Annotated in this window: 56 protein-coding genes (1 of these 56 only partly in view); 27 read left to right on the top strand and 29 right to left on the bottom strand. The window is 65.0% G+C overall.

Annotation, left to right across the window (positions count from 1 at the left end):
- Positions 1-140: 140 nt before the first annotated feature.
- From M1247_RS18905 to M1247_RS18840, 14 genes are all read right to left on the bottom strand, one after another.
- The gene (locus tag M1247_RS18905; RefSeq protein ID WP_317157879.1) at positions 141-656 is read right to left on the bottom strand and encodes a GNAT family N-acetyltransferase; all 516 of its coding nucleotides are present in this window, start codon (positions 654-656) and stop codon (positions 141-143) included.
- Between the two features lie 8 nt (positions 657-664).
- A complete protein-coding gene (gene nei2 / locus M1247_RS18900; RefSeq protein WP_317157878.1) occupies positions 665-1,417 on the bottom strand; it encodes an endonuclease VIII Nei2 in 753 nt (250 codons plus the stop codon).
- A gap of 35 nt (positions 1,418-1,452) precedes the next feature.
- The gene (locus tag M1247_RS18895) at positions 1,453-2,559 is read right to left on the bottom strand and encodes a zinc-binding dehydrogenase (RefSeq protein WP_410506900.1); all 1,107 of its coding nucleotides are present in this window, start codon (positions 2,557-2,559) and stop codon (positions 1,453-1,455) included.
- A gap of 20 nt (positions 2,560-2,579) precedes the next feature.
- Positions 2,580-3,278, bottom strand: a complete 699-nt coding sequence (locus tag M1247_RS18890; protein WP_317157877.1) for an alpha/beta hydrolase — start codon at positions 3,276-3,278, stop codon at positions 2,580-2,582.
- A gap of 50 nt (positions 3,279-3,328) precedes the next feature.
- Complete coding sequence (locus M1247_RS18885) at positions 3,329-4,261, bottom strand: LysR substrate-binding domain-containing protein (protein ID WP_317157876.1); 933 nt, start codon at positions 4,259-4,261, stop codon at positions 3,329-3,331.
- Between the two features lie 26 nt (positions 4,262-4,287).
- Positions 4,288-4,608, bottom strand: a complete 321-nt coding sequence (locus M1247_RS18880; protein ID WP_317157875.1) for a non-heme iron oxygenase ferredoxin subunit — start codon at positions 4,606-4,608, stop codon at positions 4,288-4,290.
- Positions 4,609-4,643: 35 nt separating this feature from the next.
- Positions 4,644-6,227 (bottom strand): xylulokinase, encoded by a 1,584-nt coding sequence (locus M1247_RS18875; RefSeq protein ID WP_317157874.1) that lies wholly within the window; start codon positions 6,225-6,227, stop codon positions 4,644-4,646.
- A 36-nt stretch (positions 6,228-6,263) separates the two neighbouring features.
- Entirely contained in the window at positions 6,264-7,250 is a 987-nt protein-coding gene (locus tag M1247_RS18870) for a fatty acid desaturase (protein WP_317157873.1), read from the bottom strand.
- A 91-nt stretch (positions 7,251-7,341) separates the two neighbouring features.
- Complete coding sequence (locus tag M1247_RS18865) at positions 7,342-8,586, bottom strand: NAD(P)/FAD-dependent oxidoreductase (protein WP_317157872.1); 1,245 nt, start codon at positions 8,584-8,586, stop codon at positions 7,342-7,344.
- A gap of 12 nt (positions 8,587-8,598) precedes the next feature.
- On the bottom strand, positions 8,599-9,315 hold the full coding sequence (locus M1247_RS18860) for an ABC transporter ATP-binding protein (RefSeq protein WP_317157871.1): 717 nt from the start codon (positions 9,313-9,315) through the stop codon (positions 8,599-8,601).
- Complete coding sequence (locus tag M1247_RS18855) at positions 9,308-10,030, bottom strand: ABC transporter ATP-binding protein (protein WP_317157918.1); 723 nt, start codon at positions 10,028-10,030, stop codon at positions 9,308-9,310. The genes M1247_RS18860 and M1247_RS18855 overlap by 8 nt, the downstream gene beginning before the upstream one ends.
- 2 nt (positions 10,031-10,032) lie before the next feature.
- Positions 10,033-11,025 carry a branched-chain amino acid ABC transporter permease gene (locus tag M1247_RS18850; protein WP_317157870.1) on the bottom strand — a complete coding sequence of 331 codons (993 nt, stop codon included), beginning with the start codon at positions 11,023-11,025 and terminating at the stop codon, positions 10,033-10,035.
- The gene (locus M1247_RS18845; RefSeq protein WP_317157869.1) at positions 11,022-11,891 is read right to left on the bottom strand and encodes a branched-chain amino acid ABC transporter permease; all 870 of its coding nucleotides are present in this window, start codon (positions 11,889-11,891) and stop codon (positions 11,022-11,024) included. Before M1247_RS18845 ends, M1247_RS18850 begins: the two co-directional genes overlap by 4 nt.
- Entirely contained in the window at positions 11,888-13,153 is a 1,266-nt protein-coding gene (locus tag M1247_RS18840) for an ABC transporter substrate-binding protein (protein ID WP_317157868.1), read from the bottom strand. Before M1247_RS18840 ends, M1247_RS18845 begins: the two co-directional genes overlap by 4 nt.
- A 299-nt stretch (positions 13,154-13,452) precedes the next feature.
- Here M1247_RS18840 and M1247_RS18835 point away from each other — a divergent pair, with 299 nt between their 5' ends.
- Positions 13,453-13,806: a hypothetical protein gene (locus tag M1247_RS18835; protein ID WP_317157867.1), complete on the top strand. Its 354-nt coding sequence runs from the start codon at positions 13,453-13,455 to the stop codon at positions 13,804-13,806.
- On the top strand, positions 13,806-15,536 hold the full coding sequence (locus tag M1247_RS18830) for a glycerol-3-phosphate dehydrogenase/oxidase (protein ID WP_317157866.1): 1,731 nt from the start codon (positions 13,806-13,808) through the stop codon (positions 15,534-15,536). Before M1247_RS18835 ends, M1247_RS18830 begins: the two co-directional genes overlap by 1 nt.
- A 31-nt stretch (positions 15,537-15,567) precedes the next feature.
- On the opposite strand, the gene M1247_RS18825 is transcribed toward M1247_RS18830, so the two are convergent.
- Positions 15,568-20,085 (bottom strand): ATP-dependent helicase, encoded by a 4,518-nt coding sequence (locus tag M1247_RS18825; RefSeq protein WP_317157865.1) that lies wholly within the window; start codon positions 20,083-20,085, stop codon positions 15,568-15,570.
- Between the two features lie 86 nt (positions 20,086-20,171).
- Between M1247_RS18825 and M1247_RS18820 the strand changes: the two genes are divergently transcribed.
- The gene (locus M1247_RS18820) at positions 20,172-21,623 is read left to right on the top strand and encodes a lipase maturation factor family protein (protein WP_317157864.1); all 1,452 of its coding nucleotides are present in this window, start codon (positions 20,172-20,174) and stop codon (positions 21,621-21,623) included.
- On the opposite strand, the gene M1247_RS18815 is transcribed toward M1247_RS18820, so the two are convergent.
- The gene (locus tag M1247_RS18815; protein ID WP_317157863.1) at positions 21,624-22,433 is read right to left on the bottom strand and encodes an SDR family NAD(P)-dependent oxidoreductase; all 810 of its coding nucleotides are present in this window, start codon (positions 22,431-22,433) and stop codon (positions 21,624-21,626) included.
- A gap of 252 nt (positions 22,434-22,685) precedes the next feature.
- Here M1247_RS18815 and M1247_RS18810 point away from each other — a divergent pair, with 252 nt between their 5' ends.
- From M1247_RS18810 to M1247_RS18765, 10 genes are read left to right on the top strand one after another with little or no spacing between them, the layout of a single operon-like run.
- Positions 22,686-23,495 (top strand): ABC transporter ATP-binding protein, encoded by an 810-nt coding sequence (locus tag M1247_RS18810; protein ID WP_317157862.1) that lies wholly within the window; start codon positions 22,686-22,688, stop codon positions 23,493-23,495.
- A complete protein-coding gene (locus M1247_RS18805) occupies positions 23,492-24,250 on the top strand; it encodes an ABC transporter permease (RefSeq protein ID WP_317157861.1) in 759 nt (252 codons plus the stop codon). The genes M1247_RS18810 and M1247_RS18805 overlap by 4 nt, the downstream gene beginning before the upstream one ends.
- Positions 24,247-25,056, top strand: coding sequence for an ABC transporter permease (locus M1247_RS18800; RefSeq protein WP_317157860.1), 810 nt, complete (start codon positions 24,247-24,249; stop codon positions 25,054-25,056). Before M1247_RS18805 ends, M1247_RS18800 begins: the two co-directional genes overlap by 4 nt.
- Before the next feature lie 29 nt (positions 25,057-25,085).
- Positions 25,086-26,138: an ABC transporter substrate-binding protein gene (locus M1247_RS18795; protein WP_317157859.1), complete on the top strand. Its 1,053-nt coding sequence runs from the start codon at positions 25,086-25,088 to the stop codon at positions 26,136-26,138.
- A gap of 42 nt (positions 26,139-26,180) precedes the next feature.
- Positions 26,181-27,539 carry an allantoinase AllB gene (gene allB, locus M1247_RS18790; protein ID WP_317157858.1) on the top strand — a complete coding sequence of 453 codons (1,359 nt, stop codon included), beginning with the start codon at positions 26,181-26,183 and terminating at the stop codon, positions 27,537-27,539.
- The gene (locus M1247_RS18785; protein ID WP_317157857.1) at positions 27,536-28,405 is read left to right on the top strand and encodes a hypothetical protein; all 870 of its coding nucleotides are present in this window, start codon (positions 27,536-27,538) and stop codon (positions 28,403-28,405) included. The genes allB and M1247_RS18785 overlap by 4 nt, the downstream gene beginning before the upstream one ends.
- A complete protein-coding gene (locus M1247_RS18780; protein ID WP_317157856.1) occupies positions 28,402-29,064 on the top strand; it encodes a GntR family transcriptional regulator in 663 nt (220 codons plus the stop codon). The genes M1247_RS18785 and M1247_RS18780 overlap by 4 nt, the downstream gene beginning before the upstream one ends.
- 26 nt (positions 29,065-29,090) lie before the next feature.
- Positions 29,091-29,486: an allophanate hydrolase-related protein gene (locus M1247_RS18775; RefSeq protein WP_317157855.1), complete on the top strand. Its 396-nt coding sequence runs from the start codon at positions 29,091-29,093 to the stop codon at positions 29,484-29,486.
- On the top strand, positions 29,486-30,541 hold the full coding sequence (locus tag M1247_RS18770) for an acetamidase/formamidase family protein (protein WP_317157854.1): 1,056 nt from the start codon (positions 29,486-29,488) through the stop codon (positions 30,539-30,541). Before M1247_RS18775 ends, M1247_RS18770 begins: the two co-directional genes overlap by 1 nt.
- Before the next feature lie 7 nt (positions 30,542-30,548).
- The gene (locus tag M1247_RS18765; protein WP_317157853.1) at positions 30,549-31,829 is read left to right on the top strand and encodes an amidohydrolase family protein; all 1,281 of its coding nucleotides are present in this window, start codon (positions 30,549-30,551) and stop codon (positions 31,827-31,829) included.
- Here the strand turns inward: M1247_RS18765 and amaB are convergent.
- Positions 31,780-33,324 (bottom strand): L-piperidine-6-carboxylate dehydrogenase, encoded by a 1,545-nt coding sequence (amaB, locus tag M1247_RS18760; RefSeq protein WP_317157852.1) that lies wholly within the window; start codon positions 33,322-33,324, stop codon positions 31,780-31,782. The genes M1247_RS18765 and amaB overlap by 50 nt on opposite strands.
- Positions 33,325-33,396: 72 nt before the next feature.
- Here amaB and M1247_RS18755 point away from each other — a divergent pair, with 72 nt between their 5' ends.
- Both M1247_RS18755 and lat read left to right on the top strand, forming a co-directional pair.
- Positions 33,397-33,861, top strand: coding sequence for an Lrp/AsnC family transcriptional regulator (locus tag M1247_RS18755; RefSeq protein WP_317157851.1), 465 nt, complete (start codon positions 33,397-33,399; stop codon positions 33,859-33,861).
- Positions 33,862-33,913: 52 nt separating this feature from the next.
- Positions 33,914-35,272 carry an L-lysine 6-transaminase gene (gene lat / locus M1247_RS18750; RefSeq protein ID WP_317157850.1) on the top strand — a complete coding sequence of 453 codons (1,359 nt, stop codon included), beginning with the start codon at positions 33,914-33,916 and terminating at the stop codon, positions 35,270-35,272.
- A 16-nt stretch (positions 35,273-35,288) separates the two neighbouring features.
- Here lat and M1247_RS18745 read toward each other — a convergent pair whose 3' ends face one another.
- Complete coding sequence (locus M1247_RS18745) at positions 35,289-35,861, bottom strand: restriction endonuclease (protein WP_317157849.1); 573 nt, start codon at positions 35,859-35,861, stop codon at positions 35,289-35,291.
- Between the two features lie 73 nt (positions 35,862-35,934).
- Here M1247_RS18745 and M1247_RS18740 point away from each other — a divergent pair, with 73 nt between their 5' ends.
- The 3 genes from M1247_RS18740 to M1247_RS18730 are packed head-to-tail and all read left to right on the top strand — an operon-like array spanning position 35,935 to position 37,572.
- Positions 35,935-36,618, top strand: coding sequence for a PAS and ANTAR domain-containing protein (locus M1247_RS18740; RefSeq protein WP_317157848.1), 684 nt, complete (start codon positions 35,935-35,937; stop codon positions 36,616-36,618).
- Positions 36,619-36,675: 57 nt separating this feature from the next.
- Complete coding sequence (locus M1247_RS18735; protein ID WP_317157847.1) at positions 36,676-36,921, top strand: metallothionein; 246 nt, start codon at positions 36,676-36,678, stop codon at positions 36,919-36,921.
- A 30-nt stretch (positions 36,922-36,951) separates the two neighbouring features.
- Positions 36,952-37,572 carry a flavodoxin family protein gene (locus M1247_RS18730; protein WP_317157846.1) on the top strand — a complete coding sequence of 207 codons (621 nt, stop codon included), beginning with the start codon at positions 36,952-36,954 and terminating at the stop codon, positions 37,570-37,572.
- A gap of 82 nt (positions 37,573-37,654) precedes the next feature.
- On the opposite strand, the gene mbp1 is transcribed toward M1247_RS18730, so the two are convergent.
- Together mbp1 and M1247_RS18720 are read right to left on the bottom strand one after the other, a co-directional pair.
- On the bottom strand, positions 37,655-37,897 hold the full coding sequence (gene mbp1, locus M1247_RS18725; protein ID WP_317157845.1) for a microaggregate-binding protein 1: 243 nt from the start codon (positions 37,895-37,897) through the stop codon (positions 37,655-37,657).
- A 102-nt stretch (positions 37,898-37,999) separates the two neighbouring features.
- A complete protein-coding gene (locus M1247_RS18720; protein WP_317157844.1) occupies positions 38,000-38,350 on the bottom strand; it encodes a hypothetical protein in 351 nt (116 codons plus the stop codon).
- 134 nt (positions 38,351-38,484) lie between these two features.
- On the opposite strand from M1247_RS18720, the gene M1247_RS18715 reads away from it, so the two are divergent.
- Positions 38,485-38,703, top strand: a complete 219-nt coding sequence (locus M1247_RS18715; RefSeq protein WP_317157843.1) for a CDGSH iron-sulfur domain-containing protein — start codon at positions 38,485-38,487, stop codon at positions 38,701-38,703.
- Positions 38,704-38,729: 26 nt separating this feature from the next.
- Here M1247_RS18715 and M1247_RS18710 read toward each other — a convergent pair whose 3' ends face one another.
- Positions 38,730-40,073, bottom strand: coding sequence for an NAD(P)/FAD-dependent oxidoreductase (locus tag M1247_RS18710; protein ID WP_317157842.1), 1,344 nt, complete (start codon positions 40,071-40,073; stop codon positions 38,730-38,732).
- 159 nt (positions 40,074-40,232) lie between these two features.
- On the opposite strand from M1247_RS18710, the gene M1247_RS18705 reads away from it, so the two are divergent.
- The 4 genes from M1247_RS18705 (at position 40,233) to M1247_RS18690 (ending at position 42,046) form a co-directional block, all read left to right on the top strand.
- The gene (locus tag M1247_RS18705; RefSeq protein ID WP_317157841.1) at positions 40,233-41,072 is read left to right on the top strand and encodes an SDR family oxidoreductase; all 840 of its coding nucleotides are present in this window, start codon (positions 40,233-40,235) and stop codon (positions 41,070-41,072) included.
- A gap of 82 nt (positions 41,073-41,154) precedes the next feature.
- Positions 41,155-41,463, top strand: a complete 309-nt coding sequence (gene usfY, locus M1247_RS18700) for a protein UsfY (RefSeq protein ID WP_317157840.1) — start codon at positions 41,155-41,157, stop codon at positions 41,461-41,463.
- Positions 41,464-41,513: 50 nt separating this feature from the next.
- Positions 41,514-41,855 carry a DUF3140 domain-containing protein gene (locus M1247_RS18695; protein WP_317157839.1) on the top strand — a complete coding sequence of 114 codons (342 nt, stop codon included), beginning with the start codon at positions 41,514-41,516 and terminating at the stop codon, positions 41,853-41,855.
- Positions 41,855-42,046: a hypothetical protein gene (locus M1247_RS18690; RefSeq protein ID WP_317157838.1), complete on the top strand. Its 192-nt coding sequence runs from the start codon at positions 41,855-41,857 to the stop codon at positions 42,044-42,046. The genes M1247_RS18695 and M1247_RS18690 overlap by 1 nt, the downstream gene beginning before the upstream one ends.
- Before the next feature lie 186 nt (positions 42,047-42,232).
- Here M1247_RS18690 and M1247_RS18685 read toward each other — a convergent pair whose 3' ends face one another.
- The 3 genes from M1247_RS18685 to M1247_RS36435 all read right to left on the bottom strand — a co-directional run bounded on the left by M1247_RS18685 (position 42,233) and on the right by M1247_RS36435 (position 44,110).
- Entirely contained in the window at positions 42,233-42,928 is a 696-nt protein-coding gene (locus tag M1247_RS18685; RefSeq protein WP_317157917.1) for a cutinase family protein, read from the bottom strand.
- A 118-nt stretch (positions 42,929-43,046) separates the two neighbouring features.
- Positions 43,047-43,472, bottom strand: a complete 426-nt coding sequence (locus tag M1247_RS36440) for an STAS domain-containing protein (protein ID WP_410506899.1) — start codon at positions 43,470-43,472, stop codon at positions 43,047-43,049.
- On the bottom strand, positions 43,460-44,110 hold the full coding sequence (locus M1247_RS36435) for an erythromycin esterase family protein (RefSeq protein WP_410506898.1): 651 nt from the start codon (positions 44,108-44,110) through the stop codon (positions 43,460-43,462). The genes M1247_RS36440 and M1247_RS36435 overlap by 13 nt, the downstream gene beginning before the upstream one ends.
- On the opposite strand from M1247_RS36435, the gene M1247_RS18680 reads away from it, so the two are divergent.
- Positions 44,080-45,018 (top strand): ribonuclease Z, encoded by a 939-nt coding sequence (locus M1247_RS18680; protein WP_317157916.1) that lies wholly within the window; start codon positions 44,080-44,082, stop codon positions 45,016-45,018. The genes M1247_RS36435 and M1247_RS18680 overlap by 31 nt on opposite strands.
- Here the strand turns inward: M1247_RS18680 and M1247_RS18675 are convergent.
- From M1247_RS18675 to M1247_RS18665, 3 genes are read right to left on the bottom strand one after another with little or no spacing between them, the layout of a single operon-like run.
- Entirely contained in the window at positions 44,998-46,080 is a 1,083-nt protein-coding gene (locus tag M1247_RS18675; RefSeq protein WP_317157837.1) for a hypothetical protein, read from the bottom strand. The genes M1247_RS18680 and M1247_RS18675 overlap by 21 nt on opposite strands.
- 23 nt (positions 46,081-46,103) lie before the next feature.
- Positions 46,104-46,334, bottom strand: coding sequence for a hypothetical protein (locus M1247_RS18670; RefSeq protein ID WP_317157836.1), 231 nt, complete (start codon positions 46,332-46,334; stop codon positions 46,104-46,106).
- 38 nt (positions 46,335-46,372) lie between these two features.
- Positions 46,373-47,260 carry a glycosyltransferase family 2 protein gene (locus M1247_RS18665; protein ID WP_317157835.1) on the bottom strand — a complete coding sequence of 296 codons (888 nt, stop codon included), beginning with the start codon at positions 47,258-47,260 and terminating at the stop codon, positions 46,373-46,375.
- Between the two features lie 100 nt (positions 47,261-47,360).
- On the opposite strand from M1247_RS18665, the gene M1247_RS18660 reads away from it, so the two are divergent.
- Entirely contained in the window at positions 47,361-48,458 is a 1,098-nt protein-coding gene (locus M1247_RS18660; RefSeq protein ID WP_317157834.1) for an alpha/beta fold hydrolase, read from the top strand.
- Positions 48,459-48,467: 9 nt separating this feature from the next.
- Here M1247_RS18660 and M1247_RS18655 read toward each other — a convergent pair whose 3' ends face one another.
- Together M1247_RS18655 and M1247_RS18650 are read right to left on the bottom strand one after the other, a co-directional pair.
- Positions 48,468-48,821, bottom strand: coding sequence for a DUF6766 family protein (locus M1247_RS18655; protein WP_317157833.1), 354 nt, complete (start codon positions 48,819-48,821; stop codon positions 48,468-48,470).
- 11 nt (positions 48,822-48,832) lie between these two features.
- Entirely contained in the window at positions 48,833-49,222 is a 390-nt protein-coding gene (locus M1247_RS18650; protein ID WP_317157832.1) for a low affinity iron permease family protein, read from the bottom strand.
- A gap of 206 nt (positions 49,223-49,428) precedes the next feature.
- Between M1247_RS18650 and M1247_RS18645 the strand changes: the two genes are divergently transcribed.
- Together M1247_RS18645 and M1247_RS18640 are read left to right on the top strand one after the other, a co-directional pair.
- The gene (locus M1247_RS18645) at positions 49,429-50,154 is read left to right on the top strand and encodes a GAF domain-containing protein (RefSeq protein WP_317157831.1); all 726 of its coding nucleotides are present in this window, start codon (positions 49,429-49,431) and stop codon (positions 50,152-50,154) included.
- A gap of 99 nt (positions 50,155-50,253) precedes the next feature.
- Positions 50,254-50,383: the beginning of a phosphodiesterase gene (locus tag M1247_RS18640; protein WP_317157830.1), read on the top strand. Its footprint extends 554 nt past the window's final position; only the first 130 of its 684 coding nucleotides appear in the window; its start codon is at positions 50,254-50,256; its stop codon lies beyond the right edge, outside the window.

The following is a 50,383-nucleotide window of genomic DNA, read 5'->3' as shown; positions in this document are numbered from 1 at the left end:
CCGCCGCCGCGCGGGTCTCATCCTCGATCCCCACGGCCAACGCCGCCTCACCGAGCCCATCGAACATACGTTCGATACTGCCATACCCCACCGACACGCGAGCTCGTAATCCTCAATCGGGATTTCATCCACAGGGTTCGTCAACTGACGCTCAGGCTGCGTTGCAGCAGAACAGTATCCAGCCAGCGCCCTTGTTTGAATCCGACCGAGCGCAGCCGCCCGGCCTCGTTGAAACCGTATTTGCGGTGCAGAGCGAACGAGGCGGCCGCGTCGTCGCTGTCCACGATCACCGCGATGACCTCGCGAACCCCGGCCGCAGCGCATCCGTCCAGTAGCGCTCGCATCAGGCGGCCGCCGATGCCACGGCCGAACGCCTGCGGCGTGAGGTAGATCGAGTTCTCCACCGTGTGGCGATACGCGGGCCGGGTTTTCCACGGCGCGCAGAAGGCGTAGCCGACGACCACCCCGTCGAGTGTTGCGGTGAGAAAAGGCAATTCACGCTCTCGGGCCGTCGTCAACCGCCGATCCCACTCTGCCCGGTCTGGTGGCGCGAGCTCAAATGTGGCGACGCTGGTCTCGACGTGATGGGCGTAGATGGTACGGATCGCGTCCAAGTCTTCGGGGACCGTTGGGCGGACGGCCACTGCATCGCTCATGGGGCACCTCAGGGTTGACAGACCGGGCACCAGTACGTCACGCGGTCCCCGGTGTTGTCTGTCTCGATCAGAGTTCCACAGCGACGACATGGCGCTCCGGCGCGTCCGTACACCCAGAGTTGACGGCCTGACCTGGTATCGCCGGTGGTGGTCCTGTTCCACCGGGATCGGTTGAGCCACAGCATGTCCCTGGCGCGTTGTACGACCCGTAGCGGATCGGGCAGTGTGCTGACGGGTGCGGTGGGGCGACGGCCGAAGATGAAGCACAATTCGTTGCAGTAGACATTGCCGATGCCGGCCATCACCCGTTGATCGAGCAGTGCCGCGGCGACGGGTCGGTCGGGATCCGCGGTCAGGTTGGCTGCTGCGACACGTGGATCCCAGTCGTCGCCCAGCAGATCGGGGCCCAGATGAGCAACGGCGTCCATATCGGTGTCCCGGTCGAGTACCTCCAGCACGCCGAGGTCGATGCCGACGGCCCGGGTATCGGCGGTCTCCAGCACGACCCGGACCCGATGGGCCGCACTGCCGGACCACCCCACCCGCCAGCTGCCCTCCATCTTCAGATGTGAATGCAGACTGGCCGGGCCGACCCGGATGAACAGGTGCTTGCCCCGGCTGAGCACTTCGTCGACGACCTGCCCGCTCAGGTCGACCGTGGCGTACTGCGGAACCCGGATATCGCAGCGGGTCAGTGTCTTACCGACAAGCGCCGTGCGCAACACGGCGGCGGTGTGAAAGACAGTGTCGCCTTCGGGCATGACCTATTGAATCAGGTCTGCCCCGGCCCGCCGTGCTAGAAGCTGACGACGGTCCGGACGCTCTGGCCGCCGGCCATGAGCGCGAACCCCTGGTTGATGTCGGATATCGGTAGGCGGTGCGTGATCAGCGGGTCGATGACCAGGTCCCCGGCGAGGTACAGGTCGACGTACCAGGCCAGCCCGGAGCGCCCCTGCACACCACCGAAGTAACTCCCTTTGATGGTGCGGCCGTAACGGGCGAGAACCGGCGGGAACGCCAGTTCCTGGCCTGCGGGTTCCACACCCAGCAGAACGCAGGTGCCCCACCCCGGCTGCAGGCAGTCGATGGCCTGCCTCATCACGGGGATAATCCCCGTGCATTCGAACGCCACGTCGACCCCGCCGCCGGTGAGATCCTTGAGCGCATCGACAACGGCCCCGCAGGTCGAAGGATCGATGAAGTCGGTCATGCCCAACTGGGTGGCCAGCACCTGCTTCGAGGTGACCGGGTCCACGCCGATGATCCGCTCAGCTCCGGCAAGCCGTGCGCCCTGAACGACGTTGATCCCGATTCCGCCCAGCCCGAACACCACCACGGTGTCTCCTGGACGGACGTCATTGAGAGCTGCGCCGACGCCGGTCGTGACTCCGCATCCCAGCAGGCATACGGTTTCGAGCGGTGCGTCGGCGCGGATCTTGGCCAGCGCGATCTCGGGTACGACGGTGTAGTTGGAAAACGTTGAGGTACCCATGAAGTGGTGGATCGGTTGACCGTCCAGCGTGTTGAACCGTGATGTTCCGTCCGGCATCACGCCTTTGTCGCGGCTTGCTTTGATGCTCCAGCACAGATTCGTCCTGCCGCTGGCGCACATGCGGCAGTTGCCGCATTGGGGTCCGTACAGCGGGATGACCCTGTCGTCGACGGCGACGCTGCTGACTCCCTCGCCGACTTCTCGCACGATGCCTGCACCCTCGTGTCCCAGAATCGCCGGATACACGCAACTCGGGTTGTCCCCGGTGAAGGTCGTGGTGTCGGTGTGGCACAGGCCGCTGGCGACGATTTCGACCAGCACTTCACCCGCGCGGGGTGGCGCCACTCGTACCTCGGTCAACTCGAGGTCGGATCCGGGTCCGAACAGGACTGCTGCTGATGATGTGATCAATTGCCTGGTGCTTTCGGTCGTTAGGGCTGGTTCGGCCAGCCACCGTTGATGGTGTCCAGCACAGTGGTCCAGGCCGTACTGTCCGGTTCGATGACCGCGGTGTGGTGTCCGTCCACCTCAACCAGTGCGATCCGTCCACCCGCAGTGCGTACCTTGGTGACGTAGCTGGCGGAGATCTCCTGGGGGACACGCTCATCCGAGCGGCTGTGCAGGCATCGAGCCGATACTCGGGGTGGGTGCAGCGCCGGGTCGGCGTCGTGGAGATCGGCCGGTGCCGCATCCGGTCCGAGGAACTCCTCGACGGCCGAACTGCCGATGTTCAGCCGGTGTGCCAGTTCGAGATCCACTACTCCGTTGAGGGTGACGACACCGTGCAGGGGAGGTGTGTCGCTGTGATTGCCGGCGACCCATGCCGCCAATTGTCCGCCGGCGGAGTGGCCAACCAACAAGGTTGTGCCGCAGTCGATGTCGAACTCTGCGGCCAGGGTCTCATAATGCCGGAACGCGCGGGCGCAGTCGGCGACCGTGTCGCGCCACCCGCAGGCACGCCGGTATTCGATGTTCCACACGTTCCACCCGCATGCAGCGAGTGCCGCAGCGGCCGGGTTGGTCATCTCCAGCCCGCGATGCGCACGCCAGAACCCGCCGTGGATGAGCACGACGGACCCTCGAATCGTCGGTCCGCCGGCAAGGTGCAGATCACCGTATTGATCGGGCAACGGGCCGTAAGACCGTCGGAGAACAATGGCACTCGATGGCGGCTCTGGTTTCACAGTTCGCCCGGTACACCGGAGCGGAAACGTGCTGCGGTGGCGATGAATCGGTGAATCAGCGGGGCAGACGCCCGGGCTTTCAGGCAGACCACGAACGCGTCGGTGTAGAGATCGCCTGCGGGATCCTCAATCGGGACGACGCAGATGCCGTGCTGGTTGTGGATCTCGGCGGTGGTCGCGACCGCGATTCCCAGACCGGCCTGCACGGCCTCGAGTGCGCCCTCACGGTCGACTTCCAGGGCCACCCGATAGTCGACCGCTGCTCTTTCCAGAGCGCGTTCCAGCACCCGCCGGCTGGTCGAGCCGCCTTTGCGCATGATGAGCCGTTCGCCGGCGAGTTCGCCGATCGAGATTGTCTCCCGGTTCCCGAGTGGGTGGTCGTCGCGGACGAGTAAGACCAACTGCTGGCGGCTGAACGGCAGCGACAGGTAGCGGCCATCCAGCCCGAGGTGTCCGATCATCGCGATATCGAGCTCGCAGGCGGCGATCTGCGCGGCGATGGTCGCCGAATCGCTCAGCGTCAGATCGATGTCGACAAGGGGGTTTTCGGTCCCGAACTCACTCAGCGGCGGCATGACGAAATGTGGGTCGACACTACCCACCCGCAAGGTGCCGCGTAGCTGCTCGGGTGTGCCTTGGAGCAGATCGACGGCATCGGCCTCGATCTGGAACAGCTTCTCGGTGAGCGCCAACAGCTTTCGTCCGGTGTCGGTCAGCGTGATGCCACCGGGCAGGCGGTGGGCGAGTTCGACCTTGTAGGTCGCTTCGAGCTGCCGGAGCTGGGTGGTGACGGTCGGTTGGCCGACATGGAGAAGTTTCGCCGCCGCGGTGACGCTGCCGGTGATCGCGACGGCGTGGAACGATCTCAGTTGGTTGAAGCTGACGTAGGGCAACCCGCCGAGCGTGGTGTGGGGGTCGTCAGACTCCATGCACCGAATGCTATCTGTGATGGTCGTCACGTGTGTTCGTCCACGTCGATCAACACCCGCCCGCCGTCGATCTTCACCGGGTAGGTCCGCAGATCCCGTTCCAGCGGCGGGCCGAGCGCCTTGCCGGTGCAGATGTCGAAAACTCCCTGGTGACGTGGGCACTCGATGGTTGTCCCGTCGAGATAGCCGTCGGCCAGCGATGCTTCCTGGTGGGTGCACCGGTCGTCGGTCACATAGACCGTTCCATCGACCTTGTAGACGGCCAGTCGCCTGCCCGGGACCATCAATTGGATGACGTCATCCTCGTCGACCAGATCGTCACCGCAGATATCAAGCCATTCAGACATTCTTTCGCTCCTCAGAGTTTGCTCGCAGATGTGCGTCAGTCGGCGGCGCCGCGCATGACGGAGCCGGCGAACAGTTCCTGGCTGTGCAGCAGATCGCTGTGGCGGCTCATCACCGGACCCAGGGCGGTGTAGAGGTCGTCCCAGATCTCGAACATCGCCGCGTAGCGCTCGTGCAGCGCCGGATTGGGTTCGATGACGGCCTTCGTCGTCACCAGGGTGGACAGTGGGTCGGTGGGATCGCTGTACAGGCCGGCGCCGGTCGCGGCGAGAATCGCGTCGCCGAGCGGTGCGGCCTCCCCGATATCGGGCACGATCAGCGGCTTGTTCGTGACGTCGGACGTGATCTGGTTCCACATCGCGCTACGCGTCGGCCCGCCGTTGAGCACCAACTGGTTGACCTGTGCGCCTGCCGCCTCGGCGATGCGGAGGTTCGAATACAGGTCGAACGCCACCCCTTCGATCAGCGCGCGCACGAAGTGCGCCCGCGAGGTGGACGGTTGTACGCCGAAAAATGTGCCGGTGGCCTTCGTGTTCCACCGCGGCGCCAGGGAGTTGCCCAGGTACGGCAGATACATCAGTCCGTCGCTGCCCGGCTCCACCCGGTCTGCCTGCATCGTGACCAGGTCGAACACACTTTGACCGCTGCGCTCGGCCAAGATGACCTCTGGATCGGCGAACATGTCACGGAACCACTTCAACGAGGCACCGGTGAACGCCATCGGTGCGTCGAACATCGTCAGGTGCGGTAGCACATGCGGCCACTTCAGGATTCGGAACTCGTCGATCCGCTGCGGCGTGGGGATCATGATGCCCAGGTTCGAGCCGGTCCCCATCGAGTAGTAGGCCTGGCCTGCCTCGGTGACACCGCAGCCGAGCGCCGCGGAACTGATGTCCGTGCCGCCCGCGACGACCACCGTTCCCGGTGCGAGACCCGTTTCCCGCGCGGCTTTCTCGGTCACCTTGCCGACGATCTCGGTCGAGCCGTACAGCGTGGGGTAGAGGTCGACGGGGATTCCGATTGCCTCCGCGAGTTCGCTGTTCCAGCATTGATTCTGGTAGTCGAACGGATAACACAGGCCGGCGTCGCCATAGTTCATCGAGAACTCGCCGGTCAGCTGGAACGTGCAGTATCCGGCGGGGGAGAGCAGCTTGTGGGCACGATCGAAGGCCTCGGGTGCGTGCTGTGCCAGCCACAGTGCCTTCGGTTCGATGAACCACGGCGCCACCCGGTTTCCGTTGTTCCGGTTGATCCGCTCCTCACCGACGCGATCCCGGATCTGCTGGCACTGGGGGTCAGAGCGCCCGTCCATCCAGATGGGCGCCCGATGCACCGGACGTCCCTCTCGATCCACCGCCAACGTGACACCCACCAACCCCGAGAACGCCACGCCGACAATACGATCGGCGATGGAGCTGTCGGAATCCAGACATTGGCGAATGCAGGACACGGCTGCTCGCCAGTAGTTGTCCGGATCTTGCTCGGCCCACCCGGGCCGTGGGTGATACAGCGGATGCTCAGCGGCGGCGTGGGCGATCACCCGGGCGGTACCGGTATCGAGCACGGACGCTTTGACGTTCGTCGTGCCGATATCGATTCCGATGGTGAGCGTATTCGTCATTGGATACCTCCTGGTGGTGGACACACGTATCAGCAGTCAGGCAGCCGCCGCGGGGTCGTATCGGGTATCGCCGGTCCTGACCCGGCGAATCAGGTCGCGATGGACACGCAGGTATCCGCGGGCGGGCTGCAGGCTGTCCGCCGGCAGCGTTTCGTGCATATCGGCCAGTCGGTGGAAGGGCACCGAAGGGGCGAGGTGGTGCTCGGCGTGGAAGGGCATGTTCCAGTACACAAACCGAATTGCGGGGTTGGTCAGCGTCGTTCGTGTGTTGCTGAGCAGGTTGGGACCCTCTTCCATCCCGGTGTGCTCGGCGATGCGGAACGTGCGCAACACGGGTTCTCCGATGAACCGTGGAATCAGCCAGTACATCAGCGGAATCTGCCACGTCCCGGTCAGGATGGTCAGCGCGGCGATCGCGGCGTACAGCGCCACGTACACCCGGACTTCGGCAGAGACTCGACCACGTTCGTTCTCCGGGAGGAAGAACTTCTCACGGTCGTTGTACCGGCCGGTGCACCCGCGGTAGAGGGTTCCGATCATCTTGGGCCAGAACCGCATCCCCAGTACCTCGCCGAGGTACCCGCGGACAGTTTCGGGGAACGGCACCTGATCCGGGTCGCGCTGCGGGTCCTGGGTATAGGAGTGGTGCGCGGCGTGGCGGTAGCGGAAATACAGTGCCGGTCGCATCATGACGAATCCGCAGGTCATGGCGACGGCAGTGTTCAGTCTGCGAGTCTTGAACGCGGTGCCGTGCGAGCATTCGTGCAACGGCGCGAACAGGAACACGATGAGGCTGCCCTGCAGGAACATCGGGATGATCGCCCACCAGGACGGCAGCGTCCACCAGATCAGCGCGGATGTGCCTGCCAGCAGGGACAGGTGGCCGATCATCCAGCGGAACGCGGGTCCGTCGCTCCGTTTCTGCAGGGCACGAAGCTCCTTACGCGGGATCGGCACCGCGGTGGCGACCGCCCACGGGTCCGGCTGTCCGGAGTCGGAGGCGGTCTCCGGGCTCGCTGTCATGTCATGACCTCCCTGTCGGTGTGATGCGTGTCGCCCTATCGTCACACTGTGACAACGGGGACCACCAATACTTGTTTTGGACCGTTGGTATTCACGAAATCGATGCTGTGGCAGCCGATTCACCTGACCGCATTTGCTTGGCCAGTTTGCGCAGGTCGGTCCGCGGTTCGTCGAGATCGCGCACGTCGAGGGCTGCTCCCGCCGCGATGAGATCGGTGATCGGCCGGATGTCCCTGCCGTTGTTGAGCGTCACGGCTCCGGTGAGTCGTCCTTGCCGATGGAAGAGCACCGTCACCCGGTCGCGAATCGGATCCTCGCGCCAAACTCGCTCGTCGGCCGGTTGCGGACGGCCGACGAGCTGGATGTTCAGGTCGTACTGGTCAGACCAGAACCATGGCACCGGTCGGAGACGGCCGGACCGTCCGAGCAGGTCGTCGGCGAGCCGTCTGCCCGTGTCGACGGCGTGACTCCAATGCTCACATCGCTGGCGTCCGGCGGTGGTACCGATGTTCGCGACGTCGCCGATGGCGTAGACACCAGGTGCCGCGGTACGCATGCTTTCGTCCACGTGTACCCCGTTGCCCGTCGCCAAACCTGCGGCGGCAGCGAGTCCGTCGTTGGGCCGCATCCCGATGCCGACGACCACGAGATCGGCAGGCACCACCTCGCCGTCGGCGAGCCGCACGCCCGTGACCTGGTCCTGACCTGTGAATGCCTCGACGGCGACTTCTGTTCTGATCGTGACTCCCCGTTGGCGGTGGTGATCCACGACGCGCGGAGCCAGTTCAGGCAGCACGGCGGCCAGTGGCATGGCCGCGGCTTCGAGCAGTACCACGTCGAGGCCCGAGGACACGGCCGATGCGGCGACCTCGGTGCCGATGAACCCGCCGCCGATCACGGCGAGCCGTGCGCCTGCGGTGAAGCGCCGGCGCAGCGCAATCGCGTCGTCGAGAGTGCGGAGCACGAACACACCGTCGAGATCGGCGCCGGGGAGCGGCAGGCGGCGGGCTGAACCCCCGGTGGCCAACACGATCGACCGGGCGCGGTGCTGTGTGCCGTCCGTGGTCGTGAATGCCATTTCGGTGCAGTCAAGACCGGTCACGCGTTGTCCCAGGAGCAGGTCGACTTCGTTGTCGCGGTAAAACGCTTCGGGTCGTAGCGCCACGCCGTCCGGCGCACTGCCCTGGAGCACGTCTTTGGACAGCGGGGGACGGTCGTACGGTAGCTGCTGCTCGTCGCTGAGCAGGCTGATCGGCCCGTCGTATCCGCCGTCGCGGAGCGCGTCGATGGCGCTGATGCTCGCGACTCCGGCGCCGATGAATGCTATCGAGTTCACTGAATCAAGCCTCTATCCCAAGTACGTCGCGATGAGTTCCCGGTCCTGGCGCAGCGCGTCAGCCGAGCCCGAACGGATGATCTGGCCCTGGTTGAGAACGTGCACGTCGGTAGCGAGCCGAAGGCCGAGCGCAATGTTCTGCTCCACGATGAGAACCGTGATGTCCCGGTCATTCGATATGTCCCGGATGAGTTGCGCCACTTCGTTCACGACCCGGGGCGACAAGCCGAGGGACGGCTCGTCCAGCAACAGGAGTCGAGGTGCGGACATCATGGAACGCCAGATGGCGAGGATCTGCTGCTGCCCACCGGAAAGGTTGCCGGCCAAGGCCTTCCGCCGCTGCTTCAGCCAGGGGACATTCTGATAGGCCTGTTCGATCCGGCTTCGGGCATCAACCGTCCTGGCGGTCAGTGCGCCCATCAGAAGGTTCTCTTCGATGGTCATCTCCGGGAAGATCCGGCGACGTTCGGGGCATAGCGACAATCCGCCCATGAGCCGTCGACGGGCGTCGGAGCGCTCGATCGACTCGCCGAACAACTCGATTCGCCCGCTCGAGTGCGGATGGATTCCGGCAAGGACCTTCATCAAGGTGGACTTGCCCGCGCCGTTCGGTCCGACGATCGTGGTGATCTGACCACGGCGGACATCCAGAGTCAGGTCGTGCAGCGCCACCGACTGACCGCCGTAGCCCGACGAAAGGTGTTGTACGCGAAGGGCTGTCTCAGTCATCGGCAGACTCACTTCCGAAATACGCCTCGATCACGAGTGGATCTTGTTGGACGGCCTCGGGTGTTCCACTGGCGATCACTTTGCCGAAGTCCAACACGATGAGATGGCTGCAGACGCCCATGACCAGGCGCATGTTGTGGTCGATGAGCAGTACCGAACAGCCCCGCTCGGTGGGGATGCGCTCGATGGTGTTGATCATGCGCGTCAACTCCTGTCCGGCCGTGCCGACCGCGGGCTCATCGAGCAGAATCAGTTGCGGTCCTGACGCGAGACCGGTGGCGAGCATCAACAGGCGTTGCTCGAGGTGGGTCAGTTCAGCTGCCGGCGTACCGGCCTGGGCACTCAGACCGACGAATTCGAGGCATTCATCGGTCTGCCGATCGGCCGCACCCGGTGCGTGGGAATGCTCGGTCGCCGCGAGTAGGACGTTGTCGCGCGCGCAGAGGTCGCCGAACAGCCGGGTCTCCTGAAAGGTCCGCGCCAGGCCGTGGTGAACCCGTTTATGTGGGGCGAACCTGCTGATGTCGACGCCGTCGAGTCGAACCGTGCCACCCATCTGTTTGGTATTCCCCATCAGCAGCGAGATGAGGGTGCTCTTGCCTGCGCCGTTCGGTCCGATGACGCCGACGATGCTGTGATTTCCCACGGTGAAGCTGACATCGTCTACCGCTTTGACGCCGCCGTAGCTCCGGTGCAGGTGCTCGACTTCCAGCATTCTCACGCTCCGGTGTGTAGTGGGGTCGGGTGGACGTCAGCCACCGCGTGTTCGGGTGGTCGGCCGGCGACCCGGCGCGCCGATATCCAGCTCATGATTCGGCCACCGAACCCGGCCAGACCGTCAGGTGCTATGCCCATCACCACAATGAACACCAAACCCATTGTCAGGTAACGGCCTTCGGCGGCGAATCGGAACAGCTCGGGCAGGCCGACCAGGAAAATCGATCCCAGCAGCGGCCCTGACACGGTGCCCGCACCGCCCACGATGAGTGCGACGAACAGCAGGAACGACTCGTAGAAGCCGAACAGATCAGGCGAGATGAAGTAGGAGTTGTAGGCCAGCAACACCCCCGCGATGCCCCCGATGAACGCGCCCGCCACAAATGCCTGCAGCTTTCGGCGGTAAACCGGGATGCCGATACTCTCGCTGAGTGCCTCGTCTTTCCGGATGGCGGCCAGATGGCGACCCATCGGCAGGGTGATGATCCGCGTACACACGAGCGTGACGAGCACGGTGAGCACGATGAGCACCGAGAGCCACGGCAGAGGACCGTGACCGGGCCGATTGAAGCCGCCGATACCGACTGATCCGCCCAGGGCCGGGGTGTTGGCCAGGACCGTGGTCAGCACGACCCCGAGAAGCAGTGTGGCGATGGCGAAGTACTGGCCCTTGAGCCGTAGGAGCGGTACCGCGACGACGAGGGCGACGAGGGCGGCGATCACCGGACCCACGAGAAGTTGCACCCAGAACCCCCAGTCGACGGTGTTGACCGCCCAGGCCGAGATGTACGCGGCGACACCCATGAAGGTCGCCTGACCGAGGTTGGGATAACCGCCGTAACCGGCAAGGAGATTGAGCCCGCTGACGGCGATCGTGTAGATGAGGATCACGGCGATCACCGCCTGCAGATACGGGGACGCGACCAGCAGCGCGAAGCCGCCGCCCACGACCGCCACCGCCAGTGTTCCTGCTGAATATCGAGACATTGTCATGCGGTGCGTACCTGCCTTCCGAACAGCCCGCTGGGTTTGACGCTGAGCACGATCAGAAGCACCACGAAGGCATAGATCGGTGTGTAGTCGCTTGAAATGAACTCTGTCCCAAGCACTTGCGCGACGGCGATCACGAAACCTCCGATGATTGCCCCGTGAATACTGCCCAACCCGCCGATGATGACGACCACAAAGGCGTTCAGGATCACCGTGTCGGCCATGTAGGGGTAGGCGGGGGCGAGACCGCCGTAGGCGAGCGCCGCAGCCCCTGCCAGCAGGCCGGAGATGAAGAACGCCGACATATATGTCTTGCGGACGTCGACTCCCATCAGGCGCGCCGCGTCGCCGTCCTGGGAGACCGCGACGATGGACCGGCCTGTCCGGGTTCGCTTGAGAAACGCCTGCAGTGCGATGGTCGCCACGATCGCCCAGATGATCACGGCGATGCGGATGCCGGAGACGTTGTTGCCGACGATCGACAGGTTCGCGCCGCTGTATGGCGTCGAGAGGATCTGGCGCTGCCCGCCCCAGATCATCAGGTTCGCGCTGCCCAGCACCATCAGCACGCCGAGCGCGACGGCAGGGCCTGCCGCCGCACCCTTGTTGCGGCGCATGATGGGCGCGTACGCAAGTCGTTCGACAGCCACCGCGAGTAACCCACCGGCGACCAGTACGACGACGGCGACAACCGCGAAGGGCAGCTCGAGGCGCGTCTGCAGATACACCGCCAGCAGTGCGACGGTGGCGATCACGCCCGCGTGCGCGAAGTGGGGAATGCCGATCACCCCGTACACCAGCGATAATCCGATCGCCAGCAGGCTGTACAGCGATCCCAGGGTCGCCGCATCGATCAGTACTTGTATCACCGAACACCGCCCAGCTCTTGGCTTTCCAGGTCGACAATCGAAACCGATTGATCGGGCAGGCCCGCCGTGAAGTACATCTTGGGATCCCAGGTGGCGGTCTGAGTGTTCCAGCCGAGCGCCACCGACAGGGACCTGGCTTGACGATCCGCGTTGAACAGCCGATCACCGTCGTGTTTGGTCCAGCCCGTGATCGTCTGGTCCGGAACCGTGAGCTCGGTGAGCGCTTGACGGATGGCGGCGCGGTCGGTGGAACTCCCGGCCTTCTCCATCGCAGCCTTGGCTATCCAGATCGCGTCATAGGCCCATTGCACGAGATCGATCCCGCAGGTGTGGTACCGCTCTTCGAAGTCTCTGCCGAACTGAGCCGCCTCGGGCACCGGGTTGGTCTGCGGCGTGACACCTTCGAACTCGTAGACGCCGGCCATGACCGTGTTGTAGACGCCCGAACCGATCAGGTCGCGCGCCTGATCGGGCGTCATACCGGTGTACATCGTGATCGGCTTGTCGAAACCGGACTGACGCAACTGGGTGATGGCAGGTGCCACCGCCTGAGTCGATCCTCCGATGTGGATCGCATCGGGCGCGGTGCGCCGCACTGACCGGATGAAAGACGACAAATCTGTTGCATCGGCGGGGTATTGGACTTTGTCCGATAACTGGAGCCCATGGTCGGCGGCCGTCTTCTCCAGCGACGACAGTTGACCGTTGGCGAACGGTTCGTTGGGGCCGAGGAAGGCGATCGTCTTTGCGTGGTAGTGATCGGCGAGGTACTGGCCGACGCCGGGCACGATGTCGGGCGTGTACGGGCGCAACAGGAAGATGTTCGGATCCAGCGAGTTCACCGGAGGGTCGTAGGTCGCGGCAAGGACGTCGATGACCGGAACGGGGTTGTCCTCAAGGAACGGGGCGATGTTGGCCGAGTTCCACGCCGTGATCAGCAGCGGAGAGCCATCACGCAACACTGCCTGGGGGAACAGGCTCGGCATGCTCTTCTCGGGCGTGGTGGCATCGTCGTATACGCGCAGTTTCAGATCGTAGTTCCGGTCACCGATTCTGATGCCACCGGAGGCGTTGACCCGCTCGACAGCGAGATCTGCAGCCTGTCTGATCGGACCTCCATACGTGGCGAAATCCCCGGTCAGCGGCAGGACGGCGCCGACCGTCACCGCGGAGTCGTCGGTGGCACCGCAACCGGCCACGGCCGCGGCGCCGACACATACGCTGACCATCGCACTGGCGATGGACCGCAATCGTCTTGTCATCTGTTCCTCGAACTTCTCTGGGCGTGTCGGATGCCCCAGGAAATGTGACCCAGGTCTCGGAGAGAGTCAACGTCAAGAAACCAATTCGGGGCATTGACAAAATCAATGCCATCGACGTTGGTGTCCTCGTCGACGCGAACTTATGGTCGGTTGCATCGAATTCGAGCACACCTGGAGACGTCACATCGAATCATCACGGCACGACCCGATAATGGCAGCGGCATAACATGTTCAGCCGTTCCGCACCGCGCCCACGGCACCGCTTGATCCGAGATGCTGTGGAAGCGGAGGAGATTGCCGTGGACTGGCTGCGGTGGGTCGGGTTCGCCGATGCGCGTCGAGTGGACAACGAACGCCCAGAGGGAATTTCGGGCACCGGTGTGCGCGCATCGGTGACGTTCGATTCGCTTCCCCTGGGTCCGTCACGGCTGGCCTCCCTGCACCGGTGGGCCGATCTCCATGGGGCGTGCGTAGTCGCTTTCAGCTTCGCGGGCTGGACACCGGACACCTACGAGATCGCGGGGCAGCTGGATATTGCGCTGTTGCGCTACACGTTTGCCGGCAACATCGAGGCCGACAACCCCCAGGCTCGCAGCTTGGTGGCGCACCGTCGGCAGGCACCTCGGCGAGAACCTGAGAGAAAGAGGCACTGATGGTTTCTTCCACCTCCACGCTGTCGCCGCGTTATCGACGGCAGGCAGTCGAGTCGTTGGGCGGCAGGCACTTCGACCTGCTGGTCGTCGGTGGTGGGGTCGTCGGGTGCGGTGTCGCACTTGATGCGACCACCCGGGGTTTGTCGGTCGCCCTGGTGGAGTCGCGTGACTTCGGCGCGGGCACCTCCAGCCGGTCGAGCAAACTGTTGCACGGTGGTCTGCGATACCTGGAGATGCTCGACTTCGGTCTGGTCGCCGAGGCGCTGTCGGAACGCGGTCTGATCGCGGAGAAGCTGGCACCGCATCTGGTGCGCGCCATACCTTTCCTCTACCCACTGCGACACCGGGGGTGGGAGCGTCTGTATGTCGGGGCCGGCGTCGGTCTCTACGACGCGATGGCATCGCTGGGTGGCCGTCGCGGCGGTATCCCGTGGCACCGCCACCTCAGCCGCAACCGGCTGAAGTCGGTGGCCCCGTCGTTGCGCGTCGATAGGCTCGCCGGCGCGCTGATGTACTACGACGCCCAGGTCGACGATGCGCGGCACACCATGGCGCTGGCGCGCACGGCCGCGGGTTATGGCGCTACCGTCACCACAGGGACCACGCTGACGGCACTGCATCACGAAGGCGGGGCAGTGCGGGGCGCAACCATTCGGGACGAGTCCACCGGTGGCGAGATCAACGTGACGGCGGGTTGCGTGGTGAACGCAACTGGCGTGTGGAGCAACGAGATAGCCGCGCTGTGCGGCCAACGCCCCGATCCCGAGGTACGGATGAGCAAGGGCATCCATCTGGTGGTCCCGAGAGACTGCATCGCGTCCGAAAGCGGGATCATCCTGCGCACAGAGAAGTCGGTGCTGTTCGTCATCCCGTGGAACGACCATTGGCTCATCGGCACCACCGACACAGAATGGACATTGCGCAAGGACCATCCGGCAGCCACCGCGACCGACATCGACTACCTGCTGACACGCGTGAATGCGGTCCTGCGCCATCCAATCGACCGGGCCGACATCGTCGGGGTGTTCGCCGGTCTCAGGCCACTGGTGCAGGGCAGTTCGGCGACGACGGCGAAGCTGTCACGCGAACACGCGGTGTCCCATCCGGTCACCGGATTGGTCTCGGTGGCAGGCGGCAAGTACACCACCTATCGCGTGATGGCCAGAGACGCGGTCGACGAAGCGATCAAAGACCTCGGAACATCAGCCGGTCCCTGCTGCACTGCAGAGGTGCCGTTGGTGGGCGCGGCCGGCTTCCGGGCGATGGCCAGCTCGGTAGACCGGCTCGCCGCCGATTACGGCCTGCCGTCACCGACGGTCCAGTGCTTGCTGGGCCGATACGGGTCCGAGACACCGGATGTGCTGGCGTCGTGCCTCACTGACCCCGCACTGGCGCAACCGCTCGACGGTGCGCCGGACTACCTGCGCGCCGAGGTGCTGTACGCCGCAACGACGGAAGGCGCCAGGCATCTCGACGACATTCTGACCCGCCGGACCCGCATCTCGTTCGAGGCGGCCGATCGCGGGGTGAAAGCAGCGACCGCTGCTGCCGGGTTGGTGACCGGGGTCCTGGGATGGTCGCCCCAGGAACAGAGCGCGCAGGTGGAACGCTACCGTCGCCGGGTTCGGGCCGAACTGGCCAGCCAGAGCATGGGGGACGACGTCACCGCTGACGCCGTCCGCTACGGCGAACCGGGAGACGCATTGGTGTTGCCGCACGCGCCGCGGTGAGGGCCAACTGTCGGGCTCGTGGGACGCGCGTTCAGGACCGCAACCGCAAACCACGTGGTGTACGCGCGAATCCGGCTCCGGTCAGTGCCTCCTGAACGGTGGCACGCGCGTCGTCGACGCTGGGATCCAGCACCGCCACCGCGTTGACGCGTTCGACCAACAGCGACGGTATCCGTCCGGCACTCACCAGGTCGGCCAGCGCTGCTGCCGCGGCCCGTTGCGCCTCGGCATCGGACCCGAAACTGAGCAGCGACCGTCCGCCACGTTCGAGGAACCACACGAGCTGCCCATCCACAAGCGTCACCAGCGCGCCTGCCTTGCGGCCCGGCCGGTGGGAATCCTCGGCCGACGCCGGCCAGGGCAGGGCTGCCCCATAGGGGTTGGCCGGGTCGGTCGCGGCGAGCACGACCGCATGGTATTCGGGTCGTGTGGGGTCGACGCTGTCGAGATAGGACCGCAACCGGTCGACGGTCGAGGCCGCGGCGAACTGCGCACCACCCAGCGATTCCACGAAATATCCGCGTTGGCAGCGGCCGGCGTCCTCGAATGCGCTCAGCACCTTGTACAGCGTGGCGAATCCGCCGGGTACGCCCTCTGCGCCGACCGCGCCTTTGGTCAGGACGCCGTGGCGGCCCAGCAGCAGCTCGGCCTGAAAGTGCCCGCGCACTGTGGAATCGGGTTCGGCGCCCGGCAGCGCCGACCACCGGCCGGACACGCTCGGGTCGGTGGCGCGAGCGGTGGGTCGTGCGACGCTGTAACGGCTCAACCTCGGCGGGCGTTGCCGCATGCGGTGCGCCGTTGTGCCGGAACGCCGTGGACCCGACAACACCGCACGCACCGGGGCGAACGTGTCGCCGGTAACCCAGCCGGCCCAGATGAGTTCCCACAGCGCTTCTTTGAGCCCGGCCTCCGAAGGGGAGTCGGCGAGCTGGCGGAAGAAGTACGCACCGCCGTGGCCGAGGGTTTCCATGATCGCGCGGTGGGTGTCGGTGAACTCGATCTCGGTCGGGGCGGCGAGGGTCAGCGGCGCCGAGTCAGCCTGGTGGAACACGATCCAACCGTCAGTACCGCCGATCTGCCCGGCCCCCGACCAGGTCACCTCGCCGGACGCGAGCAGCTCGTCGAGCATGGCCGGCTGATAGTCGGCAACCCGTTGGCCGAAGACCAGCGACTCGATCGCCGAGGCGGGCATCGGCACCCCGGCCAGCTGTTCGATCACTGCGGCCAGGCCGTCAATCCCGGTGCTGTGTTTGGCGCCGACATGCTGCCAGGCAGGCAGGAAACGGCCATATGCCGCGGTGCTGACGGGCTCCACCTGTGCGCGCAGCGCAGCCAACGAGCGGCGGCGCAGAATCCTCATCACCTCGGCGTCGCACCACTGGTCGCCTGCGAGGTCGGTGACGAACTCGCCGCGTACCACCCGGCCGTCAACGGCCATGCGGCCCAACAAATCGGCGGCGACCCGCACGCCGAGACCGAACCTGTCGGCGGCACCCTGGGTGGTGAACGGTCCCCGGGTGCGCGCGTACCGGCCGATCAGCTCGCCGAGGGGGTCGGTGACGGACTCGGTGAAGGCGGCAGGCACGCCGACCGGCACCGGCACCCCGATGCCGTCGCGTAGCAGCCCGATGTCCTCGACGGCCACCCACCACGTCTGCCCGGCGAATGTCACCGGCAGGGCCCGTTTGGCACTGTGCAGCCCGTCGAGCCATCCGCCGACATTCTCGACGCGGCAGCGCTGAGCGACTTCGGATTCGGTGAGCGGGCCGAGGAGACGCAGCAGATCGGCGACACCTTCGGCATCGCGGGCGGCGCGGTCCTCGGTCAGGTGCTGCAACTGGGCAGCGGTGGACGCGATGACGTCCGGGTCGAGTAGTTCACGCAGCTCCACCCGTCCCAGCAGTTCGGCCAACAGCACCGTGTCGAGCGCAAGTGCAGCCGCCCGGCGCTCGGCGAGCGGACTGTCACCCTCGTACATGAACGCGCCGACATAGCCGAACAGCAGTGACGCCGCGAACGGGGACGGCGTCGCGGTCTCCACATCGACCACCCGCAACCGGCGCTGCGCCAGTTTGCGCATCAGTTCGATGAGGGCAGGCACGTCATAAACGTCCTGCAGGCACTCACGCACCGCTTCCAGCACGATCGGGAAGTCCGGATACTTGCGGGCGATGTCGAGCAGTTGGGCGGCCCGTTGCCGTTGGTGCCACAGCGGAGACCGCTTGCCGGGGTGGCGACGCGGTAACAGCAAGGCGCGGGCCGCGCACTCCCGGAACCGGGATGCGAACAACGCCGACCCGCCCACCTCGGCGGTGACGACGGGTTCGATCTCGTCGGCCTCGAACACAAACAGATCTGCACCGGGCGGGTTTTCACCACTGTCGGGCAACCGGACGATGATGCCGTCATCGGAGGCGGTCGGTTTCTCGTCGATACCGTAGCGCTCCCGCAGCCTGCGGCCGACCGCCAACGCCAGCGGCCCGTGCACCCGCAGCCCATAGGGCGAATGCAGAATCACCCGCCAGTCGCCGAGCTCGTCGCGGAACCGCTCCACGACCAGAGTGGTGTCGCTCGGCACCACACCGGTGGCTTCCCGCTGTTCGCGCAGCAACTGGTGCAGATTGTCGGTGGCGAATCCTGCGAAACCCATTGACGCGCAGCGCTGATCGAACGCATCGCGGGTGAGGGCGGCGAGCTCGCCGGTGAACGCACCGACCGCCGCGCCGAGCTCGGCTGGGCGGCCGACGCTGTCGCCGCGCCAGAACGGCAGCCGTGCCGGTTGGCCGGGTGCCGGGATGACCAGCACCCGGTCATGGGTGATCTCACTGATCCGCCAGCTGGTGGCGCCCAGCGAGATGACGTCACCCGGTCGGGACTCGTACACCATCTCCTCGTCGAGTTCGCCGACGCGGGACGGAGTTTCAGAATCCGTCGCGAGGTAGACGGTGAACAACCCGCGGTCGGGGATGGCTCCGCCGGAGGTGACAGCCAGGCGCTGCGCGCCCGGACGACCCGTCAATGTTCCGGTGTCGCGGTCATACACCAGCCGGGGCCGGAGCTCGGCGAACTCGGTGGACGGATATTTGCCCGACAGCAGATCCAGCGTCGCCTCGAAAGCGCTGCGCGGCAACGTCGCAAATGGCGCGCTGCGTCGCACCGCGTCGAACCACGCATCGGCATCGAGCGGCTCGAGTGCGGCGGCCGCCACCGTGTGCTGGGCCAGCACGTCGAGCGGATTGGCGGGTACCCGCATGCTTTCGATGTCACCTGAGCGCATGCGCTGCACAGTCACCGCGCAGCCGATCAGATCGGTGCGGTGTTTGGGGAACAGCACGCCGTGCGAGATCTCGCCGACCTGGTGGCCGGCCCGGCCGATGCGCTGCAGACCGCTGGCCACCGACGGCGGCGCCTCGACCTGGATCACCAGATCCACCGCGCCCATGTCGATGCCCAACTCCAGGCTTGACGTCGCGACGACTGCCCGCAGCCGCCCGCTCTTGAGATCGTCCTCGACCTGGGCGCGCTGTTCCTTGCTGACCGAGCCGTGATGGGCCCGGGCCAGCAGCGGGTGTGCACCGTGGGCCTGACCGCTGCCCATGAAGTGGGCCGGGGCGCCGCCGCCGACCAGCGGATTGCGGGTCGACGGCAGCTCGACCCCCATGCGTTCGGCATGGATCTCATTGAGCCGCGACGTGAGCCGTTCAGCGAGCCGACGCGAATTGGTGAACACGATGGAGGACTGGTGCGCCTCGACGAGGTCGACGATGCGTTCCTCGACGTCGGGCCAGATGGTGTTGTTCTCGAGGTTGGCCATGTCCGGCACCGGGACCTGCACCGACAGGTCGAAGGTCTTGCTGGCTGGCGGGGCCACGATCGTCGTAGGCGATGCCCCGGACAGGAACCGCGCCACCTCCTCGGGTGGGCGCACCGTTGCCGAGAGCCCGATTCGCTGTGCGGGCGTGTCGAGCAGCTGATCAAGGCGTTCGAGGGACAGCGCCAGGTGCGCTCCGCGCTTGGTGGCCGCCACGGCGTGCACCTCGTCGATGATCACGGTCTGCACCGTGGCCAACGTCTCGCGCGCAGCCGACGTCAGCATCAAGAACAGTGACTCCGGCGTGGTGATCAAGATGTCGGGCGGTTTGGTGATCAGCGCCCGCCGCTGGTTCGGCGGGGTGTCCCCGGAGCGCACCCCGACGCTGATCGAGGGAGCGGGCAGGCCGTGGCGTTCGGTGACCCGGGTGATCCCGGTCAACGGGGTGCGCAGGTTGCGTTCGACGTCGACGGCCAGGGCCTTCAACGGTGACACGTAGAGCACCCGGGTGCCGGAACCCGGTTCCGCGGCTGCCAGCCGATCGATGGCCCACAGAAACGCTGCCAGCGTCTTACCCGAACCGGTAGGGGCAATGACCAGGGTGTTCTCGCCCTCGGCGATCGCCGACCAGGCCTGCGCCTGCGCCGCTGTCGGCGCCGCGAAGGCAGCCGAGAACCACTCCCGGGTGGGCGTGCTGAACCGGGATAACGCGCCGGACGCCGAATGGGGTGGAGCCATCCGTCCATACTGCCGCGACCCACTGACAATCTGCGGTTTCGGCGTACCGTCGTTGGGTATAGGCCTACATCGTCCGAGGTCGACGCATGGAATGGTTTACAGCACCGGAGTACTGGCTAGCCAGGCAAGTGTTGCAGCGGGGTACCGCGGCGATCTATCTCATCGCGTTCATCGTGGCCGCTCGCCAATTCAGGGCGCTCCTGGGCGAGCGTGGGTTACTGCCGATACCGCAATTCCTGGCACACTCTTCTTTCCGTCACGCCCCTAGTATGTTCCACCTCCATTACTCGGACCGGTTCTTCTCCGCCGTGTGCTGGACCGGCGCGATACTGTCGGCGGCCCTGGTGGCCGGCGCCGGGGATCGAGTCCCGCTGTGGGCCTCGCTGCTGGTCTGGCTGCTGGTGTGGGCGATGTACCTGTCGATCGTCAACGTCGGCCAGGCGTGGTACTCGTTCGGCTGGGAGTCGCTGCTGCTGGAGGCCGGCATCCTCGCCGCCCTGCTGGGGAATGACGACACCGCCACACCGGTGCTGGTGTTGTGGTTGGCGCGCTGGCTGGTGTTCCGGGTCGAGTTCGGCGCCGGCCTGATCAAGATGCGCGGCGACCGGTGTTGGCGCGATCTGACCTGCCTGTACTACCACCACGAGACACAACCGATGCCGGGGCCGTTGAGCTGGTTCTTCCACCATCTGCCGAAGCCACTGCACCGAATCGAAGTGGCCGGGAACCACTTTGCCCAGCTGATCGTCCCGTTCGCGTTGTTCGCCCCGCAACCGGCGGCCAGCGTGGCTGGAGCCGTCGTCGTCGTCACGCAGCTGTGGCTGGTGGCATCGGGCAACTTCGCGTGGCTGAACTGGGTGACGATCGTATTGGCGTTCAGTGCGATTGCCGACTCCGCGGCGGCCGCCGTCATCCCGTTGCCTCCGGCCCCGGCGTACGGGGCGCCCCCGCTGTGGTTCGTGGTGGTGGTGGTCGCGGGCACGGCGGCAATCGTGGTGCTCAGCTACTGGCCGGTGCGCAACCTACTGTCCGCGCGGCAACGAATGAATGCGTCCTTCAATCGATATCACCTGGTGAACACCTACGGGGCGTTCGGCGCGATCAGTCGTCACCGCGACGAGGTGGTGCTCGAAGGCACCGACGACGACGAACTGTCCGAGCACACGGTGTGGCGGGAATACGAGTTCAGAGGCAAGCCCGGCGATACCGGCCACCGGCCGCCACAGCTCGCGCCCTATCACCTACGCCTGGATTGGATGATGTGGTTCGCGGCGCTGTCCCCGTCATACGCTCAGCCATGGTTGCGAACCCTGCTCACCCGTCTGCTGGAAAACGATCAGGCGACACTTCGTCTGCTGCGGCACAACCCGTTTCCCGACACGCCACCGCGGTATGTGCGGGCCCGCCTGTACCGCTACCAGTTCAGCAGCTGGTCGGAACTGCGCCGCGAACACCTCTGGTGGAAACGCACCCTGTTGGGCGAATACACACCGCCGGTACGGCTACGAGGCTCCCGCGACGGGTCTGCCCGGGCGTGACTAACCCTGACGCAGCGACCGCTGGTAGCGCCGCATACCTGAGATCCACCGGTCGTAATCGCTGCCCTTGTGGCGATACATGCCGAGGACCTCAGGGTGGGGGAGCACGAGAAAGCGGTCGGCGGCCACCGCATCCAGGGTCGCCGCGGCCACCTGGTCTGCTCCTATGACGCTGCCGGACTGCACGATCGACGCCGCGCTCATCCGCACGTCGGATTCGGTCGCGCCCCGGACCGCGTCCAGCAGCGGGGTATCCACACCCAGCGGGCACACGCAGCTCACCCCGACGCCGTCATCGCCGTAGGTGATGGCCAGCCATTCGGCGAATCCGACCGCTGCGTGCTTGGTGACCGTGTAGCCCGCCGCGCCGATCTGTGACAGCAGGCCCGCCGCCGACGCGATCGAGACGAAGTACCCGTGTCCACGGGACACCCATTCGGGGACAATCAGTTTCGCAGCACGAATGTGTGAGCGCAGATTCACGTCGAGGATGGTCTCCCAGTCCTCGTCCGTGCCCAGACCGGACGCCCCGATGATGCCGGCGTTCGCGACATAGATATCGACCGGCCCGAAGTTCCGCTCCGCCAGCGCGATCAGGGCGGCGATGTCTTCGGTCGCTGCGGCATCTGCCCTGGCCGCGACTGCCGAACCGCCATTCGACCGGATGCGCTCCGCAGTGGCCTGGGCGCCAGGCCCGTCGAGATCTGCCACCACCACCCGCGTGCCGGCCGAGGCAAACGCCTCCGCCAGCGCACAGCCGATGCCCGAGCCGGCGCCGGTGACGATCGCGACGCGGTCTTGAATCTCCATGCTCCCTGCCTACCAAAGTGTGAGCGGATCCGGTGTCACAGTGCACCGTAACCGGTTGTCGGGGTGCACCGGCCGGTATCGGAATGCGTGCTGACTGGTCCGGTTCACCGTTGAATCCCGGCGTGCGGCAATCCGCACGACACATGTAACTCGATCGTGTCCGGAGTTCATCGGCTGGAAACAAACCGTCTCTAAGTTATGGATCCAAGTTTGGATCCGGAACTCGAAGTCTGCTAATCGTGAGGAGAACAGATGATCCCGCCGACCGCACCCGGGATTCACATCGGTGGCCTGACCAAACGGTTCAAGGTCGGTCGATCCGAGATCACCGCACTCGACGGCGTGGACATCCAGTCAGAGCAGGGTGAGTTCGTCACGCTGCTCGGACCGTCGGGATGCGGTAAGAGCACCGTGCTGCGAATCCTGGCCGGATTGGAATCGCAGAACGCAGGCACCGCCCTGGTCCACGGTGAAACTCCGCAGGATATGCGCAGGCACCACCACCTCGGCATTGCATTCCAGGAGTCGGCGCTATTGCCGTGGCGATCGGTTCGGTCGAACATCCGACTGCCGCTGGAGGTATCGAAGCAGTCTGTATCCGACGAGTTCGTTCAGGAACTCATCGAGCTCGTCGGATTGACCGGGTTCGAGTCTGCGCGACCCGCCCAACTGTCCGGTGGAATGCGTCAGCGGGTATCCATCGCGCGGGCTCTGGTGGTCAAGCCCCGCGTGCTGCTGCTCGATGAGCCGTTCGGCGCCCTGGACGATATGACTCGCCAGGCGCTCAACACCGAACTGCTCCGCATCTGGACCGAGCGACCGGCGACCACGCTGATGGTCACGCACGGCATCGCCGAGGCGGTGTTCCTTTCCGACACAGTCGTGGTCATGAGCGCTCGGCCCGGCCGGGTGGTGAAGTCGGTGCAGATCGACCTGCCCAGGCCGCGGCTGCCTGAGATGATGCGCACCAGCGAGTTTCATGAGTACGTGGATCTGCTGTCATCGGTACTGTTCGGGACGCGGTTTGACGAGGCCGAAGCGCCAGTGCCGGTGGGGCGATGAGACGCAATCGCTTCCTTGGTCTGCTCGGGTCGATCATAGTGCTGACCGTCTGGCAAGTCGTCGGAATGAGCGGGGTTCTCGGTCCCGGCATTGCCGCGCCCACAGAGATCCTGACCGGTGTGCTGTCCGACGGCCCGGCCTTCTACGGAACCCACATACCCGTCACCTTGGCATCGGCGTCGGTGGGGTATTTCTGGGGGAACCTCGCCGCCATCGCCTGCGCCGCCGTGGTCACCACCGTGCCCGAACTGGAGAAGCTGGTGCTGCAGGCCGGGGTCGCCTCGGCGTGCATCCCGTTGATCGCGATAGCACCTATCCTCGCGGCATGTTTCGACGGCTTGGTCACATCGGCGATCATGGCGGCCGTATCGGTCTTCTTCACGACGCTTGTGGGGACGATTAACGGCCTGCGTCACGCGGATTCGCTGAGCAAGGACCTCGTGCGCGCCTACGGCGGCGGCAAGTATCTGGTGTTGCGCAAGGTCGAACTGCTCTCAGCGCTCCCCAGCATTCTCACAGCGCTGAAAGTCGCTGTGCCCGGAGCGATCCTGGGCGCCATCATCGGTGAGTTCATGGGGCAGGAGCGTGGTCTCGGCGCAGCGCTGGTGGTCGCGCAGTCTTCCAGCGACGTTGTCCGAACCTGGGGCATCACCCTGGTGTCGAGTTTGATCGCCGGTCTCGCCTTCGTGGTGGTCAACGCGATCCAGAAGATCGCCACGCCGTGGGCGGCCGGAATAGCCGGAGGCGAAGCATGACGACGAGCGTGCAAGCATCTGCCCCTACGGCGCGCAGTGCGGTGCGCACCCTGCTGACCTCGGTCGGTGCTGTGCTGGCCATCCTCGTGGTATGGACGGCGTTCATCGCCGTGGTCGACGTCAGCTCGTATGTCGCGAAATCTCCTGTCGACGTGTGGAACTACCTGTTCGCCGACGGCGATGCTGCGGCCCACCGGGCAGGTATCACGTCCAATCTGGCCCGCACCCTCCTCGACGCTTCGTACGGATTCGTCGTCGGATTAGCCCTGGCGGCCGGTGTTTCACTGATCTTCTACTTCTCCAGGACCGTGGAGGCCATGTTCCTGCCCACTGTCACCGCACTGCACGCGATACCCATGGTCACGGTCGCCCCGATTCTCGTGTTGATCTTCGACCGTGGGGTGATCGGCACCGCCGTGATCGGAGCCGCCATTGTCGTCGTGCCCGCGCTGCTCACCATGCTGCACGGGATTCGCAGCACTCCGAGAACCGACATCGAGATGATCGTGGCCTATGGCGGTTCGACGCTGGCGGCCTTCTGGAAGGTTTCTCTGCCCCATGCGATTCCGACTTGGTTCGCGGCATCGCGCGTGGCGGTGACGACCTCTGTGGTCGGTGCCCTACTCGCCGAGTGGCTGGCCAGCGGCCAAGGGCTCGGCGGTCAGATGCTGAGAGATGCAAACGAATTCGAGTTCGCGCGGCTGTGGGCCTCGGTAGTGGTGTTGACCGTCACCTGCATTGTCGTTTACCAGATTGTCAGCGTCGTCGAAGCCGCTGTCACCGCACGTATGAGTGCTCCCAGCTGAGTACACCACCTCTCCGAACGGACATATCTGTGAACAACTATCTCGATCGTCGACAGTTCCTCACCCGGGGGATCGCCCTCGGAAGCCTGGCGGTGGCCGGCCCTGCCGTCCTGTCAGCCTGTGTCTCAGGTGAATCCAGTGGCGCAGCCAACGGTTTCGGGGTGGCCTCCCAGCGGCTGGCATGGATCAAGAACACCCAGTTTGCCGGAAGCTACGTCGCAGACAACAAGGGTTACTACACCGACGCCGGCTTCAGCGGCGCCGACCTGGTCTCCGGTGGGCCGACAGCCCCGCCGATCGAATCCGATGTCCTGTCACGCACCTTCGCCGGAGTGAGCCAGGTGCCCATCGTCGGATCCGCCGTCTCGAAGGGAGCGCCACTCAAGATCGTCGGCGCGGTCTACAGCCGCTACGCCGGGTGCATCATGACCATGGCGGACAAGCCCGTAAACACCCCGGAGGACTTGTACGGCAAGACCATTGGATGCGCGTCGTCGAGCGAGCCGGTCTGGCGCAACTTCATGGCCGCGCTGAAGCTCGACACATCGCGGATCAAGACGGTGCCCGTGCAGGGTGATCCGATCGGCATGACGGTCGGTGAGATTGACGGCTACCTGGGATTCATCAATAGTCAGGTCGTCGACCTCCGGCACAAGGGCTTCGACATCAACACGATGTTGCTGGCTGATGTCGGATTTCCACTTGTCGGGCAGACCTACATCACCACTCAGGAGCACATCGACAACAACCGCGACAAGCTCAAGGCGTTTCTGCACGCCGAGATCCGCGGCTGGCGCGGGGTCCTCGACGATCCGGCGATGGCAACCGATCTTACGGTCAACGATTACGGCAAGGATCTGCACCTGAACCCGGCGGCCACCTACGACTGCTGCCTGGCAGGTAACGAGCTGATCCGCAACGGCCAAGCCGCACAACAGTTGCTGGCGATCTCTGACGAAACCGCGGCCGCCAATATCGAGGCGATCGACGCGGGTGGGCTGAACCTGTCCGTCGAGGACCTGTTCGAGCTCGGCCCCATCCGCGAAGTGTACGACGAGAACCCGGACCTGGCGCTCGTGTAGCACGCATCCGCTGACATGCTCCCACACACAGAAAGGTCGTATATGACCGCTCCGAACACCCCCGACCTCATCGTCACCGGCGGAACCGTGGTGTCCCATGACGGCCGCCGTCGCCAGGACATCGCTGTGGCCGGCGGCCGTGTTCTTGCCGTCGGTGAGAATCTCGTGTTGGACGGGGTTTCGACAGTCGACGCAGCGGGGCTGCTGGTCCTGCCGGGACTGGTGGACGTCCACGTCCACCTCCGCGAACCGGGAATGACCGAGAAGGAGGACTTCGCGAGCGGCACATCGGCTGCGGCAGCGGGTGGCGTGACGACCGTCGTCGACATGCCCAACACGAAACCGCCCGTCGCTACCGCGGAGCGCTACCAGCACAAACTGGACCTGGTGAAGAACAAGGCGTACGTGGATTTCGGGCTCTACGGGATGCTCGATCACGACAACGCGGACGAGATCGCCGGCATGGCCGGACTGGGGGCAATGGGGTTAAAACTGTTCATGGGGCAGACCACAGGCGATAACCGCTGTCCCAACGACGCCGCGATCTACCGTGGACTGGAAGCGGCGTCTGACGCGGATCTAGTTGTCGGGGTTCACGCTGAGAATGACCACCTGCTGCGCATGTTCGGCGATCGACTCCAAGCCCAGGGCCGACGGGATCCCCGTGCCCACCTGGAGGGTAGGCCCGCGTTCGTCGAAGTCGAGGCGATCACCCGGATCATCACCATGGCCACCGAGGCCAAGACCAAGTTGCATATTCACCACCTGTCCACGGCCGCAGGATTGCAGCGGGTGATGGATCTGCGCGCACAGGGCCACCAGGTGAGCCTCGAAACGCTGGTATCCCACCTCTTTCTCGACGACAACGCCTACGACACATACGGCAACCTGATCAAGCTCAATCCGCCGATCCGGCCTGCGGCCGACGTCGCCGCCCTGTGGGCGGGCATCGACCGTGGTGACGTCGACGTCATCGCAACTGATCACGCCCCGCACACCGTGGCCGAACAGGCCGAGACCGACGTGTGGAAGGCCTATGGCGGATTCATTGGCGTCGAGACGATGCTTCCTCTGCTGCTGACCGCCGCCGCCAGGGGCAGGCTGACCATCGAGGACATCGTGCGACTGTGTTCCTACACTCCGGCACGGCGATGGTCGATGGCAGACAAGGGTCAGATCGCACCGGGTTTCGACGCCGACTTCGTACTTGTCGATCCCGGTGCAGAGGTGGTGCTCGACCAGACCACGCTGCATTCCAAGCACAGCGTCACCCCGTACGACGGCTGGGCGCTGACCGGCAGCGTAGTGGCGACCTATCTGCGCGGCGGACTGATCTACGAGAAAGGGGAGGTGGTCGGCGAGCCCGCCGGACGCCAGGTCAAGCCCGAGGTGAGCGCATGACCCGCGTGACACTGCTGGGGGCCGATGGCGCAGCGACGGTCCGGGCAGCTGTCGCGCAGTGTGTCGACGAGGTCGGCAATGGGTCAGCAGCGGCGTCGGGCCCGGCGGTGATCGCGGGGATCGGCACGACTGCCGCACACGCGTTGAAAGGCAGGCTGTTGCACGACGCGCTGGCCGCGCAGTGTGTCGAAGTGGCCGACACCGCGCAGTTCGCGAATCCGGTTGAATTGCTTGGTGATTCGAGTTGGACGCTGGCGCTCGTGCTCAGTCCGTGGAAGCAGGAGGTTGCTCCGCACGTACCGACAATGACTGCGTCGGCACGCCGGACCGGTGTGGTCGACACCATTGTCCGTGGGGCCGGGGAGCCGGTTGGTGTCAACACGAACAGTTGGGCTGCCCAGGCGGCCATGGAAACCTTGATGGGCGGCAGGACCCCGGCGTCCATTCTGGTGCTGGGTTCAGGTGGATCGTCGAACTCGGTGGCCTTGGCCTGCCGTCGCGTCTGGCCCGGCGCCCGGCTGATCGGTTCGGCACGCAACGCTGAGGCGCTGTCGGTGTGGGCACAGCGATTCGGGGCCGAGTACGCAAGCCCGGCCGGGCTTCCTGACCTGCTCGACGGCGGACGTCCGACCTTGCTCGTCAACACCACGACATGGGGGGAGACCGACGCCTCCGAGGAAGCGCCGTTGGTGTTCGACTTCGGCCGGCTGACCGCGCCCGGCAACCAGTACTTCGATCTGAACAACCGTGTGAGCGCCTTGCAGACATCGGCGCTGCAAGCGGGGATGAACGTGATGTCAGGGACCTTCATGCAACGCGCGACCAACGCCTGCCGGGCCGCATTGTCGAAAGCGAGAATGGCATGAGTCCGTTGGACAGTGCCGCCACGACTCAGACCGGGGAGCCCGTGAGCGCCCGCGAGCGGGTGTACCGCTACCTCCGCCAGCAGATCACCACGGGCGAATACGGGGGAGGCATCCGGCTGACGGAGGAGGAGATCGCCGAAGACCTCGGCGTGAGCCGCACACCGATTCGCGAAGCGCTGCAGCGTCTGACCAGCGAAGGGCTGGTCGAGCGGGTGCGACGTGGCCAGCTGATCGTGGTGGAGGTCGATGCGACGGCACGCGCCGAGTTGCACGAGCTGAGGGTTGCGTTCGACCAGGTTGCCGCCAAGCTGCTGACCGCCAAGAGCGCTGACGTGGACTGGGTTTCGCTGTACGGCAGGCTGGTTCCGCTGGGCGACGCCCTGCGCGACCACGGTGTCGGCAGCTCGCAATACGCGATGGCCCACCTGGAGTTTCATATGGCCATCAACCGTGCCGCGTTCTGCCCGATCACGTCGTCGTTCCTGGAGCGGCAGGCGTTTCTGTATCCGACCGACGATTACGTCCAGCAGTCCGGGCATGAGCCGATCTCGCAGCACCGCACCCTGCTCGACGATCTCGCCAGCGGCGACCTGGAGTGTGCCGCCACCGCAATGCGTGTGCACGCGCTGCGGGGACATGGCAACACCACCCTGGGCTGACCCAACTTCCAGATGGAGGCAATGTGATGTCACACGACACTGTCCTGATGTTCGTCAATGGTCAGGCGATGAGCGGCGGTCCGCTCAACGACGCCCTGGCTTCCGCCCGTTTCGTCGGGCAGGTACGAACCGCTCCCGCCTATCGGTTCTTCTCCTTCGACGACGTGTTTCCCGGGCTCGCGCGGGTGCCCGACGGCGGCTGGTCGGTACCCGGCGAGGTGTACGAGGTGACCTACGCCGAACTGCGCGACAAGCTCCTTCCGCGCGAACCGGCCGAACTCGAGCTGTCGGTGATCGAACTCGAAGACGGCCGCGGGGCGCTGAGTATGGTGTGCCGGTCGCTGCCGAGCGGTGCAGCCCGTGCACGCGAGATCACCGTTCCCGGCGGCTGGCGCGAGCATCTCGCCGCGCCGGCCCGGTGATGGGAATTCTCCAAGCCGGGATCGATCCGGCAACCGCCGACCACTACCTGTGGTGCACCCCCGAAACCGTCAGCTGGGGAACGCTTCCCACGCCGGCCACCGCGCCGGTGCTCACCGTGGACAGCGGCCGGACGGTCACGTTCGACACGGTGTCGCAGGAAGGCCTGATGGAGGACCAGGGCCGCGACCCGGTGGCCTACTTCGGCAGGCACGGTGTCGAGCGCGCCGAGGTGCTGACCGATGCCATCGATCTGGCGGCGTGCGACCTGCGCAAGCCGGTACCGCCGAAGGCGCCCCACGTGGTGCTCGGTCCCGTCCATGTTCGCGGGGCTCAGCCGGGTGACTGGCTGCGCGTCGACTTCCTCGATCTGCGGCCGCGCGTCCCGTACGGCGTCGTCTCGAGCAGGCATCAGCGTGGTGCCCTGCCCGACCGGCTGCCTCGCGAGGCGGACGGCAGCTTCGCCGCGGTGTTCAGCAAGTTCTGCCGGCTCGACGGCACGGATGCCGTGTTCGAATTCGCCGGCGGCAGAGCGGTAATCGGTATCCGCCCGTTCATGGGGCTGTGCGGCGTCACGCCGATCGGTGACCAACCGCTCAGCACCATTCCGCCCGGCCCGTTCGGGGGCAACATGGATGTTCGCGACATCGTCGTCGGCAGCTCGCTGTATCTGCCTGTGCAGGTCCCCGGCGCGGGGTTCTTCCTCGGAGACCCCCACTTTGCGCAAGGCAATGGTGAGATCGCCTTGACCGCGCTGGAAGGCTCGTTGCGGGTCACCGCGCGCATGACTGTGGTGGCGACGCTGACACCATCCCGAGCACCGATGCCCTTCGTCGACACCGACGATCACTGGATCATCCTCGGGATGAACGAGAGCCTCGACGAGGCGATGCGCGAGTGCGCCCAGTTGTCGGTCGATTTCCTAGCCGCACACACCGGCATGACGCCCAGTGAGGCCTACCTCTATCTCAGTGCCGCAGGCGATTTTTCGGTGACCCAGGTGGTCGACATCGTCAAGGGCGTGCACTGCTCGATCCGCAAGAGTGACTTCCGTTAGGAGTGCCGTGTCTGAAGAATCACCGATGATCGCGCATGGACGCCCGGTGCCGATGCTGCACAATGCGACGTTGCCGGACGGGCGGGTTGTCGACGTGCGCCTGGCCGACGGGCGGGTGTGGGATGTGGTCCCCGGGATGGGACGGTTGCCGGTCGGAGACGAGCTCGACCTCACCGGCCATCTGTTGCTGACAGCACCGGCCGAACCGCACGCGCATCTCGACAAGGCGCTGTCGTTCGACGAGATCCGGCCGCCCATGGGGGATCTCGGTGCGGCGATCACGGCATGGGAAAATCACACCCCGAGCCTGACTGTCGAGGGGGTCGCCGAGCGTGCCCGCCGGGCGGCGTTGCTGTTGCTCGGCAACGGAACCACCGCGGTGCGTTCGCATGTCAACCTGCTGCGCGGTGACGACCCGCTGCGTGGCATCCGGGCGCTGGTGCGGGTGCGTGATGAGCTGGCAGGCGTCATGGACATCCAGCTCGTGGCTCTTGCTCCGTACTTCGCCGACGAGGAGGTCGTGCACGCGGCCCTTGACCTCGGTGTCGATTTCGTCGGCGGCCATCCGCACCAGACGCCCGATCCGAGCGGAAACCTGCAGCGGCTGTTGGCGATTGCCCGAGCCCGCAATGTCGGGGTGGACATGCATACCGACGAGCAGCTCAACCCCATGATGCTGACGCTGGAAGAACTCGCCCATTCGGTGCGGGACTGGCCGGAGTCCATGCCGGTGACTGCCGGACACTGCGTCAGCCTCGGGATGGTTCAGCCGGACGTGCTCGATCGGGTGATCCGTGCGGTGAAAGCCAGTGACATCGGCATCGTCAGTCTCCCGATCACCAATCTGTACCTGCAAGGGTGGGGGGACCCAGTCGCCACACCGCGAGGTCTCACCGCCATCCGGGCGCTCCTCGATGTGGGTGTGCGGGTCGCAGGCGGCGGGGACAACGTGCGCGACCCGTACAACCCACTCGGACGCAGCGATGCGCTCGAAACCGCGATGCTGCTCGTCACTGCGGGGCACCTGACGGTTGGTGAGGCCTACCACGCCGTCAGCGACGGTGCGCGCGATGTCATGGGGCTCGCGGCCGCAGGCGTGGGTATGGGGCTGGTGGCCGACCTGCTGGCGATTCGGTCGTCAAGCCTGGAGGAGGCGGTCGCCACTGCGCCGCAGGACCGGATCGTGCTGCGTCAGGCACGGCTGGTGTCGGTCAGCCGCACCAACCGGTCCTGCGCGGTCACCCGAAGTGCACGCCTTGGGCCAACGGCAACTCCGAGGAGTAGTTGACGGTGTTGGTGGCGCGGCGCATGTAGGCCTTCCACGCATCCGAGCCTGATTCACGGCCGCCGCCGGTGTGCTTCTCGCCGCCGAACGCCCCACCGATCTCTGCGCCGGAGGTTCCGATGTTGACGTTGGCGATGCCGCAGTCCGATCCGTCGGCCGCCATGAACCGCTCGGCCTCCCGCACATCGGTGGTGAACACTGCCGAGGAAAGGCCCTGCGGTACTTCGTTGTTCAGCACAATGGCCTGATCGAACTCGTCATAGGTCAGCACGTAGAGGATCGGGGCGAAGGTTTCGGTGTGTACCACGGCGGTCTGTGCGGGCATCCGTACCACCGCGGGTGCGACGTAGAAGGAGCCCTCGCCGCCTACGTCATGACGCTCCCCACCGAACACCTCACCGCCGTCTGCCGCGGCCTGCTCGAGCGCGCCGACCATGTCCCGGTAGGCGCGCGTGTGAATGAGCGGGCCGACGAGCGTGCCGTCGGTGGACGGGTCGCCGATGGGCAAGGTCCGGTAGGCCGCCACAATCCGCTCGACCAGCTCATCGACCACCGACGAATGCACGATCAACCGGCGCAACGTGGTGCAGCGCTGGCCTGCGGTGCCTGCGGCGGAGAACACGATCGCCCGTACTGCCAGGTCCAGGTCCGCCGACGGCGTCACGATCGCCGCGTTGTTGCCACCGAGCTCCAGAAGCGCCTTGCCGAACCGGGCCGCCACCCGCGGGCCCACCTGCCGGCCCATCCGCACCGAACCGGTCGCGCTGACCAGGGCCACCCGTGGATCGTCGACCAGGTGCTCACCGAGTTCCCGCCCGCCCTGGATCAGCCGGCCTACCGCCGCGGGCGCCCTCACGTCGGCAGCGGCCCGCTCGATCAGGGCCTGACACGCGATCGCGGTCAACGGCGTCAGTTCGGAGGGTTTCCACACCACGGTATCGCCGCACACCAGCGCAACCGCGGTGTTCCACGACCACACCGCCACCGGGAAGTTGAAGGCCGTGATGACGCCGACCACGCCCAGCGGATGCCAGGTTTCCATGAGCCGGTGACCGGGCCGCTCGGAGGCGATGGTGCGGCCATAGAGCTGTCGGGACAGCCCGACGGCGAACTGGCAGATGTCGATCATCTCCTGCACCTCGCCGAGCGCCTCGGAGGTGATCTTCCCGGCCTCCACCGTCACCAGGGTGGCCAGATCGGCCTTGTGCTCGACGAGCAACTCGCCCAGCCGGGCCACCAACGCGCCACGCACGGGAGCCGGGGTGGTGCGCCACACCGAAAACGCCTCTGCTGCTTCGGCGATCGCGGCGTCCACCTGCTCTTGAGAGTCTTCGGGAAGGGTGAACAGCACGTCACCGGTGATCGGCGTGCTCGCGTGCATGCCATTTTCGTCAGGCCCGCCGAGAGCAGCACTCGCGCCAATAGAGTCCAACGCGTGCCGCACCCGCTGGCGTAGGTCGTCAGCAGTGGGGAGCTTGGTGCGTTCCGTAGTGGTCATGATGCGCCTTTCTGGTCGCCTGCATAGCGAAGGAAACGGACGGAATAAATCGGAAGCGTTACAGTGCGGGCCATGGGTGAATCCGACGAACACGCGCTGGATGGAATCGACCGGATTCTGGTTCGCGAGCTCGTGGCGGACGGGCGGGCAACGCTGGCGCATCTGGCGGCCAGCGCCGGTCTGTCGGTCTCGGCGGTGCAGGCTCGGGTCCGCCGGCTGGAGTCCCGCGGCGTGGTGACCGGATACTCGGCGCGGCTCAACCCCGAGGCGCTCGGGCGCATGCTGTCGGCGTTCGTGGCCATCACTCCTCTCGATCCCTCCCAACCCGATGATGCGCCTGCCCGCCTCGAGCACATCGCCGAAATCGAGTCATGTCACTCGGTGGCAGGCGATGAGAGCTACGTCCTTCTGGTGCGTGTCGCCTCGGCGCGCGCGTTGGAGGACCTGCTGCAACGGATCAGGACCGCGGCGAACGTCCGAACCCGAAGCACGGTCATCCTTCAGTCATTTTACAGCGGTCGGGACTATATACCGTAACTATTGCGGTCTACGGTACCAAAGCCCGTAAATATTGCGCTAATGTGGTGGCATGACCGCAGTGCTGACTTCCCTGGAATCTGTCACGCCGGACCGCGTGCGCGAAGTACTGGCGCGCAGCATCCTGGCCGATGGTTTTGACTTCGTGCTGGATCTGGACCGCTCGGCCGGCTCGTATCTGGTCGACGCCCGCACCGGTGACCGGTTTCTGGACATGTTCACGTTCTTTGCCTCCTCGGCGCTGGGAATGAACCATCCGGCGTTGGCCGGTGACGAGTTGTTCCGCGCCGAACTGGCTCAGGTCGCGGTGAACAAACCGAGCAACTCCGACATCTACAGCGTCCCCATGGCCCGTTTCGTGGACGCGTTCCGCCGGGTGCTGGGCGATCCGGCGTTGCCGCACCTGTTCTTCGTCGACGGCGGTGCGCTTGCCGTGGAGAATGCGCTGAAGGTGGCTTTTGACTGGAAGAGCAGGCACAACGAGTCCAATGGCAGGGATTCCGCGCTCGGCACCAAGGTGATGCACCTGCGGGGAGCTTTCCACGGCCGCAGTGGTTACACCCTGTCGCTGACCAATACCGACCCGGTGAAGGTGGCGCGGTTCCCCAAATTCGACTGGCCGCGCATCGATGCGCCCTACCTCCGACCCGATGCGGACATGGCCGAGCTGGAAGCCGAATCCTTGCGGCAGGCCCGAGCTGCGTTCGAAGCCCACCCGCATGACATCGCGTGCTTCATCGCCGAGCCGATCCAAGGCGAAGGCGGGGACCGGCACTTCCGGCCGCAGTTCTTCGCCGCGATGCGGGCGATGTGCGACGAGTTCGACGCACTGCTGATCTTCGACGAAGTGCAGACCGGCTGCGGGATCACCGGAACCCCTTGGGCCTACCAACAATTGGGCGTGGTTCCCGATGTCGTCGCGTTCGGCAAGAAGACGCAGGTGTGTGGGGTGATGGCAGGCGGCCGCGCACGCGAGGAGCACAGCAGGTCCCGCGTCGGCGAGGTCGCAGACAACGTGTTCACCGTGAGCTCGCGGATCAATTCCACCTGGGGCGGCAATCTGGTCGACATGGTGCGGTCGCGGCGCATCCTTGAAGTCATCGAAATGGACGGGTTGTTCGGCCGCGCGGCCGAGTCGGGCACCTATCTGCTGTCACAGCTGGACACCTTGGCCGCCGAGTTTCCCGCGCTGATGCGTGACGTGCGTGGGCGGGGTCTCATGTGCGCGTTCAGCCTGCCCGACGCGGCTCAGCGTGACGCGCTCATCGCTCGGCTGTGGGATCGCCACGTCATCATGCTGCCCAGTGGTGCGGACTCGGTCCGGTTCCGGCCCGCGCTGACGGTGTCGCACGACGACATCGACGCGGCGGTCGATGCAGTGCGTGCGGCGCTGAACGGCATTGCCGGATAGAACGAAGCGCAGTACGTCACGGCGACGGGTCGTGCGACGGGTTCGCGGTGAGGCGGCGGATGGTCGTTCTCAGCATGGGTAGCTCAGCCCCGCCCACCAACTCGCAGGCGTGCAACGCGGCGAGTTTCTGTGCAGCCGCGGTGAACTCGTGATTGGTCACCACCATGGTTCTGGCGCAGTCCTGCATCGGCGCGCCGGCCACCACCTCCTGGACGGCGCCGGCGCCCACCGGGCGGGACTGCCGTTTGCATTGGATGGCGATTCGGTTGGGCCGATGGCCCACGATCAGATCGACACCCCAGTCGCCGGTCAGGGGTGTCATGATGACCGGCAAACCGCATGACCGGGCGATCCGCGCCACGTAGTCCTCGAACTCCAAACCGGACATCTGCTGCTGCGGCCATTCGCGGGATCCCGGCGTGCGCATACCGGCCACGGTGCCCATCAGGAAATGCGGGGCGGCCACCAGTAACAGTGGCACGCAGATGCCGATCATCAGGCTCCACGGGATGTCGGCACCATAGAGGCGGGCGACGAGGCCGGATGACGCCCCGACAACGAGGTACAACTTCGTCCGCAACCGGGCCACGGGCCGAATGGTAAATGATCACGACGACACGAATTTTTATACCGCTCGCAGGTTGGCGGGCTAACCTTCACACATGACGGATGAGCCGGTGTCGAGGGGTGCCCAGTCACCGGTCGAATACGCGCTCGCAGGGGGAGAGCCGCAGCGCGTCGGTTGGTTCCGGTTCTACTTCGACGATGAGCGGTGGGAGTGGTCACCACAGGTCGAGCGGATGCACGGCTATCCGCCCGGTACCGCAAATCCGACGACCGAACTGGTGTTGTCCCACAAACATCCCGATGATTACCGCCAGGTGGCCGCCACACTCGACGAGATCCGCCGTACCTCAGGCGCGTTCAGCACCCGGCACCGCATCATCGACACCGCAGGCGAAACTCATCACGTCATCGTCATCGGCGATCAACTGTTCGCTGACGGCGGTGCGATCATCGGTACCCACGGCTTCTACGTCGATGTCACGCCGTCGCACCACGTCCGCCAACAGGTCGTCTCGGAAGCGGTGGCCGAGATCGCCGAGGCCCGTAGTGTTATCGAACAGACCAAGGGCATGTTGATGGTGATCTACCGCATTGATGCCGAGGCCGCGTTCGAGCTGTTGAAATGGCGATCCCAGGAGACGAACACAAAGCTGCGGCTGCTGGCCGCGCAGATCGCCAAGGATTTTCAGCAAGTCGATTTCAGCGAAGTCCTGCCCGCACGAGTGGTATTCGACAAGCTGTTGCTCACCGCGCATCTGCGCGTCGAACCTGAGGTTTAGCCCACAGAAGCGCAGGGAAGACTCCCGATGTCAGAGCAAGGAATCGGGAGACGAGCTATGCCAATTTGTGCGACGTGTGGCAATGACTACGACAAGGCCTTCACGGTGAGCTGGAACGGCAACACCGAGACGTTCGACAGCGTGGAATGCGCGGCCGTCCGGATCGCACCCGAATGCGCCCATTGCGGCTGCCGGATTCTGGGTCACGGCGTCGAGGCGGCCGGCACGATGTTCTGCTGTGCACACTGCGCCCGGGAGTCCGGGCACTCCGAGCTGGTGGACCGCCAGCAGGCGGCGGTGTAGTGATTTGATAATCGAATTGGAGCTGTTCTCATGAGCGGCCCGACGTCGCTGCGCGCCGTGGCGCTTGTTTGCACTCTGAAATCCGGCCCGGCCGAATCCAGCAGCGTGTTGATGGCCGAGCAGATCTGCGAAAGCTTGCGCACACTTGGCGCCACGACCGAAATCGTGCGTTGCGCGGACTTCGCGATCGCCCCCGGCGTCGAGGCCGACATGGGTGAGGGCGACGAATGGCCCGCGATCCGCCAGAAGGTGCTGGATGCCGACATCGTGTTGATTTCGACGCCCATCTGGTTGGGTCACCCGGCCAGCATCGCGCAGCGGGTGCTGGAACGCCTGGACGCCGAACTGTCCAACACTGACGAGGCGGGCCGGCCCATCATGATCGGGAAAGTCGCGCTGGTCGCGGTCGTCGGGAACGAGGATGGGGCCCACAAAGTTGTTGCCGATCTGTTTCAGGGCCTCAACGACATCGGCTTCTCGATACCGGCACAAGGGTGTACGTACTGGAATGGCGAGGCCATGCAAGGTACGGATTACAAGGATCTGGGCGAGACGCCTGATGCCGTCGCCAGGACCACCTCCGCGGCGACCCGCAACGCTGCGCACCTGGCCGAGTTACTGAAGAACGGGCAATACCCGCGTTACGAGTAGATCGCCCCTGAAGAGGGACTGAAAAGGGATGGCCCAGCCGACCGGCTGGGCCATCCCCTTTGCATCTGTCACGGTCTATCTGTCACGGCCGCTGGCTGGCCTGCTGACGCTCTTCGGCTGCCTTGGCCCCCGCGCGGGCCGATTCCGCCTCGGCCTCGCGCTTGGCCGCGTCCTGTTGTGCGTCCGCCTTGTCTTGTTGGGCCTTGCCCTCCCGTACCAGGTCATCCCGGCCGGTGACGGTCCCGACGGCTTCCTTCGCCTTGCCCTTGACGTCTTCGACGGCGCCCTTGATGCCCTCTTCGGGTCCGGTGTTCTTGTCAGTCATGGTTGCCTTCCGCTACTGGAGTGGACTGGTCTTTTCTGAACGGGAAAAATCCCCGCTGACGGTGGGGTTCCCTGGTGCCGATAGCGTTAAACGCGCGACCGGTCAGGGCCCGAATGTGATTGCGAGGACTGCCAAGTCGATCGCCAGCAGCGTCAGACCGCACAGCGGCACAATGATCCCGTGCTTGAGCCGGGCGGTGAAAATCGATACGGCGATGGTGATCACCGGGATCACCGGCGCGCCGTAGAACAGGATCCCGAACCAGAACTCTCCGGGCCCTTGGCTGCACGCATCGCCACTGCAGCCGGCGGTACTCATCACCGCGCCCATGCCGAACAGGAACACATAGGCTGCAGCGGGGATCGTCAACACCGCCAGCGCCCAATTCGTCGTCAGGCGAAGGATCCAACGACGTTGGTCTTCCTGGTGCTGTCCCACCGTCGACGCGGTCATGTCGGCCTCCTCATCCGCTACGTTTTCGGTCTCCACACTTCGGGTACCCGGTTTGCGGGAACCCACTCGGGGTATTCCATTCCAGTGACCACATCGGGATGCTGCGATCGCGGCCGGGCTGAACAGGACACACGATGACCGAACAGCGGACGGTGCGGGTGGTGCAGGGCGGACCGATCCTCGTGGAGGGCCCCGTTTCCATCGAGTTGCCCGACGGCAGCACCCTGGACTCGGACCGGTTCATGGTGGCGATCTGCACGTGCCGACGATCCAAGAACTATCCGTTGTGCGACACCAGTCACCGCAGGCGGCTCGCCAAGGGGCAGCTGAACGGTCCGCCCCGCGAATTATGATCTGACAATCGACTTTTCCCGATCAGCTAGTCATTCCTGGGCATGGGGATGCCCTCTGCCGCGGCGAAGCTCGCGTCATCTTCGGATGACAGGCCGATCGAGACCACCGTGCGGGCGAAGACGGCATCGGTGAGGTACGCCAGGGCAACCGCCCATCGATTGACGAGTCGCGGGATCGCATAAAGGTGGTACCCGCGGGTGACGAGCTTGGCGGGCAGGCCGGACAGGTGCACATTGAGCGGATTGGCAACGGCGTAGCGCGGTCCCAGATCCACGACAAGGCCCATGTTTCGGTGCTTGTACTGCTTCTTTGTTCCGTAGCCGAGACTTGCAGCGACGTTGTGTGCCAGCGTCTTGCCCTGCCGGGTCGCGTGCTGAGCGGTGGGCGGTGTCACCTTCCCCGGCTGGGTCAGGTCCGGGACGGCCGCGGCGTCGCCCGCGGCGAACACGTCGGGATGGCCGGGTACCTGCAGGTCGGTCTGCACCTTCAACCGACCCTTCTCGGTGGGCAGCTGCAGGGTTTCGATGAGTGGGGATGCGGTCACACCGGTAACCCACGCGACAGTTCGGGTGCCGATCACCGAATCGTCACTGAGCACCACATGATCCGGGTGCACCTCCTTGAGGGTGGTGCCGAGCCGAACGTCGATGCCGCGGCGCCGCAACACCCGCATCGCTGATTCGCCGAGCTTTTCGCCGACCTCGGGCATCACCTGCTTGGCGAGGTCGAGCAGCACGAATCGGACCGATTGGGGATCGAAGTTCATTTGGCTCGCCGCCGCGTCCGCCAGTGCGCGCAGTTGTGCCACGAGTTCCGTGCCCGAGTACGAGGCGCCGACCACGACGATGGTCCGGCGAGCCTGGGCCTGGGTGCCATCGCCGTCGAGGCAGGCGAGCTCGAACTGTTCGAGCACATGATCGCGCAGATACAGCGCCTCGGCGGTGGACTTCAACCCGCGGGCGTTCTCGGCGAGACCGGGAATGTCGAACAGCCGGGTGACGGATCCAGGAGTCAGTACCAGCCGATCCCACGAGGTGCTCAGTGAACGCCGCTCGGGATCGGTGAAGGCGAGAGTGCGCGCGTCCAGGTCGACCGAGTCGACGTGGCCGCGTACGGCGCGCACGCCTTTGAGCGTGCCGGCCAGCGGTACGGTGACGAATCGCGCGTCCACCACACCGCCGGCCACGTCGGGCAGCAGCGGCGTGTACAGCATGTAGTCGATCGGCGAGATGATCGTGACGTCGACCGGCGCATCATGTCTGCGGAGTAGACGCGCGAGGCTACGCGCGCACTCGAAGCCGGTGAATCCACTACCCACGACGACGACGGACTTTCTCTGCTCGGCGGCATCCGCGCGGTGTTCAGCCATGCAAGGGGCGTACCCCGCAGCGCGATCGGGAAACCGAGCGCGGCGTCGGTCAGGGCGCGCCTGGGGCGGCGGTGTGGGTGAACTCCGGAGGACCGACGGGTTTGCATTCCAGAAGGCGGGTTATTCCGACGATATTCGAGTCGATCGTGAGGACCCTTGATGAGCTTTCCCGAACAACAACAGACTCCGCCCGGAATCCAGGCCGACATGCAGCCCATGCCGGACTGCGGCGAAACCAGTTACCGGGGTGCCGGCCGGTTGACCGGCAAGAAGGCGATCATCACCGGTGGGGACAGTGGCATCGGGCGCGCGGTTGCGATTGCGTTCGCGCGCGAAGGTGCCGACGTCCTGATCGCATATCTCAACGAAGACGTCGATGCGCAGGACGTCAAAAGGTATGTGGAGGAGGCGGGCCGCAAATGTGTACTGGTGCCGGGTGACCTGTCCGAACCCGCACATTGTCGGGAAGTGATCGACCGAGCGCTGGCCGAACTCGGCGGCATCGACGTGCTCGTCAGCAACGCAGCCTTCCAGATGACGCACCAGAGCATCGACGAGGTCAGCGACGAGGAGTGGGACTACACGTTCAAACTCAATGTCGGTGCGTACTTTTATCTCGTCAAGGCGGCGTTGCCCCACCTGCGGTCCGGGTCGGCGATCATCGGCAGTTCGTCGGTCAATTCGGATATGCCCAACCCCACCCTCGCGCCGTACGCGGCGACGAAGGCGGCAATCGCCAACTTCTCGGCCAGTCTTGCCGAAATGTTGGGCGAAAAGGGAATTCGGGTCAACAGCGTTGCTCCAGGCCCTATCTGGACGCCGCTGATTCCGTCAACGATGCCGGCGGGGAAGGTGAAGGCGTTCGGCGAAAATACCCCGCTGGGCCGTGCCGGCCAGCCCGTGGAGCTCGCGCCGGTCTATGTGTTGCTCGCCTCCGACGAGGGTAGCTATGTGACAGGCGCACGGATCGCCGTCACGGGCGGGCGGCCGATTCTCTGAGGTCTGGGCCGAGCGCCATGGAGCGTCGGCACGTTTTGCGTGCGGGCACTGCGGGTAGATGTCCCAGCTGGAAGGAGCAGTTATGAAGTCACCTGAAGATCCCGTCGACCATGCCCGGACGACGCGACCGCACGCGGGGGAGTCTCTCAAAGACACCAAGAACATGCCCGCTTTCATTCTGCTCGGTGTCGCACTCGTGTCATTCGTTGCAGGCCTGGCCGCGTTCGCCACCGACCACCACGGTGTCGGAGTGACACTGTCAGGTGTCGCTGTGATCGTGTTCGCTGCCTCGATGGTCTGGTTCGCTCTTGCGCACCGACGAGTGCGCCAGTTGGACCAACACTGGTATGACGAACACCCGGATACGCCCAAACAAGAACCCAGTAGCTGAGCAGGTCACGCCCATATCCGAAGCGATGAGGTGACCAGGAGGCGTTTGTTGTGACCCGACATGCCGAAATCGACACCGCACTGTGGGATGAATTCCATCGCGTGGTGAACATGACTTCACGCGAGCTGTCCGAGTGGCTGCGCACCAGATCGGCCGGTGAAAGCACTGAAGAGTTGCCGGACCGCGCGGGCACCGAGACGGGCCGGAGGGTGTTGGACATCCTGCAGAAACGGCGGGTGGACATCACCGAGGACGACGAGCAGGTCATCCGCACCGTGGTGGACCGTATCCACGCCGAACGACCAGACGACCTGGAACCGGATGCCGGTGAGGAGAACTGGCGACACCGATTGATGACGATCGGCCATGACCCGCTGAAGGGAGTCCGCTGATGGAGCGCGAGAGCAGCAAGCACAGCCCGCGGGAGGACGACGAGCTCAAACACGAACTTCGCGGCACGCTGCAGGGCAACAGGTCCAGCCGTGCCGAGGAGTGGCGCGATCCAGAGCCTCCTGCCGATGACGATCCGGACGTCAGCACCGCCGCACGGCCGAGTCAAGGCCAGGAGACGCGCAAGCGGTGAGCGGCAGGGCGGCGAGCTGGTCGACATGGTCGTCGAGGTAGGTCACGGCGAAATCTGTCACCGTCAGCGTCTACTTATCGTCATCCTCTTCGCTGCGCGTCTCTGCGCCGGTCTCACCCACATCGACCGAGTCATCGGGCTCGGTCCGTCCGACATAGGTGCCGTCGTGGCCGGGAAGCGCCGGTGTTACGGCGTCGCAGGTGGATGGTCCCACTGGCCGTCCGGAACAGGCGCCGGGGGATTGGCCACCGGCGTCAGACCGAGATGGTTGGCGGCGTAATCGACGCCCTGGGTGACCAGTCCGTCGTAGGCGTAGGAGGTGTGTACGGCGAAGTTCAACCCATCGGAACAAACTGCGTCCTCCGGGGCACACACCTTGAGGGTTTTCGCGTCATACTGCGGACCGATGACAACCGGCGGCTCACCGAGAAAATTCATCGCCCGGACATTCGGCGGCGCGTAGAGAACGACCGCGGCAACGTGTTCGGCGACACCGGGATCCAACGGTTTGGGGACGGTCGCGGGATCGACACCGGCGGGCACCGCGGCCGAGGTGACAAAGCCCATCACCGCCGCGCCCTGCGAGTATCCGCCGAGCACCATCTTGGTCTTCGGGCAGTCGGCGGCCATCGATGTGACGTGAGCACCGGCGTCACGAATGCCGTCGACGCCCGTTGACCACTCGTCGGTGGCCGGGTAGTTGACCGGGTACACCTCGAGCGACTGGTCACCGGCCCGGGAACGTAGGCCGTCGACGAATGCCTGGCCCGTCGGGCCGACGCCTGGAGGTTCTCCGGTGCCGCGAGCGAACACCACCTGAATGTCGGGACAAGGCTGCGCTGAAACCGTTGCCACGTTGAAGACGAACGGTATCGACATCATGGCAATCGCGACCACAATGAGAGCACTTCTCCGCATGATCCATATCCTCTGCTGATTCGAACTGACTTGTCCTGCAGCATTGCACGTCAACATCGAGGCCGGACCAAGCGGTCAATGGTCATCGCCCGGCCGGGAGTTTCTGTACCGATGCCAAAGCCACGGTGAGTGACTTTCTTATCGGCAGACGAGTGCCCGGATCGCACACATCGAGCAGTCGGGACACCACGCGTCCGGGAACCACTGCCCAACGCATGTCGACGTCAGCGAATCGGGCATTGATGAGATGCATAGCCACAATGCCCGACGTGCTCATGAATTCGACCATGGCCAAGTCCGCCACGACCCATTCATAGCACGCGGCGCGTTGTAGGTGATCAACGAGTTGATCTGCGTTGGCGGCGTCAACTTCGCCCCTGACGGTTACCAGTCCTCCCGAGCGGCCCCAACGTGTCGTGAAGGAGGCGGCGTGGCTGGCACGCCGCCCACCCACAGTTTGAACCGGCCCGATTGCTGTTGGCCGCGCGAGCGTTATCACGGCGGACATCGGCGACCCCTTTCAGTCGATGCTTCGCCGCTGGGTCGCCCGTTGGGAGTCAGCAGCACAACGTCCGTGACGCTTTGGGGGGCTGTGGACTCAACCTGGCTGCAGAATTTACTCCCACCGGGGGAGGTCGGCAACTGATTCCGGCAGACATGCGCCGGCCGCGAGTATCGGTATTTGTGTCGGCAATTTCCAGCAAATAGCAGCCCCGGTATATCGCCCCGACGTGACATTTGGACGGATGGACGTCGGGTAATTGCGTGACCCCATGGGGATCGGTAAACATCGTCGAACTGGTCGGCCACCCGGGCCAGGAAGTAGCGGCTTTGGCGTTCGGTTCGCGGACTGTAGATCACGCCGATTGCCCGCGCCAGCAACGGAAATGCAGGCAAAAGTGATGGGCTGCCGTCCCGCGCAAGTCGGAGGAAGAAGTCGCCGAGGTCGGATTCGTGGAACAGTGCCTCAGCGGTGCCGGACAGCGCGGGCGTAACCCGCATCTCCGTCGACTCGCTCCCCACGCGTGACTGGCGGTCCCTCCGGTTCCACGAGCAAAGGACATTCCCACTTCCAGTCCCATCGCCGAGGAGTTGGGCAAGAATCGGGACTCGTGATCCGTGAGCTGGTCGTGCTCGGCAGCGCAAGCCAGGTACCCACCCGACTTCGCAACCAGAACGGATACCTATTGCGCTGGGACAACGAGGGGATTCTGTTCGACCCCGGCGAAGGCACCCAACGGCAACTGCTGTTGGCCGGGGTGCCGGCAAGCAGCATCACCCGCCTGTGCCTCACACACTTCCACGGCGATCACTGTCTCGGGGTGCCCGGCATCGTGCAACGACTGTCACTGGACCGCGTCAATCACCCTGTCTGGGCACACTTCCCCGCGTCTGGTCAGGATTACTTCGCCAGGCTGCGCCACGCCTGCATATTCCACGAGACCGCTGACCTGCGTGAGCAACCCGTCGCTACAGGCGGCAGGGTGGCGGCCGGCGCGTTCGGGGATCTGGAGGCACGCCGGCTCGACCACCCGATCGACGCGATCGGCTACCGGTTGGTGGAACCCGATGGCAGACGGATGGTTCCCGAACTGCTGGCCCGCTTCGACATCGCCGGACCCGAGGTCGGGGAATTGCAACGCAGCGGAACGATCCGCAAGGGCGACCGCATGATCCGGTTGGAAGACGTCAGCGTGCCGCGTCGTGGACAACGGTTCGCGTTCGTCATGGACACGCGGCTCTGCGACGCGGCGTACGCGCTTGCCGAGGGCGTCGACCTACTCGTCATCGAGGCGACATTCCTTGACGAGGATCGTGAGCTCGCGGACCGATACGGGCACCTGACGGCGCAGCAAGCGGCACTGGTGGCTGCCGAATGTGGTGTTCGACGCCTCGTGCTCACGCATTTCTCTCAGCGCTATCCCAACACCGGCAGACACCGCGACGAGGCGGCCGCGGTGTTCGACGGCGATATCGTGATGGCCGAGGACCTCGCCCGTATTCCGGTGCCCCGTCGTGGTGTGCAGTCGGGTTCACCTCGGATAGTCCGATGACGTGGCTGTGGCTCTTGCGTGCCGTTCCTGCTCACGCTTTCCGTACGTGGCATCACGGATCGCGTAGTCGGTCTCAAAGCTGGACCCCAACGCGCCTGCGAAGGTGCCCAGCGAGCTGGCCAGCAATGCCAGTTCTGTGTAGTCACGCCAGTCCACCGGATGAGACAGCGAGGCCCGGAGGTAATCCGGTGGGACGATCACCAAGGCGCCCAACATGACCACGGCGAAAAGCAGGACGTACATGCTGGCCACCCCAACTGCCAACGTCAGCACCGTTGCGCTGTTGTAGAGCGCGGCGTTCTTGCGTTGATCGAGATCGCGGGGCCGCTCCCAGAGACCGTTGTAGAGCATCAGCCACGCCATCATGGCCATGATGGCGACGACGCTGATAAAAGCCAGCCGTGTACCACTCATCGAATCGGCCATTGACCAGATACTGGAGTAGAACACTCCGAATGCAGCGGTGGCCACGGCAGCCGCGATAGCGCTGGACAGGCTCGGCAGCATGCGCCACGGGCGGTTGACTTGCACCATGCCCAGCAGTACGCGGAGTCGCCCCCGCAGCGGGCTCAACTCGATGAACACATTTCTGCCGCTGCTGTCGTCGGCGACTCTCTCCCGTATTGGTTGCAGGGATGAGGCATTCAGCCGGTTGAGACGCTCCGCGTTGGGGCTGCGCGGGTCGAACATGCCCCGCACCACCCGGATGATCGAGCCTCTGGCGTGGTGACGCAGTCGGATGGCGCCAAGTGCGGGAAGTGAGATGAGCGCCGCACCATGGCTTTTGTTGGTGTCGGAGACGACGAGGGTCTGTCCCAGGCGCCGCGTCAGCTCCGTAACGCAGACGACCAGGTTCCATCCCTTCTCGCGCATCAGATCGTCGCTGTACTTCGACACCTCGATGTTGCCGTCTTCGTCGAGCGGTAAGGCCAGGCTGTAGACCTCCACCCTCCAGTCGACACGGTCGCTGATCTTCTCGGCAAATGCGGTCGGAAGTTCTTCGGCCAGCGCTTCAACAATTTTCGTCGACAAACCGGGATCGGCGACCAAGCCGACAGTCACCAACGAGTGGCTGAGGCGGCCGGTCACGCGCCCGGGTCGGATTCCTCGAGATACGGGTCCAGATCCACCGTCTCGCTCTGCTCCTGCCAGTCCGCGCCCGTGGCCTCAAGTGGCATGCCGGTTGCCGGTTCCGGGGCCTCTTCGTCGGGGGTGGGTTCGACAGCGTCGCGGTCTTGCTCGACAGCGTCGGCAATCGGCACCTCGTCTGGCACATCCTGGCGTTCCATGGCGACCGGATACCCGGGCACCGCCATATCAACACCCGACCATCGCAAGTGGTACGGAATGTGGGCTAGCGCTCCAACGCGGCCAGCTTGGTTTCGACGCCGGGCGGCAGGGTTTTTCGCTGGTTGATCACAGCGGGTAGCCGTAGCACGGCCTGGGCCGCGCCGCGGGCATGCTCGCCATCGCGGAGGGCGGCGCAGAAGAGGGTCCCGGCAGCCCTGACGCAGTGCGGGAGCGGACGGCGCAACCAGGTCGTGAGCACCGCATTGCGGATGCTGCGCGCATCCTGTGCCGCCGTCGTTGCCCGCACGGTCGACGGCTGGTGGAAGGCGGTCAACTGCGGGCAGTAACAGAGCTCCCAGCCCGATGCGGCCATGTCGAGTGCCAGCAGTTGTTCCTCACCACGAAAGTGCAGGATCTCGCTGAACCCGCCTGCCTCCGTGAACGCCGACGTGCGCACCATCGCCGAGCAGGCGAGAAAGCCGAGGATGGATGGACCCGGCAGATCCGGCTGGTGTCCCAGCGGGCTGTTGCGCAGCTGCTCGGCCAGCGGATCATCGCAGCCATGCGGCAACACTGTGGTGCGCCCTGCCAGCAGCCCGACACCGGGGTGGTGGTCAAAGATGTCGGCCGCGAGGGCCGGCGCCTCTGGCGCCCACCATGAATCGTCATCGCAGAATGCGACATATGGTGTGGCGCAGGCCTTCACGCCCACGTTTCGTCCGACGGCTCCTTGGTTGCTTTCCAAGGCGATGAGCTCGACACGGCAGGCCGATCGTGCGGCGATACGTCTGACGGTATTCGGCGAGTCATCGGTGGAGTTGTTGTCCACCACGACAATGCGGCAATCCGTGGTGTCGAGGAGGCGCTCCAGCACCCCCGCCAATTCGGGCGCGCGATTGCGGCTGGCGATGACGAATGAGACCCGATCTTGGCCACTGGCGGCTTTCATCATCGGGCTGACTACCCGCCGCGGTGTTGTGCAAACCCAGGATGTCGAAGTTTGCGCCGGTGGTCCGCGGGTACCCAGGCCACGAACGTAGGAGAGCTTCCCGATGAAAGCGGTGACGTCCGGTCGTCGAGTGCGCCTCGCTCACCATGTCGTCGAACTCGACGATGGGCATTCGGTGGGTGTGTCGCTCGGCGGGCATGGTATGCCGTTGGTTTTTCTGCACGGCCTCGGTCTGAGCCGCCGGGCTTACCTTCGGCTTCTCAGCCGAGTGGCCGGCCTGGGTTTTCTGGTGGTGGCCGTCGACGCCGCCGGGCACGGAGATACCCGTGACTTATCATGTGATAACAGTGATTTCACTGATCGGGTTGATCTGGTGATTCGTACCCTGGACGCGCTGGGTATCGACCGGGCGGTCTTCGCGGGGCATTCGATGGGCGGCAGGATGGCCCTACATCTTGCGGCCGTCGTACCCGACCGGGCGCTTGCGGTGGTCTTGTTCGACGCGGCGGCCGGAGCATCGTTCGATGCCGCCGTTTCGATTGTGATGCGCTCGCCGAGACAAATGATCCGCACCGTTGCGGGCGCAGTCTCCGATATGCACGGCGACCCGTTTCACATGAAGGTCGACGCACTCGGTCGGTATCTGCGGATGCTGGGTGCGGTGCTGCTGGGCAGGGTGTTGCCGCAGTCCGGCTTCACCGGTGCGGCGCGAGCCATCATGCGGTCCGGCCAAAGCACGCCACTGTTGCGTGCTATGCGGGACCGGCACATCCCCACGATGGTGCTGCATGGTGAGTGTGATGCGATTGTGCCGTTCGAAAGTGCCTGTGACGTAGCCGATCACACGAACGCCACACTCTACCGCGTGCGTGGTGCCTGTCATTCCTGGTTGATCGCCAATCCGGGCCACGGCGCCGATTCCGTACGCCAACTCCTCGATGGTCCGCTCGGCGCGGTGTTGCAGAGCACTGCAGCACAGTTGGGAATGAATGATTGGCGTGACAGCGGGGAGTGGGAAAGGGCATTGATCAAGCCGGAAGCGTGGGTGCGCCGCGTCAACGACGGGATACACCTGATCGGCGTCGACGAAGACGATCCTGTCGGAATGGAGGTCGTCCGCCGGGCGGTCAGGCTACCGACAGTGGAACACGTTGCGGCGGTATCGTCACTTTGCCGGTCCCGAAATGCCCGAACGGCGTGACGGTAATTGTCAACCGAGTGCGGTCTTGCTGTCCGGCGGCGGTGTCGGCAGACCGAGTTCGTCCTGAATGCGGTCGATCTTCGCTTCGATGCGCTCCATGTCCTCGGCGTCCACCTTGAAAATCCAGTGTTTGGCACCCAGCAACAGGATGGCCTGGAACACCAGTTGCAGCCACTCGCTCTGCCAATTCTCGAAGGTGCTGGCGAAGAAATCACTCCAATACTCCGGCCACCGGAACGGCTGACCGTGCGCTGCCTGGTCGGCCTGAAAGGTCTGAAGCTGCGCGATGAACTGACCGAGCCAGGACCCGATGAACAGCAGCAGCAGTACATACACCGCGCCCCAACGTCGAATATGCTGCATCCCATCCTCCTTCAATCCTCGGCGGCGGCACCGGAGCCGCCAGTGTGGTGCAATTCGTCGTGCAGTTGCTCTTGATCGCTCACTTCCTGATCCTCGAGATCGATGAGATCCTCCTTGGCGCCGGTGCTGGCCTGAATGAGTTCGTCGAGCTTGATAAGGATGGCCCTGGTTTCCCGGTTGGTCGTGTGTTGCAGCACGAACAACATCGGCAGTGTCACCAGTGCGCCGGCAGAATGGATGAAAACCTGCCACCAGTGATCGAAACCGGTCACCGCCCCTGCCAACAGAAACGCGATCGCCGCGACGGCGACTGTCAGTGCCGTCCAACGTGATCCGGCGATCCGGCTGATCACGTCGAGAACCGCCGTCAAGCTGTTCTGCGCCTCGGATTGAGCTTGCATGGCTGCCTCTTTCCCGTCAGGCGCTCCCAGCCGCGGACCAGCCGGCGGCACTGGTAGTACCCGCAGGCAGATCACATAAAACTCGTAGGAGCGTCAGCCGGGTGTGATGACAGCTGTGGTTGAGCGGTGTTTGCCGCGGTCGCGGCTGGGTACTCATCCAGTCCAACGCGGTCCGCAGTGATATGCGGTGAGTTCTTGGAGGTCCGGTGTCCGGCATCGGCGGGTATGAGGCTGCACGAATCGAACGGGCGATAGCGGAGCTGATGCGACCGTCACCGGGTTGCGTCGACATTGACCCCTACGCGGTGGTCGCGAGATTGACGATGGCCGCTGTGGAGCACATTTCATCGGTTAGCCATGCCGGTGTCACCCTGGTGGGCCGAAAGAAGATCATTCGGTCACTCGCCGCCACCGATGGATATCCGCTTGTGCTGGACAATATCCAGCGCCGCTTGCTGGAGGGTCCATGCTACGAATCGGCGGCCGGGCACCAGGTGATCCGTGTAGATGATCTCACCGCAGAATCACGCTGGCCGAATTTTGTCGAACGATCGTTGGCCGCGACACCGATTCGGTCTTTCTTGACATTGCCGCTGTTCACCAATGCCCGCGGCGGCGCCGCGCTGAATCTGTATTCGAATCGTGCAAGAGCGCTTGATGCCGACACTGAGAGTGCAGGCGAGCTCTTCGCCGAACATGCGGCACGATTGCTCAAGGCCGGTCGCGCGCCACGACCGGCATCGAGGGCGTCGGGGGCAACCGATGTCGTCGTCGAGGAAGCCACGCGGATGCTGGTGCAGCGCTACCGCATCGACGTCGGCACAGCGACGTCGATACTGGAGAACCTGTCGATCGAACACCATCAACCCATGGTGGAGACGGCTCGCCAACTCGTGGGCAGAGACCGATTCACCACGCAGATGAACGGGTAGCCGACGCGGGTACTACAACCCGATCTTGAGAGAAGGACACCCACCGATGACAACGCCGACATCGTGTGGACATTCCGGCTCCGCATGGCGGTATCCACAGTGAGTGCCCTCAACGCACTCACCGTCCCGTTCCAGTGGACTGCGGCGATCCGTCGCGGGCGGGTGTTCCACCCCCATGGCGTGCTGACAACCGGATCGATCGAGCGGATCGCTCCTGCGGGTGAGGGTT

Origin of the sequence: Mycobacterium appelbergii, assembly GCF_032883035.1 — a bacterium.
GTDB classification, from domain to species: Bacteria; Actinomycetota; Actinomycetes; order Mycobacteriales; family Mycobacteriaceae; genus Mycobacterium; species Mycobacterium appelbergii.
The sequence above is the reverse complement of the archived record's forward strand: the minus strand, read 5'-3'. Positions and strand labels throughout refer to the sequence as shown.

Bases quoted from the DNA above. Each gene is read 5' to 3' on its own strand.
- M1247_RS18905 (WP_317157879.1), bottom strand. From the start codon at position 656: ATGAGCGATGCAGTGGCCGTCCGCCCAACGGTCCCCGAAGACTTGGAC.
- nei2 (WP_317157878.1), bottom strand. From the start codon at position 1,417: ATGCCCGAAGGCGACACTGTCTTTCACACCGCCGCCGTGTTGCGCACG.
- M1247_RS18885 (WP_317157876.1), bottom strand. From the start codon at position 4,261: ATGGAGTCTGACGACCCCCACACCACGCTCGGCGGGTTGCCCTACGTC.
- M1247_RS18880 (WP_317157875.1), bottom strand. From the start codon at position 4,608: ATGTCTGAATGGCTTGATATCTGCGGTGACGATCTGGTCGACGAGGAT.
- M1247_RS18875 (WP_317157874.1), bottom strand. From the start codon at position 6,227: ATGACGAATACGCTCACCATCGGAATCGATATCGGCACGACGAACGTC.
- M1247_RS18870 (WP_317157873.1), bottom strand. From the start codon at position 7,250: ATGACAGCGAGCCCGGAGACCGCCTCCGACTCCGGACAGCCGGACCCG.
- M1247_RS18860 (WP_317157871.1), bottom strand. From the start codon at position 9,315: ATGACTGAGACAGCCCTTCGCGTACAACACCTTTCGTCGGGCTACGGC.
- M1247_RS18855 (WP_317157918.1), bottom strand. From the start codon at position 10,030: ATGCTGGAAGTCGAGCACCTGCACCGGAGCTACGGCGGCGTCAAAGCG.
- M1247_RS18850 (WP_317157870.1), bottom strand. From the start codon at position 11,025: ATGACAATGTCTCGATATTCAGCAGGAACACTGGCGGTGGCGGTCGTG.
- M1247_RS18840 (WP_317157868.1), bottom strand. From the start codon at position 13,153: ATGACAAGACGATTGCGGTCCATCGCCAGTGCGATGGTCAGCGTATGT.
- M1247_RS18830 (WP_317157866.1), top strand. From the start codon at position 13,806: ATGGTTTCTTCCACCTCCACGCTGTCGCCGCGTTATCGACGGCAGGCA.
- M1247_RS18825 (WP_317157865.1), bottom strand. From the start codon at position 20,085: ATGGCTCCACCCCATTCGGCGTCCGGCGCGTTATCCCGGTTCAGCACG.
- M1247_RS18820 (WP_317157864.1), top strand. From the start codon at position 20,172: ATGGAATGGTTTACAGCACCGGAGTACTGGCTAGCCAGGCAAGTGTTG.
- M1247_RS18815 (WP_317157863.1), bottom strand. From the start codon at position 22,433: ATGGAGATTCAAGACCGCGTCGCGATCGTCACCGGCGCCGGCTCGGGC.
- M1247_RS18810 (WP_317157862.1), top strand. From the start codon at position 22,686: ATGATCCCGCCGACCGCACCCGGGATTCACATCGGTGGCCTGACCAAA.
- M1247_RS18805 (WP_317157861.1), top strand. From the start codon at position 23,492: ATGAGACGCAATCGCTTCCTTGGTCTGCTCGGGTCGATCATAGTGCTG.
- M1247_RS18800 (WP_317157860.1), top strand. From the start codon at position 24,247: ATGACGACGAGCGTGCAAGCATCTGCCCCTACGGCGCGCAGTGCGGTG.
- allB (WP_317157858.1), top strand. From the start codon at position 26,181: ATGACCGCTCCGAACACCCCCGACCTCATCGTCACCGGCGGAACCGTG.
- M1247_RS18785 (WP_317157857.1), top strand. From the start codon at position 27,536: ATGACCCGCGTGACACTGCTGGGGGCCGATGGCGCAGCGACGGTCCGG.
- M1247_RS18780 (WP_317157856.1), top strand. From the start codon at position 28,402: ATGAGTCCGTTGGACAGTGCCGCCACGACTCAGACCGGGGAGCCCGTG.
- M1247_RS18775 (WP_317157855.1), top strand. From the start codon at position 29,091: ATGTCACACGACACTGTCCTGATGTTCGTCAATGGTCAGGCGATGAGC.
- M1247_RS18770 (WP_317157854.1), top strand. From the start codon at position 29,486: ATGGGAATTCTCCAAGCCGGGATCGATCCGGCAACCGCCGACCACTAC.
- amaB (WP_317157852.1), bottom strand. From the start codon at position 33,324: ATGACCACTACGGAACGCACCAAGCTCCCCACTGCTGACGACCTACGC.
- M1247_RS18755 (WP_317157851.1), top strand. From the start codon at position 33,397: ATGGGTGAATCCGACGAACACGCGCTGGATGGAATCGACCGGATTCTG.
- lat (WP_317157850.1), top strand. From the start codon at position 33,914: ATGACCGCAGTGCTGACTTCCCTGGAATCTGTCACGCCGGACCGCGTG.
- M1247_RS18740 (WP_317157848.1), top strand. From the start codon at position 35,935: ATGACGGATGAGCCGGTGTCGAGGGGTGCCCAGTCACCGGTCGAATAC.
- M1247_RS18735 (WP_317157847.1), top strand. From the start codon at position 36,676: ATGCCAATTTGTGCGACGTGTGGCAATGACTACGACAAGGCCTTCACG.
- M1247_RS18730 (WP_317157846.1), top strand. From the start codon at position 36,952: ATGAGCGGCCCGACGTCGCTGCGCGCCGTGGCGCTTGTTTGCACTCTG.
- mbp1 (WP_317157845.1), bottom strand. From the start codon at position 37,897: ATGACTGACAAGAACACCGGACCCGAAGAGGGCATCAAGGGCGCCGTC.
- M1247_RS18720 (WP_317157844.1), bottom strand. From the start codon at position 38,350: ATGACCGCGTCGACGGTGGGACAGCACCAGGAAGACCAACGTCGTTGG.
- M1247_RS18715 (WP_317157843.1), top strand. From the start codon at position 38,485: ATGACCGAACAGCGGACGGTGCGGGTGGTGCAGGGCGGACCGATCCTC.
- M1247_RS18710 (WP_317157842.1), bottom strand. From the start codon at position 40,073: ATGGCTGAACACCGCGCGGATGCCGCCGAGCAGAGAAAGTCCGTCGTC.
- M1247_RS18705 (WP_317157841.1), top strand. From the start codon at position 40,233: ATGAGCTTTCCCGAACAACAACAGACTCCGCCCGGAATCCAGGCCGAC.
- usfY (WP_317157840.1), top strand. From the start codon at position 41,155: ATGAAGTCACCTGAAGATCCCGTCGACCATGCCCGGACGACGCGACCG.
- M1247_RS18690 (WP_317157838.1), top strand. From the start codon at position 41,855: ATGGAGCGCGAGAGCAGCAAGCACAGCCCGCGGGAGGACGACGAGCTC.
- M1247_RS18685 (WP_317157917.1), bottom strand. From the start codon at position 42,928: ATGATGTCGATACCGTTCGTCTTCAACGTGGCAACGGTTTCAGCGCAG.
- M1247_RS36440 (WP_410506899.1), bottom strand. From the start codon at position 43,472: ATGTCCGCCGTGATAACGCTCGCGCGGCCAACAGCAATCGGGCCGGTT.
- M1247_RS18670 (WP_317157836.1), bottom strand. From the start codon at position 46,334: ATGGCGGTGCCCGGGTATCCGGTCGCCATGGAACGCCAGGATGTGCCA.
- M1247_RS18665 (WP_317157835.1), bottom strand. From the start codon at position 47,260: ATGATGAAAGCCGCCAGTGGCCAAGATCGGGTCTCATTCGTCATCGCC.
- M1247_RS18660 (WP_317157834.1), top strand. From the start codon at position 47,361: ATGAAAGCGGTGACGTCCGGTCGTCGAGTGCGCCTCGCTCACCATGTC.
- M1247_RS18655 (WP_317157833.1), bottom strand. From the start codon at position 48,821: ATGCAGCATATTCGACGTTGGGGCGCGGTGTATGTACTGCTGCTGCTG.
- M1247_RS18650 (WP_317157832.1), bottom strand. From the start codon at position 49,222: ATGCAAGCTCAATCCGAGGCGCAGAACAGCTTGACGGCGGTTCTCGAC.